This window comes from Vagococcus bubulae (genome assembly GCF_003950315.1).
GTDB classification, from domain to species: Bacteria; Bacillota; Bacilli; order Lactobacillales; family Vagococcaceae; genus Vagococcus; species Vagococcus bubulae.
Window position 1 is genome coordinate 57,672 of sequence record NZ_NGJT01000007.1, and the last position, 57,352, is coordinate 115,023.

Here is a 57,352-nt window from a genome sequence, read left to right on the forward strand (position 1 = left end):
AGCAACTACTGAAAGTTCATTTCAAGCAGCTTTGAAGCGTTTGCCGTGGCTAGTGACGTTGCTCTTTTTAGGAATGTCTACAGCCTCTTTAATCAGTCACTATGAAGTCTTGATTAGTGAAGCTAGCATTTTGGCTGTTTTTATATCTCTTATTACAGGAACAGCGGGGAATGCCGGAACACAATCTTTAGCTGTGGCAGTTAGAAAATTAGCAGTATCTGATGACAAAGAACTAAATTTTTTCTCACTTGTTATGAGTGAAATTTTGACAGGAATTATCACTGGAGCTGTAACAGGGATAGTAATCTTTTTAGTAGTTGGGTTCTGGAAACAGAATTTTCCACTCGGTCTTGTCATAGGAATAGCGATGCTTTGCGCGATTACTATTGCGAACTTGGCAGGAAGTTTAATTCCTATTTTAATGGAAAAAATTGGGTTTGATCCAGCGGTTGCTAGTGGTCCTTTTATTACCACATTAAGTGATTTGACTAGTGTGCTCATTTATTTTAATATAGCGGGTTTATTTATGCCTTTAATCGTAGGTAGTGTATAATAAGAATAGAAATTCGAAGAAGTCATCATAAAATGGCTTCTTTTTTATAGGATAAATGAGAAAAAAGGGGAAAAGTCTATGTTGGTTGAACATCAAATCAATTCAAGTTTTGAATGGATTGAAACACATCACTTATCATCAAGCGAGAAAAATATTTTGAGAGAACAATATCAATTACCAGAAGAAACATTAGAATATGTGATGGATATTTATGAAAGAAGTAATTATATTACCGATTCAGTTAATGACTTAGAATTAATTGTCATTCATGTCCCAACTAAACAACCTAAAGAAATTCGTTATGTCTCTCGTCCAGTTAGTTTTTTGGTAAAAGGCAATAAATTATTTTCTTTTAATGAAGGCGAAAGTGTGGTGAGTTATGATGGGGTTAAAAATGCCATAAATCAAGATATTCATTCAACCCCAATGATTTTTTTATTTGAATTGATACGAGAGTTGATTGATAGGTATCTACCTATTTTGAGAGAAATATCGAAAGAGCGTCACCAAATGGATGATTTGTTGACTGAAAAAGTAAAAAATAAAGATTTGGTTCGCCTGTCCTATTTACAACAAACCTTAACGTTTTTACTTAGCGCTTCAGAAAATAATTTAGAAATACTTGAACAAATTAAGCGTTCAAGGTTAGGTCAAAGTTTTGATGAACAAACAATGGAGCGACTAGATGATGCGCTCATTGAAGCAAACCAAGTAGCACATATGACAGAATTGGAATCAGATATTGTAGACCGAATCGCCCGTATTTTTGACAGTATCATGAACAATAATCTAAACGATACCATGAAATTTTTAACAGTTTGGTCTTTAGCATTAGCCATTCCAACTTTAATTACCGGTTTTTATGGAATGAATATTGATTTGCCACGATTTTCTTCTGATTACGAATGGATTTATGTGGTAATTTTATCGGTAATCTTGATTATATGGTTAATCATGTTTATTAAGCACAAAAGAAAATAAAGAGAAAATGATTTGTCATGGTATTTTGACTCTTTGTCAAATAGGACTGATGAGTTAAATCCATAAGATGATAAATTTGAGAGTAATCTCAGATTTATCATCTTTTTTAGTTATTTAATTTTTATAAGACCGTTTATCAATAAAATTCTTATTCTCATGTTGCTGAATGATTTGAATCCGTTAGCGGAACTAGATTTTTTATCCTGTTTGCCTAAAAGAGTGGTGGTCAATACACTAGAAACATATTCTGAAAAGTTAGGATTTGATTATACAATAGATGTGAATAATATTTATGACATTATGTTTAATCAGTGGATAGTATTCTCTTTTTTAAAAAAAGATAGCCAATACCAGGATACATTAGAAATGACAGATAAAGAAGCAGCCTTTTTACTCTCACAGATGGAACACTTCCAAACATTTTGCTTATCAGCTAATCCATTCATTAAACACGAGTACTACAAAAAAACATTTATCCGTTTGTATGATCGTATTAATCGTTGTGATTCTGTAAAACAATTAAGTCATATTTTGATGATTAGAACGAAGTATGAGCAGATGAGTTATTTAAACATATTAGATGGTAACAAATATCAAGAAGAAGCCCATGACATTTATGATTTATATTTAAACCATTCATTAGATAGAAAAGCGTGGATGAAGAAAATGGAAAAACTATCTTTTTCAGTGGTGATTCTATTAATCCTCTTTTATAAACGAGATAATCAGACAGAATGGTGTTCTTGGAATGATATAGTGAACGATAGCATGGAAGATGCGTTTCTAGAAGTATTAAAAAGTAAGGTTAAAGGATGTTCTTTAGAAGAAATGGAGCTGATGAACGATGTTTTACATCAGATAAAACTACCAATGATTGATTTTTATTAATAAAGGACAAACAAAAAAAGAGATGGAAACCATCTCTTTTTTGTATAAAGATAATTGAAAATCTTATAGTAATTTGTTGTAGAATTCAACTACGTAAGATTCGTCAACTTCTTGTGGTAATTCATCACGTTCTGGTAAACGAGTGATGCTACCTTCTAATTTTTCAGCGTCAAAGCTTACAAATGAAGGACGACCTAAAGTTGATTCAACAGCATCTTTAACGATTGTTAAATCTTTAGATTTTTCACGAATAGAGATAACTTGTCCAACAGACACTTCGTATGAAGGAATGTCAACACGTTTGCCATCTACTAAAACGTGACCGTGGTTAACTAACTGACGTGCTTGACGACGAGTTGTAGCTAAACCTAGACGGTATACAACGTTATCTAAACGTTGTTCTAAAAGGATCATGAAGTTAACACCGTGTTTACCTTCTTTGATTTTTCCAGCTCTCATGAAAAGGTTACGGAATTGACGTTCATTTAAACCATACATATGGCGTAATTTTTGTTTTTCAGTTAATTGCATACCATATTCTGATTTGTTTCTTCTTTGGTTTGGTCCGTGTTGTCCTGGTGCATATGGACGACGAGCCAATTCTTTACCAGTTCCTGATAAAGATACGCCTAAACGACGAGATAATTTCCAACTTGGTCCTGTATAACGAGACATTAAAAAATCCTCCAATATAATTTTATTTGGAGTAAAATAATTTCTTGAAAATATTAATAGACGCTTAGTTTATTCTTCAATCTTCACCTTTGCAGCCGCGGTTACACAATTGAACCCATATAGGCAAACAAACTAATAAACGTGCTACTTATTCTCTAGCTGCATTATTTTACACAAATTCCATTATACTTGATGATTTTTGAAAAGACAAGGATTAATTAATGTTTTCTATATTTGTTTTCCATTAAAAATTTGACGTATTTTATCCTAATATTTATTAAACTTTTAGTAGATTTGAATGAAATTTTGAGATATAGTATCTACTGTAAATAAAAGTTTGTTCAAAAAATAACAATGTATTAAAGGAAGGAATAAGACAATGGCACAACATTCAGAATTGATGGCAAAATTAGATGCATCCATCGAAAAAAAAGATGAATTAATTCAAAAACATTTTGGAAGATATGCAATGCGCTCCGTGTTAGCCGCATTATACTTAAGCTTAGGTTCGGCTATTGCAATAGGGTTAGGACTGAAGTTTACTGATCCTGCTACGGGGAAAGCTTTATACGCCATGGCATTTGGTTTGGGGTTAGCATTAATTATATTTTTAAATGCAGAATTAGGAACATCAAACATGATGTATATGACTGTTGCAACCTATCGAAAAAAATTAGCGCCAAGTAGAGCGTTGAAAATATTGATGGTTTGTGTACTCTTTAATTTGATTGGTGCGTTTGTTGTAGCGTATCTATTATCTCTTACAGGGGCCTTTAAAGGTCTTCCAGCAGATAATTTTTTAACTCATTTAGTTGAAGGAAAATTTCAAAAAGGAATAATGCAGACATTAGTTGAAGGGATTTTTGCTAATGTTATTGTCAATTTAGCGGTTCTAATGTCAATGAAGTTAAAAGATGATGTGGGTAGATTGTTTGGTATTATCTTAGTGATTTTTATTTTTACCTTCTTAGGATTTGAACACGTTATCGCCAATTTCATTTATTTCCCATTAGCGTATTTTTCATCAGGTGGAATGATTGCTGGGATGACAGTTGGTGCAGTGGCAACCAATATTATCTTCACTTTTATTGGGAATTTTATTGGTGGAGGACTAGTCATAGGGTTAACTTATGCATGGTTAAATAAAGATGAGAGTGTTCATTATTTAGATTAAAAGCAAAAAAAGTTTGTCATACAATTTGCATGACAAACTTTTTTATTGAATAAAGATAACATCCTCAGGTGCATAGTTTGGATTTTCTTTATTAATGTGATCATAGAACATAATGCCATTAATATGATCAATTTCATGCTGAACAACAATCGCCATATAATGTTTCAAACGAATTTTATGTTGTTCGCCGTTCATATCATAATATGATACGGTAATACGAGCATTTCTGACAACATATCCTGGAACAGGGCGATCAACAGATAAACAGCCTTCGCCTTCTTCAAGGGCAGCTTGCTGAACAGAATGACTTAAGATTTTTGGATTATACATGACAGTGCTTAATAGTGGTTCAGGATTTTCCTCTGATTGACTAGGAATTTCTATCGCAATAATGCGTTTTGAAATATTAAGTTGAGGAGCAGCAAGACCAACACCACCACGTAGTTGATATTTTTCGGCAAGTTCTGGATCTTGACTATTTTTAAGAAATTCTTGCATACGTTTTCCTAACTCGATATCTTCTTCAGATAAAGGTAAATCAACCTCTTTAGCCACTTCACGAAGGGTAGGATGCCCTTCACGGATAATATCATCCATTGTAATCATCAATATCCCTTCCTTTCTATCTAATATAGTACTTTTTATTTTACCATAAAACAAAAATGATTAGAAATAAATAAATTGCTTAAAACTATAATAAATGTTATTTATACTTATTTTATTTTGGTAATAGAATGATGAAAACTTTCATATTTTTCTAATAAAGTAAAACAGGTATGTTATTATTCTAAAGGATTTATATCTAATGAACAAATTAACGGGAGGCTATTTATTAAATGAGCAAGCAGCAGTTTGGCATGGTTGGATTAGGTGTTATGGGAAGAAATTTAGCATTAAACAGTGAAGGAAAAGGATACAGTGTATCAGTCTACAGTCACTTTTATAATGAAACGAAAGAATTCCTTGAAGCTTATCCTGAAAGAAATATTAAAGGGTTTGAATTAATTGAGTCATTTGTTCAATCAATTGAAAGACCTAGAAAAATTATGTTAATGGTAACTGCTGGAGAGATTACTGATAAAATGATAGAACAGTTGTTACCTCATTTAGAAAAAGAAGATATGTTGATTGATGGTGGTAACACGCATTATGAAGATACTCTCAGACGGAGTCGTTATTTAGAAACATTTGGTATTAACTTTATTGGATCAGGTGTGTCTGGTGGAGAAGAAGGAGCACTAAATGGACCGTCACTGATGCCTGGAGGACAAGAAAAAGCGTATCGCTTAATCCAACCACTTTTTGAAGATATAGCAGCAAAAGCACATGATGGTAAACCGTGTGTATCGTATATTGGACCAGATGGTGCGGGTCATTTTGTCAAAATGGTTCATAATGGCATTGAGTATGGTGATATGCAGTTGATTGCAGAAGTCTTTGACATATTAACAAGAGGACTTCATCTAACAATCGAAGAGGTATCAGATATTTTTAGTATGTGGAATGAAGGCGAATTAAATAGCTATTTAATGAGTATTACTTCAGAATTATTGAAACGAAAAGATGACTTAGATACAGAAGATTATATTGTCTCTAATATTTTAGATAAAGCAGGAAATAAAGGGACTGGAAAATGGACAAGTCAAAATGCACTAGATTTAGGAGTGCCGTTACCATTAGTAACAGAAGCAGTATTTGCTCGGTTCATGTCTGCTTTAAAAGAAGAAAGATGTGTCGCAAGTAAATTACTGAGTGGACCAACTACGACAATATCGTGTGATAAAAAAGAGATGATTGAAAAAATTAGACAGGCTCTTTATTTCAGTAAAATCATGAGTTATGCTCAAGGATTTTCTCAAATGATGATGGCAAGTAATGACTATAACTGGCAGTTGAACTATGGAGAAATCGCTCAAATTTTTCGAGAAGGATGCATTATCCGTGCGCAATTCTTACAAAAAATTACGGATGCTTACACAAAGAATCCAACACTTAAAAATCTCATGTTGGATGATTATTTTTTAACTATTGTCACGAACTATCAAGACGCTATTCGTGAAGTTGTATCGTTGGCCGTAAAAGTAGGGATTCCAACGCCAACGCTCTCATCAGCTATTGCGTATTATGATTCTTATCGTTCAAAAGACTTACCAGCAAATATTATTCAAGCACAAAGAGACTATTTTGGTGCGCATACTTATGAACGAAAAGATAGAGACGGAATATTTCATTATGATTGGTATAAAAAAGACAAATAAAACGTGAATTAATCGTAAGAAACAGTTGCTTTTATACTGAAAATCATGTAAAGTACCATTGTGTGATAAATCGTCACATGCCTATTACTTGGTACATCGAATCACCAACGATATACTCAGTTTTGGGGAAATACTATAGAAGAGGTGAAAGACATGGCAATTTCAAAAGAACGCAAAAACGAAATCATTAAAGAATACGCACGTCACGAAGGAGATACTGGTTCTCCAGAAGTACAAATCGCTGTTTTAACTGCAGAAATTAATGCATTAAACGAGCATGCACACGTGCATAAAAAAGACCACCATTCATACCGTGGATTAATGAAAAAAGTTGGTCACCGTCGTAATTTATTAGCTTACTTACGTAAAACTGATGTTCAACGTTACCGTGAATTAATCAAACGTTTAGGCTTACGTCGTTAATCAATTTAGCTAAGAATAAGAGGATAAGTGAGGTCGTTTTGATCTCGCTTTTCTTTTAATAAAAAACCGAGGATGAGCTGATTGTCTACTATGCAAATATGAGTTTTCTCTACAAATTAAGAGGCGATTGATATTTGTTTAGTAGTCTGTTCACCTCGAGTATGCAAAGGAGAAAAAATAATGCATAGTGAAAAACGTGTATTTGAAACAACTTGGGGCGGCCGTCCGTTATCAGTTGAGATTGGTCAATTAGCCAAACAAGCAAATGGAGCAGTTTTAGTAAGATATGGAGATACGGTTGTATTAAGTGTTGCAGTGGCTTCAAAACAAGCCAAAGATGTTGATTTTTTCCCATTAACAGTTAACTACGAAGAAAAAATGTATGCTGTTGGGAAAGTGCCAGGAGGGTTTATTAAGCGTGAAGGTCGTCCAAGTGAAACAGCGACATTAACAGCTCGTTTGATTGACCGACCAATTCGTCCAATGTTTGCGGAAGGATTCCGTAATGAAGTTCAAATAACTAACACTGTCATGAGTGTGGAACAAGATTGTTCACCTGAAATGGCTGCAATGTTAGGATCATCTTTAGCTTTATGTGTATCTGATATTCCATTTAATGGCCCAATCGCTGGTGTCGAAGTTGGTTTTGTTGATGGGGAGTATGTGATTAATCCAACTGTTGAACAAGCTGAAAATACAACGATTGAATTATCAGTAGCTGGAACAAAAGATGCGATTAACATGGTTGAAAGTGGTGCAAAAGAAGTATCTGAGGAAGATATGTTAGGTGCACTGTTATTTGGTCATGAAGAAATCAAACGTTTAGTGGCTTTCCAAGAAGAAATTGCCAATGAAATTGGCAAAGAAAAAATGGAAATCGAGTTATTACAAGTTGACGCTGAGTTAGAAAAAGAAATCAATGATACATATATGCCTCGTATGACACAAGCCATTCAAACAGAAGAAAAATTAGCTCGTGAAGACAATATTTCAGCCTTAAAAGATGAAGTGATTGCTGTTTACGAAGAAAAATTTGCTGAAGACGAAGAGTCTGCTAAATGGATGAAAGAAGTTCGTCAAATTTTAGAAGACATGGAAAAAAATGAAGTTCGTCGTCTGATTACAGTTGAAAAAGTTCGTCCTGATGGCCGTAAAATTGATGAAATTCGTCCGTTATCATCAGAAGTTGGTATCTTACCTCGGGTTCATGGTTCTGGATTATTCACTCGTGGGCAAACACAAGCTTTATCAGTTTGTACATTAGCACCACTTGGCGAACATCAAATTATTGACGGATTAGGTGTGGAAGAAAGCAAACGATTCATCCATCACTATAACTTCCCTCAATATTCAGTTGGTTCGACTGGACCAATGAGATCACCAGGTCGTCGTGAAATCGGACATGGTGCATTAGGTGAACGTGCGATGGCACAAGTTATTCCAAATGAACAAGAATTTCCATACATGATTCGTGTGGTTTCAGAAGTATTAGAATCAAATGGTTCTTCTTCTCAAGCAAGTATCTGTGCGGGGATTTTAGCCTTAATGGATGCTGGTGTTCCGATTAAAGCACCTGTTGCTGGTATTGCAATGGGACTTGTAATGGATGGAGATAACTACACTATCTTGACAGATATTCAAGGAATGGAAGACCACTTAGGTGACATGGACTTTAAAGTTGCCGGAACAAAAGATGGTATTACAGCCTTACAAATGGATATTAAAATTGAAGGTATTACAGAAGCTATCTTAACAGAAGCTTTAACTCAAGCGAAAAAAGCACGTATGGAAATTCTAGCTGAATTAACATCAACGATTGCTGAACCTCGTAAAGAGTTAAGCAAATATGCTCCTAAGATTGAAATGATTCAAATCAAACCTGAAAAAATTAAAGACGTTATCGGTAAAGGTGGCGAAACCATCAACAAAATTATCGAAGAAACTGACGTTAAAATTGATATTGATCAAGAAGGTAATGTAAGTATTGCTCATCAAGATCAAGAAAAAATTAATCGTGCGATTGAAATCATTAAAGACTTAGTTCGTGAAGTTGAAGTGGGACAAGTATACTTAGCTAAAGTTGTAAGAATTGAAAAATTCGGTGCTTTTGTTAACTTATTTAAAGGAAAAGATGCGTTAGTGCATATTTCTCAATTCTCACATGAACGTGTGAATAAAGTAGAAGATGTGGTTAAATTAGGCGATGAAATCCTTGTGAAAGTGACAGAAATTGACCGTCAAGGACGCGTTAATGCTTCACGTAAAGCAATGATTGAAAAACCTAAAGAAGAGAAAAAAGAAGAGAAAAAAGAAGAAACAAAAGAAAAATCTGAATAAAACCCAAAATCACCCATTAGAGTTATCTAGTGGGTGATTTTTGATTCGTTAGATAGTTGAGGGATTTCTTCTAGCAAAGTCATAAAATAAAAATTTGTCCACACGATGTCTGCTGTCTGTATATTGAAATTGTTCTGCATTGGCTAAAAAGACGCGACTTTGAATGGAAACAATATTGGTATCTTGAGGATTTAAATCAAGGTATTGTTTTTCTTCTTGATTTAATTTTACTACGCGAATTTCTTTTTCCGCGAATGAAATTTGTAAATTTAAGTCTTTCTCGATGTATTTATAAATAGAGTCTTCACCGATTTCTTTTGTGAGAGTAGGAATAAATCGACATAAAAGATAGTCTGTATCTAAAATAATTTTTTGTTTATCAATCTCACGAGTTCGAATCATTTTCCATGCTTGTTCTCCTACAGAAAATCCAGTGAGTGATTCAAGTTCTTTGTCAATAATGATTTTTTCTAAGAAAATCACGTTCGTAATACTTTGATAACCATAAGCATTTTGCAATTCTTTATAGCTCGTTAATCCAGATATAGGAAATCTTAACTGTTCTCGTTTTAAAACAAGCGACCCTTTTCCATGTATTTTTTGAATATAACCGTTAGTCATAAGAAGATTTAATGCTTTTCTTATAGTATCTCTAGATACTTTAAATAGCTTCACGTATTGATTTTCACTAGGTAAATAATCTCCAGGTAAAAATTCTCCTCTTAAAATACTATTTTCTATTGATTGGTAAATAACCTCATATGCTTTCATTCCTATTTCCCCCTCCAATTAAACTTGTATGAACAACTATACAAGTTAGTATAAAAGAAAAAAATAAAAGCGTTTTAATTATGAAAGAATTTTAATAAATCAGTCATTAAATTGATAACTTGTTAGTGTTTGTCTATACAAGTGTATAGTTATAGTGAAAAAAAGCTGTTTTATTAGATTTTTTATGACAAAATGATGTGAATTAGAATAATGAAAAATAAATAAAATGTGTTAGCGCTTTACAAAGTGGTGAGGAGGGTGTATATTTTGTTTATGATAACTTGTATGTACAAGTGAAAGGAGAAAGAAGATGGGAAAATTTAATCAAGATGCATTATTATTATTAGACTATGTTGGTGGTAAAGAAAATATTGCCGCAGTCACACATTGTGCCACACGTATGAGGTTTGTGTTAAACGATCCATCAAAAGCACAGGAAGATAAGATTGAAGATATTTCTTGTGTGAGAGGGATTTTTACAAATGCTGGACAATTCCAAGTCATTATTGGGAATGAAGTACCAACATTTTATCAAGAATTTATGTCTATTTCAGGAATTCAAGGTGGAACAAAAGAGGAAATTAAATCAGCAGCAAAACAAAATCAAAACATGCTACAACGTGCAGTAACTGTTCTAGCGGAAATTTTTACGCCATTATTGCCAGCGATTATTGTTGGAGGATTAATTTTAGGTTTTAGAAATATTTTAGAAGCTGTTCCGATGGGATTTTTAGATGGTAAAACGATTACAGAGTCATCTACTTTTTGGAATGGAGTTAATGGATTTTTATGGTTACCAGGTGAAGCGATTTTCCATTTCTTACCAGTAGGAATTACATGGAGTATTGCTAAAAAAATGAAAGGAACTGAAATATTAGGGATTGTTTTAGGGATTACATTGGTTTCTCCACAACTTTTAAATGCCTATGCAGTAAACTCAACCAGTGCGGCAGATATTGCAGCTAATTGGAGTTGGGATTTTGGTTTCTTTACAATGGATAAAATTGGGTATCAAGCACAAGTGATACCAGCGATGTTAGCAGGGTTTATGTTAGTCTATTTGGAAAGATTTTTGAGAAAACATATACCAGAAGCTATTTCAATGATTTTTGTTCCGTTCTTTGCATTATTACCAACTATTTTAGCAGCACATTTAATTTTAGGACCAATTGGTTGGAAAATAGGTTCAGCCATTTCAACAGTCGTTAATACAGGATTAACTTCTTCATTAAATTGGTTATTTGCAGCTGTGTTTGGTACATTTTATGCACCACTTGTTATTACAGGATTACATCATACAACTTTAGCAATTGATCAACAACTAGTAGCAGATTTTGGGTCAACCAATCTTTGGCCAATGATTTGTTTATCAAATATTGCTCAAGGAGCAGCTGTTTTAGCTGTTGTTTATGCTCATAGAGGAAATAAAAAAGAAGAACAAGTATCTGTTCCATCAGTTATTTCAGCTTGGTTAGGTGTAACAGAACCTGCGATGTTTGGGATTAATTTAAAATATATGTACCCATTTGTTGCGGCAATGATTGGTAGTGGAATTGCTGGTTTGTTTGTGACATTATTTGGTGTTAGAGCCCTATCAATTGGAGTGGGTGGATTACCAGGTATTTTAGCGATTGTGCCAAAATATTACGGTGTATTCTTTATCGGAATGATCATCGCTGTGGCAGTCCCATTCGTCTTAACATTGTTCTTTAGAAGAACAGGTATTTTTAATCAGTTGGATAGAGTAGGAGAAGCGATTTCGCCAATAGACGATAGTTTAAGTGGGCCGATTGCTCCTGAAGAAGTAGTCAATGAAGTCGTAACAGTTTATGCGCCATTGGTAGGAGATATGGCACCAATTACTGAATCAAAAGATCCAGTATTCTCACAAGGTACGATGGGACAAGGTGTTGTGATTGAACCAAGTGAAGGTCATGTTTATACTCCAATGAATGGAACGATTAGTTTAGTCTTTCCAAGTAAACATGCCATTGGGATTACAGATGATCATGGAATTGACATGTTAATTCATGTTGGATTAGATACTGTCAATTTAAACGGTCAATATTTTGAAACACATGTCAAACAAGGTGATAGAGTGACTGTCGGTGATTTATTATTAGATTTTGATATTGAGGGCATTAAAGAATCAGGATTCTTAACCCAAACACAAATTGTGATTACAAATTCAGATAGTTATCAAGTAGACCCAATTATAAAAGAGGGTCAAGTAAATAAAAACACAAGTATTTTACAAGTAAAATCGATTTAGTAAAGGAAGTGGCGTCATTGAGTTTTAAGGACAAAGTAATTTATCAAATTTATCCAAAATCATTTTATGATAAAAATGATGATGGAGTGGGTGATTTACAAGGAATTATTGAAAAATTACCCTATCTAGAAACGTTAGGAATAGATATGATTTGGTTAAACCCTATTTATCCAAGTCCACAAAAGGATAATGGCTATGACATTTCCAATTACATTGCGATTGATCCTGTTTTTGGAACAGAAGATGATTTTAAAGAATTAGTAAAAAAAGCACGTGAACGAAATATAGAAATCATGCTTGATATGGTACTAAATCATGTTTCAATTGAGCATGAATGGTTTAAAAAAGCAGTGAATGGAGATACCTATTATCAAGATTTCTTTATATTAAGAAGTGAGCCGACAAATTGGGAGTCAAAATTTGGTGGAAATGCCTGGTCAAAATTTGGTAAAACAGATGACTACTTTTTACACTTGTATGATAAAACGCAAGCTGATTTAAATTGGCGTAATCCAAACGTTAGAAAAGAGCTATATAAAGTAGTTGATTTTTGGACAAATTTAGGTGTAAAAGGGTTACGATTTGATGTTATTAATGTTATTGGAAAAGATGACATATTAAAAGATGCAACGGATATGATTGGAAAAGCCGAATACACTGATAAACCAATTGCACATACTTTTATTCATGAAATGAACCGCGAAACATTTGGAAAAGATCCATCTATTATTACTGTAGGGGAAATGAGTTCAACTACTATTGAAAACGGCATTTTATATACTGCACCTGAAAGAGAAGAGTTAAGTATGATTTTCAATTTCCATCATTTGAAAGTTGATTATAAAGATGGAAAAAAATGGACTATCATGCCGTATGATTTTAACGAATTAAAATCAACTCTTCATGAATGGGGAACAGGTATGAGTAAAGGTAATGGTTGGAATGCTTTGTTTTGGAATAATCATGATCAACCGCGCGCTATTAATCGTTTTGTTGATTGGGAAAAATATCGTGTACGTGGATCAAAGATGTTAGCAGCAGCGATTCATTTAAATCGGGGAACGCCTTATGTTTATATGGGAGAAGAAATTGGTATGCTGGACCCCAAATTTGACGAATTGACTTCTTATCAAGATATTGAAACTCATAATGCTTATGCTCAGTTATTAGAAGATGGATTAAGTCATGATGAAGCAATAGAAGTTATTCAACATAAATCTAGAGATAACTCTAGAACACCTATGCAGTGGGATAGTACGGACTATGCTGGATTTAGCATACAAGAGCCATGGTTATCTATAGGTAAATATGATGATATTACAGTCCAAAATGAATTGAAAAATGGGAGTATCTTTTCCTTTTACCAAAAACTGATTCAACTAAGAAAAAAATATCAGGTTATCTCAATGGGAGATTATGAACCATTTGAGGTTGAAAATAGCCGTATTTATGGATACATTCGCCGTTATGAAACCGACTCATTGCTTGTGTTGAATAATTTTTCTGATGCCCCAATTAACGTGACTATTCCAGATGAATTTATTTCAGGAAATATTTTAATTAGTAATGTGGCGTGTGAAACACTAGAAAAAGAGTTAGACATTCAGCCCTATCAATCTTTAGCAATATACGTACAAAAATAATAAAAAACCAGTTGCTTCTAGTAAAAGCAGCTGGTTTTTTGATTAAAAAAAGATAGTCACTAACTTCATTAAGAGAGGAAATGCTAACAAATAAGCAAATAAAGAGTATGTAAGAGAAGAGTCTGTGAATGAAACATCAACCTGTTTCTCTCCAGCTAAAATCGCCACAGTATTTGAGACAGGGATACTAAATTGAATTAAACAGACAGCTCCCATCATATTGGATGTGTGGAGTAACTTAGCTAGTATGATAACAGTGACAGGAGCTACAATGAAACGCCCGAACAAAATTCCCAGAACTTCTTTTGAAAAGGTAAGATTTTTAAGACCAGTTTGATAAATAGTGGTTCCAATAAATAGCATAGCCAAAGCAGAGGTTGTGTCACCAATGTAGCTAAAGAGTGATTTGATAAAAACAGGCATAGGAATACCTATGTAAACAACTAAACTAGCTAGTATAAAGGCGATAATAGGGGGACTTAAAAGTTCTTTAAGCATGCGAGTTACATCAAAAGGAGTGTGTATGTGATTAGCTAGTTCACTATCACGATTTAGTAATACTACACCTATTGTCCAAGTTGCTAAACTTGTCACAACATACCCCAATAAAGCATAAGGTAATCCTTTATCACCGTATAGTCCAATGATAATAGGCATTCCTATAAAAGCGGCACTAGGAGATGAAAAACAAAGAGTAAATGCCCCTATCTGATGTTTAGCTACTTTAAAGAGATAAGTAGAAAGATAACCGATAGTAAGAACAACGGCCATGATAAGTATAGGAAGCAATGATTCTTTAAAAAGTAAAAGTAATTGATGCTTAGTAAAATCTCTAGTAATTCTAAGGAAAATTTCTAATGGTAAAGCAAAATTAATAACGAAAAAAGAGAGAGCTGTGCTAACTTCTTTAGTAAATATTCCTTTTTTTGATAATAGATAGCCAAGTCCTATAATCAAAAATAAAACGAGGATAGTAGAATAACTTGCTAACATGGTATCACGTCCTTTAAATAGTCATTCAATAGTGTATTAAAAAAATATCAATCATTCGCAAAAAAAATAAGAAGATTCTATAGTTTTTTAAGACTTAAATGATTATTTTTCTCATTTAAGTGTTATTTTTATTTGATGAAAGACATTGGTGGTAGACTATGAATAGGATGTTGAAGTTAGGAGAATTATTATGACGAATTTACGAAAGTTTTTACTGACTATTTTTGCAGGACTCATTGCACTTATTGCTGAATTTATGTTTCATCAGCCTATGTTAGCGTATTGGATTGTGATTATTATAGGTGGGATAACAACTATTTCTATGCTTATTGGCATGATACAAACATTAAAATCTGGAAAATACGGGGTAGATATTTTAGCTATTACTGCTATTGTTGCAACACTTGCTGTTGGACAGTATTGGGCAAGTTTAATGGTGTTAGTGATGCTAACAGGTGGTGATAGTTTAGAAGATTATGCAGCAGGACAGGCTGGAAAAGAGTTGAAAACACTGCTTGATAACACACCGCAACTTGCGCATAGAGTTGAAAAAAATGAGTTAGTCGATTGTCATGTTGACGATGTGAGTATTGGCGATATTATTTTGGTTAAGCCTGGAGAAATTGTTCCAGTAGATGGCTTAATCATCGATGGTATCTCATCATTTGATGAATCATCCTTAACGGGTGAATCAAAACCTATTGAGAAAAAAGTGAATGATAGTGTAATGTCAGGCTCGATTAATGGGGATGCAGCAATTAGATTGAAAGTAACAAAAGTGGCAGCTGATAGCCAATACCAAACGATTGTAAAATTAGTAAAAGAATCTGAATCTAAGCCAGCAAATTTTGTTCGACTAGCTGATAGATATGCTGTCCCTTTTACAATTATTTCATATGTCATAGGGGGATTAGCATGGTTTATTTCAAAAGACCCTGTGCGATTTGCTCAAGTGTTAGTGGTTGCTTCACCTTGTCCTTTAATATTAGCAGCACCAATAGCATTGGTTGCAGGAATGAGTCGTTCAAGTAGACATGGTGTTGTGGTTAAAACAGGAACAACGATTGAAAAATTATCTGACGCTAAAAGTATTGCATTTGATAAAACAGGGACGTTAACAGAAGGTAGCTTGAATGTTTCGTCCGTTACAAGTATTGATGATGATGTATCGACTCAAACATTGCTTCAATTTGCTGCGAGCATTGAGCAAGAATCCACTCATATTTTAGCACGGTCCTTAGTATCGTATACTTTGTCACAGGGCGTTGATCTGTTAGATGTGACAACACTAAAAGAAATAACAGGACAAGGTGTACAGGGGGAGATTAATCATCAATTAGTCAAAGTTGGTAAAGCACATTATGTCGCAACGTCCATTCATTCAGAAAGGGACAAGACAATGATTTATGTGTCTATCAATGATAAATATGTTGGAAATATTGAGTTTGAAGATATTGTCCGACCAGAATCACTAAAAACAATTAAATCACTCAAACAATTAGGCATCAATCGAATGTTAATGATTACAGGAGATAGTAAACAAACTGCACAAAAAATAGGGGATGAAGTAGGAATTACAGAAATTCATGCTAAATGTTTACCACAAGAAAAAATAGATATTATAAAAAAGTTAACGCAGACTGATTCTCCGGCAATTATGGTGGGAGATGGGATGAATGATGCGCCAGCTCTTGCAATGGCAGATGTGGGAATTGCGATGGGTGCACATGGTTCAAGTGCTGCTAGTGAAAGTGCAGATGCTGTTATTTTGAAAGATGATGTATCAATGGTAACAGATGCGATAGAAATATCAAAAGATACCATGAAAATAGCAAAGCAATCGGTACTAATTGGTATTTTTATTTGTATTATTTTAATGCTTATTGCCAGCTTAGGCGTTATTCCAACATTAATAGGGGCAATGTTGCAAGAAGTTGTAGATACTGTGTCTATTTTATCAGCATTAAGAGCAAGAACAGATAAATAAGAAAAAATTGCGAGCATTCATCCTATTAAATGCTCGCAATTTTTTTATATCGTTACCAGTGTTAATTGTTGTTTTTGATAAACAGCTAATTCAGAGATGCCATTTTTAATTAATAAATTCCTCATTTCTTCAAAACCCAATTCATAATCTTCTGCAACATGGGCGTCAGATCCTAAAGTGAATAATTTTCCTCCTAAAGAGATGTATAAAGGGATCGCATATTCATAAAGCTCTTTGTTAGCATACTTGATAAAACTTTTGGCATTTAGTTCGAATGCGATATTTTTTTCTATGATGGTGTTAAAAATGTCGATTAAATAAGGTTCTGCTACCGATTTAAACGCATCGACAGATAAATCAAGTCGTCTCATACCGTAATCGAAATGGGTTAAAACATTACCAAATTCAGCTGATTTAACAGCATCAAGCATTCTTGAGTAGTAATCATGAATTAAATCACTTGTATTTAAATCTAAAACATCGTCATCCATATAATCAAATATGCCATTTTGGTGAATACTCAGTAAGATGATGTCATATTCTTTGTCTTTTAAAAATTCGTTAAGTAGTGTGGCATGAGTATCCACATAACCTACTTCAATGCCTTTAAGAAATGTTGTGTGAGGGTTACTAAGAGCATGTTGGTTCACTTCATCAGTATATCTCTGATAGTCAGGAATACTGTCTTTTCCATTGTCATATGGATTTTTTAAATCTAAGTGTTCAGTTGTAACAAAAAAATCAGGTGAGTAAGTGTTTAAATAGTTTTCAAATGATTCTTCTGAGTCAAATGAATGGTGTGTATGTAAATGTTGGTCATAATAATTCATGTAAAATCCTCCTTTAATGTTTAATTCATTCTATCATTAAAATAAAGAAAATGATGTGATTTACTCGAAATTTACAAGGTTTACAAAGTGATACATACAATTTACTAGATATTTACAATCTAAGTCTATACTCAAGGTATTAAATAATATAAGCGAGGGTTAGTTGATGAAAAAGAAATTAGTATCTAGTTTATTGGGTGTATCTGTAATGGCAATACTTGTGGGATGTTCAACGAGTTCAAAGGATAATAATGAATCCACTGTTAGTAATGATGATAGCTTGGAAACAATTATAGAAAAAGCAAAAAAAGAAGGAGAAGTTGCCAGTGTTGGTATGCCTGATACATGGGCAAACTGGGTTGGAACATGGGAAGACATTAAAGAAGAATATGGTATTAGTCATAAAGATACTGATATGTCGAGTGCTGAAGAATTAGCTAAATTTGAGTCAGAAGGGAAAAATGGGACAGCTGATATAGGAGATGTTGGTATCAGCTTTGGACCATTGGCTGTGAGTAAAGACTTAACGTTACCCTATAAAACATCTTATTGGGATGACGTACCAGATTGGGCAAAAGATAAGGATGGGCATTGGTTACTAAGTTATACAGGAACTATATCTTTTATGGTGGATACAGATAATGTAAAAGATGTTCCAACAAGTTGGGAAGATTTAAAAAATGGTGATTATCAAATTGCTGTAGGAGATGTTACTAAAGCAAATCAAGCACAATTTGCAGTTTTATCTGCTGCAATGGCTAATGGTGGAGATGAAAAAGATATCCAACCAGGATTAGAATACTTTAAAGAAATTGCCAAACAAGGAAGAATATCTTCAGTAGATGCTTCACTTGCTAATATTGAAAAAGGAGAGATTGATGTCGCTATTTTATGGGATTTCAATGCTTTAAATTACCGTGATTCAATTGGTAAAGATCGATTTGAAGTGAAAATTCCAACAGATGGTTCTGTTATCAGTGGCTACACAACTTTAATTAATAAAAATGCGCCACATCCAAATGCCGCTAAACTAGCAAGAGAATACATCTTATCAGATGAAGGACAAGTTAATTTAGCTAAAGGTTATGCTAGACCAATTAGAAGTGACGTAAAGTTACCTGAAGAGGTTGCAAGCAAACTATTAAAAGATGAAGAATATAAAAGTGCTATTCCAGTTAAATCAAATGAAGATTGGGATAAGACAGCTTTAGAGTTGCCAGAAAAATGGCAAAGTGAGGTATTGGTTAATGTTAAAAAATAAAGTGGTGTTGGTTATTTTAGATGGTTGTCGCTATGATGTTGCAATGGAACAAATGGGTTTTTTAAATAGTTTGGTTGAACATAATCAAGCACAGGTCAGAAAGATGAAAGCAGAAATGCCTAGCAATTCAAGACCGTTATATGAAGTGATTATGACAGGAAAACCGATGTACCAAAATGAAATTTACACTAATTTATGTGTGCAACGTTCAAAGGAAACGTCTATTTTTGATTTAGTGAAGGCCTCTGGAGGTACAACAGGTATGGCTGGTTATTATTGGATGAGTGAGCTATATAATAGCTCACCATACAATATTTTTACTGATAGAATTCAAAATGATGACTCTAAATTAATTCAACATGGTATTTTTTATAGCGAGGATCATTATCCCGATAGTCATGTTTTCGCAGATGCTCATAGCATTATTAGTCATTTTTCACCTGATTTTATGGTCGTTCATTCCATGAATATTGATGACGTGGGACATAAGTTTACTTCTTACTCTCGTGAATATATGGCACAAGTAAATATTGCAGATAACATACTTGGAACCATTGTACCTAAATGGCGTGATTTAGGCTATCAAGTTATCGTGACGGCTGATCATGGGATGGATGAGTATGGGCTTCACGGTGGAAATTTACCTCAACATAGAGAGGTACCATTCTATCTATTATCTAATTTAGTGTCACTACCTGAAGAGCCTATAATGAACCAATTAGATTTAATGCCTTTTATTGCAGAACTATTAGGTGTATAGGAAGGAAAGATTGTATGAAACGAGCGAGTAAACAGTGGATAGGACTCCTTCCACTGTTCCTTATTGCAGCACTATTTTTATTTATTCCGTTAATATTTATGTTTATATCGAGTTTTCAGTTGGATGTGTCAGGGGAATTTAGTTTTGATAATTATATTCAAGCGATAACCAATCCTTATTATTATCAAGCATTTGGTAATAGTGCATTGATTGCTTTAGTATCGAGTATATTAGGAATTATAGGAGCTCTTTTATTTTCGTATGCATTAATTGGGCTATCAGATAAAGTCCAAGAAAAGTTAACCTTATTTTCTAATCTGGCTGCTAATTTTGCGGGTATTCCTTTGGCGTTTGGTTTTATCATTATTTTAGGTAATTCAGGACTATTAAAACTACTTTTTCCGGTTTTAAATCGATTTGATTTGTATACTTGGAAAGGGTTGGTGCTGACGTACGTGTATTTTCAAATTCCTTTAGCGACACTATTTATATATCCTGTTATGCGTAAAGTCAAAAAAGAGTGGCAAGAAAGTGCTGAAATGTTAGGAGCTTCGACTTTTTATTATTTAAGAAAGGTCGTTTTTCCTTTTCTAGTTCCAACGATAAGTGGAACGTTTGCCATTTTATTTGCTAATGGAATGGGGACTTACGAAACAGCGTATGCCTTAGTAAGTAGCAATGTGGGACTGATTACAACACGAATAGCTTCTTTAGTTGCAGGAGATGTGTATGCCAAACCAAATGTAGGAAGTGCATTATCTGTCTTATTTGTATTGAGTATGGTGTTGGTTATTTTTATTTCACAGTATTCTATGAAGAAGTTTAGAAAGGATTTGGCATGAATCATACAAAAAAAAATCATCGTATTTTTTCATACATCATTGTAGGAATTTTAGGCATATATTACCTAACACCATTACTTATGACGGCAGTTTATGCATTTGGAGATGAGTGGGGAAAATCTATTTTACCTAATAATTTTACGGTACAGTGGTTTATTGAATTATTTAAAGATAAGGCATTTTTTCAATCAATTGGGAGGTCGCTACTACTATCGGTCACTGTTCTATCCATTATTTTGATTGTTATGATACCTAGTGTAGTGATTATTTATTTGAATTATCCAAAATTGGATAGAGCGTTACAATCAATTTCATTACTACCATATGCGATACCAGGAGTTATTTTAGTGACAGCTTTACTAAAAACTTATTCTAAAACAGGTATTTCCATGTTTGTTGTGCTATGTGGTGCATTATTTATCTCGCCTATAATGTATATGGGAATTAGAAATAGTTTGCAAGCTATAAACACCAAACAATTAATCGAGGCAGGACATATGCTCGGCGCAAATACTTTAACCATTATTTTTAAAGTTGTGCTTCCAAATCTAAGAGTCGGAATTGTATTATCCAGTATTATGGTTTTTTCAGGTATTTTTGGCGAATACGTTTTGACTAATTTATTAATTGGAGGTCGGTTTGAAACACTTAGAATATATATGTTAAGAAGAATGAATGAAAATGGTCATTTGGCTAGTGCTGTGATGGTATGCTATTTTATCCTTATTTTTTTAATGGGCATTATTATGTATAAATTATCTAATAAACAAAAACACTCACCTAAAAAAATAGGATCTAAAAAGAAAAAGATAGCCAACAATGAACATTTAACGTCAGTTATCAAGGAGAGCAGTTTATGAGTTACTTAGATTTAGAAAATATTTCATTGTCATTTGATGATAAATTAGTATTGAATGACATATCATTATCTGTAGGAAAAGGTGAACTAGTTACATTATTAGGTCCAAGTGGTTGTGGAAAATCAACTTTATTACGAACAATAGCTGGGTTAGAAGAACCCAAAACAGGTAGTATAAAACTTGATGGAGAAGAAATCCAACATAAAAGAAGTCGAGAGCGTAACATTGGGATGGTGTTTCAGCAATATGCACTATTCCCGACTATGACTGTGTTTGATAATGTGGCATTTGGTTTAAAAGTAAAAAAATTGGATAAAAAAATCGTCCAAGAAAAAGTTGACACTGTTCTATCGTTAGTTGAATTAGAAGAATTTTCAGACAGATATGTTACACAACTCTCAGGAGGTCAACAACAGCGTGTTGCTTTGGCAAGAGCGTTAGTGGTTGAACCAAAGTTATTGTTATTAGATGAACCTCTTAGTGCATTAGACGCTCGAATAAGAAAGCAATTGCAGTTAGAAATAAGAGCTATCCAAAAAGAATTGGGTATTACAATGGTCTTTGTAACACATGATCAGGAAGAAGCAATGCGAATTAGTGATAGAATTTATGTGCTATCTGAAGGAAAATTAGAACAAGCATCTTCTCCAAATGAATTATATACTCAACCAAAAAGTCAGTTCGTAGCAGAATTTATTGGAGATTATAATCATATTCAATCAATCGATTTGATTGGTAAGATAGGAACCAATCAATATAAAAAATATTTTGTCAGACCAGAAGTGATTATGTTTGAAGAAACGCCTAATAGTATTGATATTTCTGTCGCGTTTGAAAATCAGATTATTTTAGGTAACGTAATTAGATATCAATTTAGAACAAGTGAGAACCAAACGATTTTCGTGGATCGATTGAATAATGGAAAAATTCTTGATATTAAAGATATCAAGAAAGTATACATTCAAGAAGATGATTTGTTACGAATAAAATAAAAAAGCTTTAAAATTGGAAATTTCCAGTTTTAAAGCTTTTTACACGTTTTGATAGGTAGTAACCAGTTGGTTTTTACCATTTCTTTTTGCTTCATAAAGCATATTATCAGCTAATTTGTACATGTCTTCAGTATTAAACTTTTTCTTTTCAATACTTGTTGCTTCAATAATAGCAAGACCACATGACAACTCAATTGGAATGGCTAAATCTTCATAAAGACAAGGAGATTGATTGATTAAGGTTAATTTTTTTTCAATAAAGGCATCAGGTTGAGTCAAAGGAGCTTTGAAAATCATCGCAAATTCATCTCCACCAATTCGGCAAATTCGAGGTGATTCTAGTGGTGTTTTATCTTTTGTTAATAGATTGGCGACATGCATTAAAACATGGTCTCCAGCTAAATGACCATAGTGATCATTGATTTCTTTAAAATTATCAATATCCAAAATAGCAATAGCGCAGGTTTTTCTGTTGCTAATTAAGTCATTGTAAACGTGATCCAAGAAAAAATAAAATGACTCTTTATTGTATAGTTTAGTCAAGTGGTCATAAATGGATGATGTTCGATAAACATGTATGGTTTTTGAAATAGAAATAGACGAGTCAATCAACCAAGCAGTAAATAAAAAGACTAACGAAAAAATCATAATATATGATAGGACGTTAACTAAACTCTTAAAGGATGACGGTGGAGAAAAAATGACACTAAATGAGATTAATCGAATGGTTAATGCCACAATAAGAAAGGTCAGTACCGATTTTTTTTGTGAAAAATGTTGTTTTTTTATGATAGTAGCTAAAATAACTAACGATATGGTGAGAAAAATATTATTAAAGTACTCGTAAATATAAGCACCTCTTACGGTATATTGAATTAATTTCAACACAATTAATGTCGCGCCATTAAACATACCAATCAAAGTAGAGCCATAATAAATGGAAAAAAAGATAGGAAGGTATCTCACGTCAACAGTCAAACCACCATATAATGGGACAGGTATTTTGTTGAGTGAAATAAAAAAGCAAAGTATCCCCACAATCATTCCAAGAAACATTTGGTGACCTATTGATAAAGATACGCGACCTGTTTGGTTCATAAAATCAGAATCAACCTGACTATCAGCTAGAGATTGACGAATGGATAGAAAATACAGCGTCAATGAAGTACTAACAATGATAGACAAGTTGATTAAAATAGCATTAACAAAACTTAGCATGTATAAAACTCCTAATAATAAGTATTGTTTAAATAAGTAACCACTTTTTCATCTAATTGATGAGTATTGTTAATCGCTCGTCTAATAGTTCCCCAATCTGAATTAGAGGGAATATCATCAATAACGACTAATTTATCTTGTGGCAATAATTCAGAGTCAAATGTACTCACAATGATATCATAGGATTGAAAATATTCTTTGGGGATATCTTCAATAAAAATAACTGATTGAGTATAGGGTTCAATAAGAGCTTTATTGTCAAAGTTTTTTTGAATCATTTTAGATAAAAAGTCAGAGTGATCATGTCCTAAACTACTCATAACAAGAATTCTAGCTTTTTGTTTTTTATTTTCTAACAAGGTTGGCAAATCAGTCCATTGAATCATAATCGTACAAAGCACTTCATAAAAATAGTCAGTGTGCCATGGAAAATTAGTTGATTTTTCTAGTTTAATTAATTCTTGTTCAATGACTAGAGCCATAGTAGGAAATAGTTTTTTTATTGCCACAGCATTGTAGAAGCTTTTATTAAAAATAATGTAGTTTGGATATGGGTAAATTGTATGCTGTAAGTAAGTATGCTTCATTGAATTTTCAATTTTATCAGATAACTGATTGGTTAGTGTAAAATCAAAGACGTTTCGAATATTTTTCATCAGGTGTTTGATTTCTTTGGTAACATGTAGGTATTCTTCTTCAGAATGCCAATTAATTAAATGATAGTAGAGAGAGAACATTAAATCATAAATCAGTTGATCATTTATCACTAAGCCATAATCTTTAGCAATATCAGCCAAGTTATCCGCATTTCTATCAAGTGAATGGTACATTTTTTTTGTAAAGATGCTCTTATCATATCCCTCAATAAAAAATTCTTGGCTTTGACGAGTTAATGATATACAAAGAATATAACTAATAAGTAGTATATCTTTTTCTGAAATATCTTCATTAAAATATTCTACAATATCTTTAACAAATTGAATGGTTTTCTTTTTATCAGACGGAAAAGGCCATTCATTAATTTGATACGCTTCGAAAAAATAATTTGTATAGAAAAATCGAACAAAAAACTCATCTTTTCCAATAACTCGACATGGCTTTTTTTCTAAAGTCAGTCCGTATTTTTTTAAGGACTTGGAAACATCACTTGTGATCCTATACAAAGAAGATTCACTAATAAATAATTTTTCGCCCCATTTTTCTATACTAAGTGTGGTGTCAAAAAAGACTGATTCGATTAAGCGAAAGGCTTCAGAATTTTTAAGCACATATCGATAAACGACTTCAATGTGACTACTGGGTTGAGTTTGTAGACGAACCCCATTTTTTTTAGATGTTTCAATGAGCAAATGTGGGTACCAATTTTCTTTTAAGTAACTCACATCATTATTTATTGTTCTTAACGAGGCATTATTACTTTTTGCCAGTTCGTTAGAGCTAATCCAGTCAGAGACTTCATTGAGCTGTTCAAGTATATGAAGACGTCTCTGAGTGGGTGTATCAAGAAGTTCGCGCATAGATGTATTCCTTTCGTATGAAATTTATTTATAACAATCACGTCACTATTAGGATTTAATATAATCCTCACTCTATAAAGATACCTTATTTTGTATAAAAAATCTACTTAACGAAAAGGACTCTTTCGAATATTAAGAATTTATTAAAACACCATTAAATAAAGGGTTGTTAGTCTGTTTTTTTATTTAATTTATAAACGTTTTTTATAAAATCTGTTACAATAACACTAAGACAATAATAAGGAGGATATAGAAATATGATTTATCCATTTTTTGATAGTACGTATATATTAGTCATTATTGGCATGTTGATATCAATGGTAGCATCTAGCTATGTCAATAGCACCTACCGAAAATTTGACAAAGTGATGAATAGAAAAGGATACACAGCAACAGACGTTGCACGACTTATTTTAAAAGATTCAGGTATCCATAATGTTGGCGTTCAACAAATATCGGGTGATTTGACAGATAATTATAATTCTAGTACCAAAATTTTAAGTTTATCTCAAACAGTTGCAGATTCTCGTTCTGTTGCCGCAATTGGTGTTGCCGCTCATGAATGTGGACACGCTGTTCAAGATCAAAAACATTATGCCCCATTAAAACTAAGGATTGCAATGGTTCCGGTTGTTAACTTTGGTGCTAAAATATCTATTCCATTAATTTTGATTGGGGCTATATTTTTTAGTGCCACACCAGCATTAGTGACGATAGGATTGTGGTGTTTTGCTTTAACTTTTCTTTTTCAAGTAGTGACCTTACCAGTAGAATTTAATGCCTCACGACGAGCATTGGCTATATTAAGTGAGAATCATATTTTAGAAGATGATGAATTAGTGATGGCTAAAAAAGTGCTAACAGCCGCCGCATTAACTTATGTAGCAGCAGCTGTAGCATCACTCTTACAAGTGTTACGTCTATTTTTATTATTTGGAAACAATAATAGAAACTAGAGTGAAAGAATCATTAAGTAACAAAGAGTTAATTCGGTCATGTTTTTGAGAGAAATACCTGTTTGTTCTGAAAATTTATCTAACTTGTATTGAAGAGTGTTTCGATGGGTGTAAAGCTTTTTAGCACTAGAAGTCATATTACCTTGTTCAGTCCATAATGTTTTAATCATCAAAACAGTTTCTTCATCGAAAATAGTAGATTGATACAAATTAGTCATTAAGGCACTTTCCTTAATGGCTTTTTTTGTTAGATATTCTAATGCAACTTCTTCAAAAACGAAGACATCGTTAGGATGAAAGTGTGAAAAGAATTGATTGAAGATGGTTTGTTCTTCTTTAAAACACGTAATAAATGTAGGGGATACCTGTTGAAATTTGCCAACAAAAGCTGTTGCTTGAATTAAAAATTCTCCTTCTAAAGTAAGAAGCATAGCTCTAATATCTTCTGTTGAATATAGAATGGTTGTTTGTTGTTCAACCAAAATAGCAGACGTTTCATCTATAAAAAATGAATCCACGATTGAATCAAATAATTTTGAAAAGTGAGTGAGCCACATTTTTTTATTGGTTGCGTCTTTTCTTATTCTAATCTGAATGATACGATAATAGCTGGATGATGTGGGCATCTCTACTTGATTAAATAAATAGTCATACCAAAGATGACCGTTAGAGACTTTAGTTACAGGCTGTTTGATCATCAATTCAGTTAACAAGGTAGCTTCTCTTTGCGAAATATCTTGTTTTGAAAGGTAAAAAAAGCCATTATCAATTGGAATAATTAAATCGCTTGATTCCTTATCATAGGTAGATTTGATATATCCAGTAGGAAAAAGTGTTTGAAGTAAGTGTGTATTCAAATTAAATCATCCTTTATTTTATGTTAAAGTCATTCTAACATAAAAATAAAGCCTAAAAACATCTTTTTATAGAGGGGTTAAAAATGTTAGAGAAAAAAATAGAGCTATCTGAAAAAGAAAAAAATAACTATATGAAAGAAGCATTGTTAGAAGCAAGAAAAGCTGAAATGATGGGAGAAGTTCCTATTGGAGCTGTTGTTGTTTTAGAAGGTAAAATTATTGGACGTGGACATAATGTACGTGAGTTTTCACAAGATGCTACAACACATGCCGAAATGATTGCCATAAGAGAAGCAAACAGACAAGTGGAAAGCTGGCGATTAGAAAAAGCTCATTTGTTTGTCACACTTGAACCCTGTCCAATGTGTAGTGGTGCGATTCTTTTATCAAGGATAGAAAATGTTTATTTTGGAGCGATGGATCCAAAAGGTGGCACAGTAGGTTCTTTGATGAATTTATTACAAGATAGTCGCTTTAATCATGAGTGTTATGTTGAGCAAGGGATTTTAGAAGAGGAATGTGGTGCAATATTAACCCATTTTTTCAAAGAAATAAGAAAAAGAAAGAAAGAAGCCAAAAAGACTAGTAATCTATCAAAAAATGTTGTACAATAATATTTGCCGTTATGGCTAGGACAATGGTGGGCTGATGAAGCGTGTCAGATCTGGAAGGAAGCAGCACTAAGTCGGTGCCGCCATGTGTCTGATTTTTATATAGGTATTAAGCCTATTTTTTTTTGCTTAAAATTAATAAAAAACACGCCACAGTGAGTTGCTCGCTGTGGCGTTTGTGTTATATTATTTAGTCTTCATTCGGATCGTCAATAGCATCTTGATGCGTTGGATGAGCAGTTCCAGGTAGATGATCTGGACCAGCGTATAAAGTATAAAGTTTTAATGGTTTGTCACCAATGTTTTCAACATTATGCCACATATCTGCAGGAACAAAAATCGCATCATCGTCAGAAACTTCTTTAACAAATGTTAAATTATCTTCAGCATCTCCCATTTTGCATAGTCCTTTTCCTTCTTCGATACGTAAAAATTGATCAATACCATGGTGAACTTCTAAACCAATATCATCTCCAGGTTGAATAGACATTAAAGTCATTTGCATTTTTTTACCTGTCCATACTGTTGTACGATAGTTATCATTTGCTAAAGTCCATTCTTCAACGTTTTCTACTACTGGTTTTTGTCCTCTGTCTGTAAAATCAAAAGTCATTATTTATTCCCCCAATGTTATTTTATATACCTATCATAACATAAAATAATCCGTTTACAAGTAATTAGTATTATTTGATAATTATTATAATCTAAAAAATAAGGCAACTCTTATCATAGAATAAAGAGCAAAAACCAAATAATGTAAGGGTTTTATAAAAGTATTAATAAAACTAATAGTTAACATAATTTTTGTTAAGTAGCCATGTTCGTGAAAACGGATTATTATTTGGGTGTAGACAAGAAATAACAAAAAATAAATTTTTGGAGGAACGAAACATGTCATATTTAGAAGAATTGAAAGAATTTTATCCATTAGATTTGTATGCCTTTTCAAGAGGGCTAACAGAAGGTGAATTCACTGTTCTTAAAAATTTACGAACTGTTCTAGAAGAAAAAGTAAAACCAGTTGTTAATGAACACTGGGAAAAAGCAGAATTTCCATTTGAAGCATTTGGAGAAGTAGCAAAAGTTGGCATTATGAATAGTCCTTTATTATTTGAAGGTCGTGAAGGCGAACGCAAACCAAGTGAATTATACAATGCATTTCTTTATTTAGAATTAGCTAAATTAGATGCTTCAATCGCAACGTTCTATACAGTTCATGGTGGTTTATGTTACAACACAATCTTAATTGGTGGTAGCGAAGAACAAATCGCTCACTATGCACCAAAAGTTGCTTCATTTGAATGGCAAGGTTGTTTCGGTTTAACTGAGCCAGATCATGGATCAGATATTGCTGGAGGATTAGCAACAACTGCTGAGAAAAAAGGCGATAAATGGGTTATCAATGGAGAAAAACGTTGGATTGGTGGAGCAAATACAGCGGATATCTTACCAATTTTTGCTCGTGATACAGCTGACAATAAAATCAAATGTTTTATCGTTCAAGGTGGATCTAAAGGACTTAAAGTGGATGTTATCCAAAACAAAGTGGCATTAAGAGAAGTACAAAATGGTCATATCTATTTAGATAACGTAGAAGTAGATGATAGCGCACGTCTAGCGAACGTTAATGGATTTAAAGATGTTGCTCGTATTTTACGCTCAACACGTGCTGACATTGCTCATTTAGCAATGGGAATGACTTATGGCTCATTAGAAGCAGCTCTTAAATATGTGAAAGAACGTGACCAATTTGGTAAGAAAGTCTCTTCATTCCAATTAGTTCAAGAAAAATTAGCTCGTATGGAAGCAAACGTTGTAGCAACAATGGCTTACTCAGTGCAATTAGCTAACTTACAAGAACAAGGTGAATTCTTAGAAGAAAACTCAGCACTTGCTAAAATGCATAATGCTTTAAGAATGAGAGAAACTGTTTCTTTAGGCCGTGAAGTATGTGGTGGTAACGGAATTACATTAGAAACTGATGTTGCTCGTTTCTTCGCAGACGGAGAAGCAATTTACTCTTATGAAGGAACACACGAAATTAATGCGTTAATCGTTGGTCGTCATTTAACTGGTCAAGGTGCTTTCGTTTAATTTTTAATCATCAATTTTCCAATTATCAAAAACTTTTGAATTAAATAGAGTATAAGCTGCTAAATTAGTCATGGATTTAGCAGCTTTTTTTGTTGAATAAACGCTTTTATGTTGATATTTTTAAAGTGTATGAGTATGCTTAAAGCAAAGAAAATAAAAGGGGTTAACAGCATGGATATTCAGCAGTTGTATTATTTTATGAATATTGTCGAATGTGGTTGTAATTTATCTTTAGCAGCAAAAAAAATTCATATTACACAATCTGCATTGAGTCAGTTGATTATAAATTTTGAAGCCAATGAAGAATTGGTTTTATTTTATCGAAAAAACGGTCGTTTAGATTCGCTCACACCAAGTGGAGAAAAGTTATATGCTTATGCACAGCAAATTACTAAGTTACATGAGCAAATGAATGACATGGTGAGAAAAGAAGCCGCAAAACAGAAAGGGACCATTCGCATAGGATTGCCTTCATTAATCTTACGAATTTTTTTCTCATCATTTTTCCCAAAATTTACCTTAGCCAATCCGGATATTCAAATCGAAATTATTGAAGGCGGAAGTAATCAATTAAGAAAAATGCTCTTTCAAAATGATTTAGACTATGCTATTTTAATTGAACCAACTAGCTTAGATCCTAAAGCATTTGAAGAACATGTCATTCAAATTGATGAAATGACGGCATTTGTGTATCATGATCATCCGCTTGCTTATAAAAAAATGTTGAATTGGGAAGATTTAGAACCTTATCCGATTGGGACTTTCAATGAGAGTTTTACCACAAATGAACTGGTTAGAAATAAATTAGCAGAAATAAAAAGTAAAGCTAAAATTATGTTCCAATCATCTTCATGGGACTATTTAGTAGAAGCAACTCAAGAATCTAAAATTGTCACAATTCTACCTTCTCCAATTGAGAGAACAATGGATAAAACGTTGTTTAAAGAAATTCCATTTAAAGACCCGATTCCTTTTAATGTTTTACTTTGTCGACCAATAAAATCAACCTATTCTGAAGTAGAGAGTAAAGTATACGAGTCAATCTTGAGTTATTTTTATCAACCAATTATTTAATGACATATCGAACATGAGTCTTTTTTTGATTCATGTTCTTTTTTATTAGAAGAAAAGATTATAAAATGTTAAGAGAAAATGATACTAATCATGCTACAATTTAGTGAAATAATATAAAAAAACCATATATGATAAGGTTTTAAAACACTATTAGTTTAACTAATAGTATAAATTATATTTACTTGTTAGATTTTTGTTACGTTTCGATATAAAATAATAAGTGTAAATGAAGCGCTTTAATAAATAGCGCCATAGGAGGAAATATAAGTGAAAGAAGTCGTTATTGTATCAGCTAGAAGAAGTCCAATTGGAAGTTTTGGTGGAAGTCTTAAAAATATGTCAGCCGTTGAATTAGGAAAAAAAGTACTAGAAGCATCTTTAAAAGATATTAACTTAGATCCATCATTAGTTGACGAAGTGATTTTAGGAAATGTTTTATCAGGCGGTTTAGGACAAAACGTGTCACGTCAAGTCGCAATAAATGCGGGTATTCCTCAAGAAAAATCAGCTTTCACAATTAATAAAGTTTGTGGATCTGGACTAAAAACAGTGGTTCTTGCAGCACAATCTATTATGTTAGGTGATAACGAGATTGTTGTCGCTGGCGGAACTGAAAGCATGAGTCAAGCACCTTACGTGTTAGAAAGTGAACGTTGGGGAAAACGTATGGGTGACGCTAAAGTGATTGATACAATGTTATCAGATGGTTTAGTTGATGCGTTCCATGGTATTCATATGGGAATTACCGCAGAAAACATTGCAGAAAAATTTGGTTTTACAAGAGAACAACAAGACGAATTTGCTGCAAAAAGCCAAAATAAAGCAGAAGCAGCTGTAACGTCTGGTCGCTTCAAAGATGAAATTGTAGAAATTGATATTCCACAACGTAAAGGTGAACCTGTTATCTTTAAAGATGATGAATTCCCACGTTTTGGTTCAACCGCAGAAAAATTATCAAAATTACGTCCAGCATTTAAAAAAGATGGCACTGTTACAGCAGGAAACGCATCAGGTGTAAACGATGGTGCTGCAATCTTAGTTTTAATGTCTCGTGAAAAAGCAGACGAGTTAGGATTAGAAGTATTAGCATCAATTGAATCATACGCTTCAGCTGGTGTAGATCCAACTATCATGGGAACAGGTCCTATCCCTGCAACTAAAAAAGCATTAGAAAAAGCTGGTTTAACAGTTGATGATTTAGATTTAGTGGAATCAAATGAAGCATTTGCGTCTCAAGCAATGAGCGTCATGCAAGAATTAGGATTAAATGAAGACATTACAAACGTTAATGGTGGCGCAATCGCTTTGGGCCATCCAATTGGCGCAAGTGGTGCACGTATCTTAGTATCATTACTACATGAAATGAAAAAACGTGATGCGAAAAATGGATTAGCAACTCTATGTATCGGTGGCGGACAAGGTATCGCTTTAGTTGTTAAACGCGGTTAATTAAGTGAAGTAAAGGGGTAAGCACAATGGAAAAAAGACATGAGCTAGTGCAACAAGTGATGAATTACTCTCATAAAGAATTAGCAAAAGCAGCAAGATATTATGATACTGTAGATAAATTTCCAGAAGAACAGATGAAACAGTTGTTTCAAATGAATATTTTGCCAAGTTTATATAAACATTTAAATAATCTTAATTATCATGATTACTTAAGCGTTATTCGACTAGTCTCTAAAAATTTTCCAGCACTTGGTAGTATTCTACTCACGCAAGAAAGCCATTGTGCTTGGCCTATTTCACAATTTGGAACAGAAGAACAAAAGAAACAGTACTTAGATAAAGCGTTAAATGGCGAGTTATATGGCTGTTTTGCTTTAAATGAACCTATTACAGGTAGTGAAATTGAAGAAATGAACACGATTGCCAGACAAACAGAAACAGGCTGGGTATTATCAGGAAACAAAGATTATATTTCAAATTCTCCTATTGCCAGTGTGTTACTTATTGCCACTAAAACAATGAGTCTTGATGGAAATGAAGGATACGCTGTGTTTGTCATTGATAAAAAGACAAATGGCATAAAAGTCGGTGAACTTGAAGAAAAGATGGGGATTAAAGCACTCCCTGTTGCAAGTGTGACCTTACAAAATGTTGAAGTATCAGATAAGCAGTTGTTAGGTGGTGTGACAGAGGGATTAATTCAAATCCAATCTATTTTAAATCGTAATCGATTAGCCGTAGCCGCTCAATCTTTAGGAATTGCAGGAGGCGCTTTAGATAGAGGATTGAAATATGTGTCTTATGATAGAAATTTAGGAAAACGCTTAATTGATATGGCCTCTACACAATTTAAGCTAGCTGATATTGAAACAGGAATTTATTCTGCTAGGTCTTTGTTAATGCAGGTGATTAACTCTGGGCAAGAGCAAGATGAGCGTATGGTCGCGATGACAAAATTAACTGCTTCCAATTTAGCAATTGATGCAACAGAAAGCATTATAAATATGAGTGGTGGTTATGGTTATATGCGAAACAATGATATCGAGAGATTTGTACGAGATGCAAAAATTACAGCGATATACGGATCATCATCTGATCGATTAAGACGTATCATAGCAAAACCATGGGTAGATAATAAAATGTAAAGTAAAGGAAGTATAAAAATGGAAATTAAAAAGGTAATGGTTGTAGGCGCAGGACAAATGGGAAATGGTATTGTTCAAGTCTTAGCAACAGTTGGGTACGATGTTTACATGAATGACATCACAGAAGAAGCAACACAAAATGGTTTGGAAAAAATTAAAGGATTTTTAGGAAAATCAGTTAAACGTGGATCTAAAACAGAAGATGAAGTAACAAAAATTTTAGATAGAATTACATTATCAACATCTTATGAAGATGCAAAACACGTTGATTTGATTATTGAAGCAGCAACAGAAAATAAAAGAATTAAGTTAGATATCTTTAAACAACTAGATGCGATTGCTCCAGAACATACTATCTTAGCTACAAACACGTCTTCTTTATCAATCACTGAAATCGCTTCAGTAACAAGTCGACCAGAAAAAGTAGTTGGAATGCATTTCTTTAATCCAGTTCCATTAATGAAATTAGTTGAAATTAATCACGGTCTTGCAACAAGTGATGAAACAGCGAAAGCTATTTTAGATGTGGCAAGTAATATGAGAAAAGTATCAATTGATATTAAAGATTCACCAGGATTTGCAGTAAACCGTATTTTAATTCCAATGATTAATGAAGCAATATTTGTTTTAGGTGAAGGCGTTGCTACAGCTGAAGAAATTGATGAGTCAATGACACTTGGCGCAAACCATCCGATGGGACCTTTAGCATTAGCAGATTATATTGGATTAGATACATGTTTAGCTATTATGAACGTGTTATATGACGGATTTAATGATTCTAAATATCGTCCAGCACCACTACTTAAAAAATATGTAGAAGCAGGCTGGTTAGGTAATAAAACAGGAAAAGGTTTTTATAACTACAAAAAATAATGGAGGAATCATGAATGAAAACATATAAATACTTAAGTTTATCTGCTGAAAATGGTGTTGGGACATTAAAAATCGAACGACCTAAAATGTTGAATGCTCTAAGCACAGGAGTTTTAGAAGAAATAGATAAAGCCATTGATGAAGTGAGTTCTAGACAAGACATCGATGTGTTATTAGTAACAGGAACAGGTGAAAGAGCTTTTGTTGCTGGAGCAGATATTTCAGAGATGAAAGATAAAACAGTGTTTGAAGGACGTGCATTTTCAGAAATTGGGAACAATGTCTTTTTAAAACTAAGCACATTAAGACAACCAACGATTGCTTGTGTGAATGGATTTGCTTTAGGTGGCGGTTGTGAATTAGCTTTAGCGTGTGATATGAGAATTGCTTCAGACAATGCAAAATTTGGTCAACCAGAAGTTGGTTTAGGAATTATTCCAGGATTTGGTGGCACGCAACGACTAACAAGACTTGTGGGAACAGGTATTGCTAAAGAATTAATTTTCACAGGTAAAATTGTTTCAGCTGATGATGCTTTAAGAATGGGATTAGTAAATAAAGTGGTTAGCTTTGATGATTTACAAACAGAAGCAATGGATTTAGCTAATCAAGTTAGAAAAAATGCCCCACTTGCTGTAGAACTAAGTAAAGAAGTAATTGATTCGGGTATTGAAATGAGTTTAGCAAATGGATTAAGACTTGAAGCAGAAGTATTTGGCTCACTATTTTCAACAAGTGATCAAACAGAAGGCATGGATGCTTTCATTAATAAACGTAAACCTAAATTTGAAAAAAACTGAAAATTCAGAAAATACTGACAATAATAAGGAGAGTTTAACTATGAATTACGATAACTTATATAATGAAAAAATTAAGTCAGCAAAAGATGCAGTCAGCGTGATTGAACCAGGAGATGCTATTGTTTTTCCAATTATGCCAGGTGAACCACCAGCATTATTAGATGCCATTCGCGAAATGGATACATTAGATGGTAACTCTTTATATCGTATGCTACCTAGTTTTCCAACAGTTGATGTAGAAAAATCAAAATTACGCCAAATTTCAATCTTTTTATCTGGTATGGATAGAAAAGGAATGAATGCTGGAAACATTGATTTACTACCAAACCATTTTTCTGACATTCCTTCTATTTTGAAAAAACGTGAAGGTGACAAATTAGTCATCATGGCAACAGTATCTCCAATGGATGAAGATGGCAACTTTTCGTTAGGAACTAGTCCTTCTTATGTTGCATCATTAATCGAAGGAGCTAAACGAATTGTTTTAGAAGTGAATGAAAATATGCCAAGAACATTTGGTGAAAAAAATACGATTCATATTAGCCAAGTGGATGCTTTAATTGAAAATAATGTTGAGTTACCAGAACTTGTTAGTCCAACACCAAATGAAAAAGATTTAGCAGTTGGTCGTGAAATTGCGAAAAAAGTAAAAGATGGTGACACTCTACAAATTGGATTTGGTGCAATGCCTAATGCTGTAATGGAATATTTGACAGAGAAAAAACATTTAGGGTTGCATACAGAAATGCTTCCTGAAAAATTAGTTGACTTAACTGAAAAAGGAGTTATTGACAATAGCGCAAAAGAAATTCATAATGGTAAGTCAGTTGCGACTTTTGCCATCGGAAGTAAGCGACTTTATGAATTCATGAATAATAACCCAGACATTTTAATGTTACCGTGTGACTACACAAATAGTTTTGATACAATAAGCAAGATGAAAAACTTATTTGCGATTAACTCTGCGATTGAAGTTGATTTTCTTGGTCAATGTAATTCAGAACGAGTGAAAGGGTTTTATTATTCATCAACAGGTGGACAATCAGACTTTATGAAGGGGGTACGTTTAACAGAAAGTGGTACTGGGATCATTTGTTTGTACTCTACAGCTAAAAATGATGAAATTTCGACAATCGTACCTACTTTATTCGAAGGTGCTCCTGTTGCAACATCAAAAAATGATATTGATACAGTTGTAACTGAATATGGTAGTGCAGAATTAAAGGGTAGTACAATCTTTGAGAGAACGGAAAGATTAATCAATATTGCGCATCCTAAATTTAGAGATGAATTAAGAGAAAAAGCAAAAGAAATGAACTACATGTAATCACAACTAGGAGGAAAAAAGATGGATACATTAACGTTTCATGATATGACATTAACCTGGTTAGAAGGTGGGATGACTTGTTTAGATGGTGGTGCAATGTTTGGTGTTGTACCAAAACCTGTTTGGACAAGAAAATATCCAGTGAACGAAAAAAATCAGATTGAATTACCAACAGATCCTATTCTTATCCAGTATCAAGGAAAGAATTATTTGATTGATACAGGTGTAGGAAATGGCAAATTCACAGAGAAACAAAAAAAGATTTTTGGTGTAGCATGGGAATCAGAAATTGATGCCTCTTTAAACAAGTTAGGTTTAACAACTGAAGATATTGATGTTGTTTTGATGACTCATATGCACTTTGATCACGCAACTGGACTAACCAAACCAACTCATGATGGTCGTTATGTATCCGTTTTTCCGAATGCTAAAATATACGTTCAAGCAATTGAATGGGATGAAATGCAACATCCTAATATACGCTCGAAGAGTACTTATTGGGCCTATAATTGGGAACCAATCGTTGATCAAGTGGTTACTTATGACAAATCAGTTGAAGTAGCAGAGGGCTTGACAATGATTCATACAGGTGGACATAGTAATGGACATGCTGTGATAAAATTTGAACAAAAAGGTGAGACGATGATTCATATGGCAGATATTATGCCAACACATGCTCATCAAAATCCTTTATGGGTTCTAGCTTATGATGATTATCCGATGACTTCAATAGCAAATAAAGAAAGATTGTTAAAAGAAGCTTATGAAAACAATTATAAATTTATTTTCTATCATGATGCATTTTATCGAATGATTCAGTGGGACAATGAAGGAAAAGAAATGATTGACACTTTGGAGAGGTCCAGAGAGAGAATTATAAGGTAAGTGTAAAATATAGGGGGAAGTATTTTGGTAAAAAAAGGTTTAGCAGAAGTAATAGGGACATTCTTTTTAGTCTTTATTGGTACAGGTACTGCAGTATTAAGTGGTAATGTTGTTGGAACGTTGGGGATTGGTCTAGGGTTTGGTTTAGCGATTATGGTTGCTGCTAATACAATCGGACAAATTTCTGGAGCACATTTGAATCCAGCTGTAACATTAGCTTTTTTAGTAAATAAACGTCTTGATGTCCAAGAATTTATTGTTTATGTTGTTGGACAAATTATTGGAGCGATACTTGGTACTGGGTTACTAAGATTGATTTTAGGAATGACTGATTTAGGTGTAGATAACCTAGCTCAAACAACTTATCAAGGTATTTCAACAACAGGCGCATTTATCATTGAAATGACGCTAACAGCAATTTTAGTATTTGTCATTATGTCTGTGACAAGTAAAAAAGGTGAAACATCTTATAATGGTTTAGCAATTGGTTTAACTTTAACGATGTTACATTTTATTGGGGTTCCTTTAACAGGAATGTCAGTAAACCCTGTGAGAAGTTTATCGCCAGCAATATTTGTTGGGGGTGACGCGATGAGTCAACTATGGCTATACATTTTAGCGCCATTAGTAGGTGGCTTAATCGCTGCAGTGATTGCAAAAACGTTACTACAAACAGAAGAATAAATAATACCAACAACCACAGTCAACTGATTGTGGTTGTTTTTTTTATACAACAAATAAACAACGATTTAATAATGAGGTGTATGACATGATAAAAATACTAAGAACGCTAAAATATGACGAGGAAAATAGATTAAAACGTTATGTTACAGGGGTTATTTGTACAATAAATAGTTTATTATGAAGTGTTTTTATTGTTATTTTATAAAAAATGTACACTTTATTTATAAAAACTCAGATTAAATGAAAAGAATTCTCATGCATGTTATGATAAGGGAGAGACTTTAGTTGTAGGAGGAATGCACATGGCAAAAGAAGAAGCAGTAAATAAAAAAAATGATGAACTAAAAAAACTGTCTAATCTAAGTGTTCGAGAGTTGATGATGGAGTTTCGAACCTCACCTGATGGACTTAGTTCTGAAGATGCCGAAAAACGGCTAGATGAATTTGGTGAAAATAAGGTGAATGTGCAAAAGCCCAAACCTTGGTACCGAGTGTTACTTGAGTCCTTTATGGATCCTTTTATCTATGTATTAGCAGCATTACTGGTTGTGTCAGCTTTGACAAAAGATTTTGAAGCCGTTCTTGTAATGAGTACAATGATACTGATTAGTGCATTTATTCGATTTGCGCAAGATTTTAAAGCTCAACAAGAATCTTTATCTTTACAAAATTTAGTGAAGCATACAAGTGCGGTGAAACGTGATGGTGAAATAAAGGAACGACCTATGGAAGATGTGGTTCCTGGTGATATAGTTTATTTATCAGCAGGTGATATGATACCAGCTGATGGCGTGTTGATTTGGACGAAAGACTTGTTTGTTAATCAGTCTTCACTAACGGGTGAATCCATGCCAGTTGAAAAATTTGAATCGGATAAAGTTGCAGTAGATGTTGATAAGGATACATCTGCAATTGATTTAAGTAATTTAGTTTTTATGGGAACGGATATTTTAAGTGGTCAAGGTGAAGTGATTATTCTACGAACAGGTCAAGAGACATTCTTTGGAGATATTGCTAAATCAGCTAGTACAGCTAGAGCATTGACTAGTTTTGATCGTGACTTAAATCGAATTAGTAAATTATTATTAAAAATGGTGACAGTATTGTTTCCTGTTGTCTTTTTGATTAATGGTATTTCAAAAGGAGACTGGACTCAGGCTTTCTTCTTTGCCATTGCAGTGGCAGTTGGATTGACGCCAGAAATGTTACCAATGATTGTAACAAGTAACTTGGCTAAGGGATCGCAAACACTGGCGAAGAAAAAAGTCATTGTTAAAGAGTTAAATGCCATTCAAAATTTAGGTTCGATGACTGTTCTTTGTACGGATAAAACAGGAACGATTACAGAAGACCGTGTTGTATTAGTGGAACATGTTAGTCCTCTGGGTGATTCAAATCAAAAAGTGTTAGATATGGCATATTTAAATTCTAACTATCAAACAGGTTGGAAAAATCTGATGGATCATGCCATTATTAATTATTATGAAACAAATCCAGATAAGATGATCACAGATAAAATAGAAAAAATTGATGAAATCCCTTTTGATTTTTCTAGACGACGTTTGACTGTAGCACTAAAAAGAGCAGGCCATCAATTGATGATTACTAAAGGGGCAGTTGAAGAGATGGCTGCTATATGTTCATATGTGGAAATTGATGATGATATTGTTCCGTTAACAGATGACTTAATTAAACAAATGTCAGATGTGAATAGACGGATGAACGAACAAGGGATGCGCGTCATCACAGTTGCATATAAACGAGATGTTCATGACACACCAACCTATGCTGTGAGTGATGAGTCAGATATGATTTTAGTAGGATTTGTTGGCTTTTTAGATCCGGCTAAACAATCAGCAGTTACTGCCATTTCTTCATTACACCAACATGGAGTTGATGTAAAAGTATTAACTGGAGATAATGAAATAGTCTCTAGAAAAGTATGTAGTGATGTTGGAATCGAAGTGAATAAATCTTATATTGGAACAGATATAGATGCTATGAGTGAAGATGAGTTAAAAGAAGCCGTGAAAGAAGTCCAATTGTTTGCTAAACTCAATCCTATGCAAAAGGCCCGTATTATTAATACATTAAAAGAACAAGGTGAAACAGTAGGGTTTATGGGTGATGGCATTAATGATGCACCAGCATTAAGAGCAGCAGATGTTGGGATTTCGGTTGATACAGCAGCGGATATTACAAAAGAAGCTAGTTCGATTATTTTGTTAGAAAAAAGTTTAGTCGTGTTAGAAGATGGGGTGCTCGAAGGACGTAAAGTATTTAAAAATATGATGAAGTATATCATGATTACGATTAGTTCAAACTTTGGGAATGTCTTTTCAGTTTTAGTAGCGAGTGCTTTTTTACCTTTCTTACCAATGCTATCAATTCAGTTATTAATACAGAATTTAGTCTATGATATTTCACAACTTGCTATGCCATGGGATAATGTTGATGAGGAACAAATTATGAGACCTGTTAAATTTGATATAAAAAATCTGTTACATTTTACATTATTCATTGGCCCTGTAAGTAGTATTTTTGATATTATAACGTTTGCTGTTATGTGGTTTGTGATAGGAGCTAATACAGTTGCTCAACAAAGTGTGTTTCAATCTGGTTGGTTTTTAGTTGGATTATTTACCCAAACACTGGTTGTTCATGTCATTCGTACAGAAAAAATTCCATTTATTCAAAGTATTGCTAGTCCACCGATGTTGATTATGAGTGCTTTAGCAGTTGGTTCAGGATTATTTATTATTTTATTTGAACCACTTAGACAAGCGTTCGATTTTGGTGAATTACCAAGTGAATATTGGATTTGGTTGATTATTATTAGTTTTTCTTACTTAATACTACAACAGTTAATCAAAAAGCTTTATATTAAAAAATACAACGAATGGGTATAAAGTGAAAAAACTCACTTTCTTCATAAAAAAACAATAATGTTTTCAAATAAAAAGAACTCTTTAATAAAAAGGGTTCTTTTTATTTTATTTACTTCGAAAGAGATAAACTCTTAATAAGGAGAGAGATAAAGTATATAAGATAGCGTTTTTACTCCATTTGATATATAACAGTTTTTCGGTAACACTAATACAGTTTTTGTTTTTTTTACATAGAATTTAAATTTGATAGATAAAAAAACTGATAAAGTGATATTTTTCACTATGTTTTCACAGCGTTATCCAATGCGGATTTTAAGCGAAAAAATTCGAGCGGATTGCTTGCAATGTGAATAAAGTCATGTTAAATTGAATTTGTCAAATTGAAAAAAAGTAATACAGTTTTTTTTCCTGTTTGAGAAACCAATATGATTACGTAAAAAAGAGAGGAATGTGTAACAATATGGCTAAGAAAAAAGTAAACCCACTTGATTTTGCAGCATTGATGGAAGACATTAACGCAGATTTTCCAACGATTCAAGTGTTAGATAAAGATGGTAAGGTTGTTGATAAAGAGTTATTACCAGATTTATCAGATGACGAATTAGTAGAATTAATGACAAGAATGGTATGGGCAAGAGTGTTAGACCAACGTTCAACTGCATTAAACCGTCAAGGACGTTTAGGATTCTACGCTCCAACAGCTGGTCAAGAAGCAAGTCAATTAGCAAGTCAATTTGCTATGGAAAAAGAAGATGTGTTATTACCAGGTTATCGTGATGTTCCACAATTAATTCAACATGGTTTACCACTTAGAGATGCATTTTTATGGTCAAGAGGACATGCAGCAGGTAGTGAATATGCTGAAAGTTTACAAGCTTTACCACCACAAATCATTATCGGTGCACAATATGTACAAGCAGCTGGTGTGGCTTTAGGTCTTAAAAAACGCAATAAACCAAACGTTGCATTTACTTATACAGGTGATGGCGGTTCTTCACAAGGGGACTTCTATGAAGGAATTAACTTTGCAGGAGCTTATAAAGCAAATGCTGTATTCTTTATTCAAAACAATGGCTATGCCATCTCAACACCACGTGAATTACAAACAGCAGCTAATACATTAGCTCAAAAAGGTATCGCAGCTGGTATTCCAAGTATTCAAGTAGATGGTATGGATGCATTAGCAGTATATAAAGTAACAAAAGCAGCTCGTGAATGGGCAGCAGCAGGAAACGGACCAGTCTTAATCGAAACATTAACATTCCGTTATGGTCCACATACATTATCAGGGGACGATCCAACAAGATATCGTTCTAAAGATGTAGAAGATGAATGGCATGAAAAAGATCCATTGACTCGTTTCAGAATTTACTTAACTGAAAAAGGACTATGGTCTGAAGAAAAAGAAGAACAAATTATCGAACAAACTAAAGAAGAAATCAAAACAGCGATTAAAGCAGCTGATGCAGCTCCAAAACAAAAAGTTTCAGATTTCTTGAAAAACATGTTTGAAGTAACACCTAAATTAATCCAAGAACAAATTGACACATTTGAAGCAAAGGAGTCGAACTAAATCATGGCACAAAAAACAATGATTCAAGCAATCACAGATGCTTTAGCAGTAGAACTTGAAGCAAATCAAGATGTATTAGTATTTGGTGAAGATGTTGGTAATAACGGTGGGGTATTCCGTGCTACTGAAGGATTACAAGAAAAATTTGGTGTGGATCGTGTATTCGATACACCATTAGCTGAGTCAGGTATCGGTGGTTTAGCATTCGGTTTAGCTTTAGAAAACTTCCGTCCAGTTGCAGAAATCCAATTCTTTGGTTTCGTATTTGAAGTGATGGATGAAATTATCGGACAAATGGCTCGTACTCGTTACCGTATGAGTGGTACTCGTAATATTCCAGTTACAATCCGTGCTCCATTTGGTGGTGGTGTTCATACACCTGAAATGCATGCCGATAACTTAGAAGGGTTAATCGCTCAATCACCAGGTGTACGTGTGGTTATTCCAAGTAATCCATATGATGCAAAAGGATTATTAATTTCAGCTATTCGTGACAACGATCCAGTTGTTTTCTTAGAACACATGAAATTATACCGTTCATTCCGTGAAGAAGTTCCAGAAGGTGCTTATACAGTTCCTTTAGATAAAGCAGCTGTAACACGAGAAGGAACTGATGTTTCAGTTATTACTTACGGTGCAATGGTTCGTGAAGCAATCAAAGCAGCAGAAGCATTAGAAAAAGATGGTATTTCTGTTGAAATCATTGACTTAAGAACAGTTGCCCCATTAGATGTGGACACAATTATTGCCTCTGTTGAAAAAACAGGACGTGTTGTAGTTGTTCAAGAAGCACAAAGACAAGCCGGAGTTGGCGCTCAAGTTGTTTCAGAAATTTCAGAAAGAGCGGTTCTTTCTTTAGAAGCACCAATCGGACGTGTGTCAGCACCTGATACAGTTTATCCATTTGGTCAAGCAGAAGGTGCATGGTTACCAAATGCATCAGATATCGAAGCAAAAGTAAGAGAAATTCATTCATTCTAATTAGTTGAAATTAACTGAATGCACAACAGAAGGAGAGAAAATAACAGATGGCTTTTAAATTTAAATTACCAGACATTGGTGAAGGTATAGCAGAAGGCGAAATCGTTAAATTGTTTGTTAAAGAGGGCGATACAATCAACGAAGACGATACATTACTAGAAGTACAAAATGATAAATCAGTAGAAGAAATTCCTTCTCCTGTAACAGGTAAAGTATTAAAAGTTCTTGTATCAGAAGGAACAGTAGCAAACGTTGGTGATGTGTTGGTAGAAATCGACGCACCAGGACACGAAGATGAAGAAGAAACAATCGCTCCTGCTGAAGAAGCAGCTGCACCAGCAGCAAGTGCTCCTGCAGCTAGCACAGGTGGCGTATTCCAATTCAAATTACCTGATATCGGTGAAGGTATAGCAGAAGGTGAAATCGTAAAATGGTTTGTTTCTGCTGGAGATACAATTAACGAAGACGATACATTACTAGAAGTACAAAATGACAAATCAGTAGAAGAAATTCCTTCTCCTGTAACAGGTAAAGTCGTTAACGTATTAGTACCAGAAGGAACAGTAGCAAACGTTGGTGATGTATTAGTAGAAATCGATGCACCAGGACATAACGATGCGCCTGCAAGTGCACCAGCTACTGAAGCACCAACAGCATCTACAGCTCCAACTACAAGTGCACCAGCATCAAGTGAGCCAACAGGTAAACCAAGTGCTCGTGTATTAGCAATGCCATCAGTACGTCAATATGCACGTGCAAAAGGTGTTGATATCACTTTAGTGACACCAACTGGTAAAGGTGGACGTGTGGTTAAATCTGATATTGATAACTTTGGTTCAGCTCCAGTAGCTCAATCAGTTGAAAAAGTTGCTGTATCTGAAGAAAAAGTTTCTGTTGCACCAGCTAAAGAAACTGCTAAACCAGCAGCACCATTTGTAGGTATGCCTGAAGTTGAAGTTCGTGAAAAAATGACTCCAACACGTAAAGCAATTGCTAAAGCAATGGTAAACAGCAAACATACTGCACCTCATGTAACATTACATGATGATGTTGAAGTATCTAAATTATGGGATCACCGTAAGAAATTTAAAGATGTTGCAGCAACAAGAAACACTAAATTAACTTTCTTACCATATGTTGTTAAAGCATTAACTGCAACTATGCAAAAATTCCCAACATTAAATGCATCAATTGATGACGCAACAAACGAAATTGTTTACAAACATTACTATAACATTGGTATTGCAACAGATACTGATCATGGTTTATATGTACCAAACGTTAAACAAGCTAACACTAAGAGCATGTTTGATATTGCAGATGAAATTAACGAAAAAGCTGCTTTAGCTATTGAAGGTAAATTAACTGCAGCTGATATGCGTGATGGTACTGTAACAATTAGTAACATTGGGTCTGTTGGTGGTGGCTGGTTTACACCGGTTATTAACTACCCAGAAGTTGCTATCTTAGGTGTTGGTACTATTACACAACAACCTGTTGTAAATGCAGATGGAGAAATTGTTGTTGGAAGAATGATGAAATTATCATTAAGCTTTGACCACCGTATCGTTGATGGAGCAACAGCACAAAAAGCAATGAACAATATTAAACGTTTATTAGCTGATCCAGAATTATTATTAATGGAAGGATAAGGTGAATAGTTAATGGTTGTAGGAGATTTCGCATTAGAATTAGATACAGTAGTAATTGGTGCAGGACCTGGTGGATATGTTGCCGCAATTCGTGCAGCACAAATGGGCCAAAAAGTAGCCATTATTGAAAAAGAATACATCGGCGGCGTTTGTTTAAACGTCGGATGTATTCCATCAAAAGCACTAATTAGTGCAGGACACAAATATCAAGAAGCAATGCATTCAGCTATCTTTGGCGTGACTGCTGACAATGTTTCACTTGATTTTTCTAAAACTCAAGAATGGAAAAACAACCAAGTAGTTGCAAAATTAACTGGTGGTGTTGAATTCTTACTTAAGAAAAACAAAGTAGAAATTATTCGCGGAGAAGCATTCTTTGTTGATGAAAAAACATTACGTGTTATCGATGGTGACCATGCACAAACTTATTCATTCAATCATGCTATCGTTGCAACAGGTAGCCGCCCAATCGAAATTAAAGGATTTAAATTTGGTGGACGTGTTATCGATTCAACTGGTGGATTAAACCTTACTGAAGTTCCTAAAAAATTAGTTATCGTCGGTGGTGGTGTTATCGGTGCTGAATTAGGTGGAGCTTATGCTAACCTTGGTGCTGAAGTAACTATCCTAGAAGGTTCTCCTCAAATTTTACCAACGTTTGAAAAAGACATGGTTAAACTTGTTGAAAAAGAATTCGACAATAAAGGTATCAAAGTTGTCACAAAAGCAATGGCTAAAGAAGCTGTTGACAATGGCGATAGCGTCACTGTCACTTATGAAGTTGATGGTAAAGAAGAAAAAGTTGAAGCTGATTACGTAATGGTAACTGTTGGTCGTCGTCCAAACACTGATGATTTAGGTTTAGAAATCTTAGGTGTTGAAATGACGGATCGTGGATTAGTAAAAGTGGATAACCAAGGACGCACTAACGTGAAAAGTATTTTCGCAATTGGTGACATCGTTCCTGGAGCTGCTCTTGCTCATAAAGCGAGCTACGAAGCTAAAATTGCTGCAGAAGCCATTGCTGGTGAACCAGTAGCAGTTGATTATCGTGCAATGCCAGCTGTAGCCTTTACAGATCCTGAATTGGCAACTGTTGGTATGACAGAAAAAGAAGCAAAAGAAGCTGGATTAAACGTGAAAGCATCTAAATTCTCATTAGGTGGAAATGGTCGTGCATTATCATTAAACCAAACTGAAGGATTTGTACGTTTAGTGACAACTAAAGAAGACAACGTAATTGTTGGTGGACAAGTTGCTGGTATTAGTGCGAGTGATATTATTGCAGAAATTGGTTTAGCTGTTGAAGCTGGAATGAATGCTGAAGATATCGCTTTAACTATCCATTCACATCCATCATTATCTGAAGCTGTTATGGATACAGCAGAATTAGCATTAGGTATGCCAATTCATATGTAATTAAATTTAAGCATTGTTTGTTCGGACGTATAAAGCATCTCTTTTTAGAGGTGCTTTTTTTATATTCTAAACGTGTATTATTTAAAAAGTTGTGATAAGATAATTTTTTGTGGAAAAGAATTTAGGGGAGGAAAATGTGTGTTACTTAGTATAAAAAAAGATGAATGGATTGGAAATACGCGTGGGGATATATTTGCAGGTTTAGTATCATCTGTTGCGATTTTACCTGAAGTCATAGGATTTGCTATTATTGCAGGTGTTCATCCGATGTCAGCATTATTTGCTTCAGCAACAACTCTTTTAGTTATTACATTAACTGGTGGTAGACCAGCCATGGTGTCAGCAGCAGCAGGATCGATGGCTCTCGTTATAGCGGGATTAGTTAATTCTCATGGCGTTAATTACATGATTGCAGCAACGATTTTAACTGGTGTATTTCAATTTATTTTAGGTTATTTAAATGTTCATAGATTGATGAAATATATTCCTAAAAGTGTCATGATAGGGTTTGTTAATGGGCTAGCTATTTCAATTTTTTTAGCTCAAACGCAACAATTACCCGAACAAAATATGTTAGGCTATGTGATGGTTATAGTCAGTATCCTAGCTATTTATTTACTACCAAAAGTGATTAAAGTTGTTCCACCAGCATTGATTATTATTACAGTCATGACTATTTTATCATTTGTATTTAAAGGAAATTTCTATACAGTGGGAGATTTGGGAGATATGTCATCACTCGATGTATCATTCGGCTTGCCACTAGTGCCAATGAATGTAGAAACATTGTGGATAATCTTACCAACAGCCATTTCATTAACGTTCATTGGATTAATGGAAACGTTATTGACGATTCCGATTGTGGATGAGATGACAAATTCAACAAGTGATAGTAAGCGTGAAGTAAAAGCACAAGGATTAGCCAATTTTATTACAGGATTATTTGGTGGTCAGGCAGGTTGTGCGATGATTGGACAAGCTGTTATAAATGTCAAATCAGGAGGTCGAACACGTTTATCTACCTTTGTGTCTGGGTGTACGTTGTTATTATTTATTTTTGTACTGGATTCATTGATGGTTGTTATTCCAACTGCTGCATTGATTGGTATTATGATTACAGTTGCGGCTGATACTTTTGATTGGAAAAGTTTGGAGCTAGTTAAATCATGGGAAATGCTTGAAAGTACTGTGATGGTTGTAACAGTTGCGATTATTGTTTATACAGGCAATTTAGCTATTGGTATTTTTAGTGGAGTGATACTGAATGCTTTACTGATATTATTGACAAAATTAAATAAAAAATAGTAAAAAGGCAATGATAACATTGTTTTTTTTATTATCATTTATTAATAATAGTCGAATGAGGTATAAAAAAACGCTATAATGAAATAAATAGATGATAGGAGGAATTTTTATGTCACATATGAGTCCTAATTTGGAAACGTTCTTAAATGAAGGATTGGAAAATCTGAAAGAAAAAGGATTGTATTCAACAATTGATGTAGTAGAAGGTGCGAATGGGCCAATTATAGAAATTGATGGGGAGAAAAAAATTAACCTGGCGTCAAATAACTATCTGGGATTTGCTACGCATCCAGAATTGATTCAAGCAGCTAATGAAGCAACAGAAAAATATGGTGTTGGAGCAGGGGCTGTTCGTACCATTAATGGAACGCTTGATATCCATCGTGAATTAGAAGAAAAAATTGCTAAGTTTAAAGGGACTGAAGCAGCAATCGCGTTCCAATCAGGATTTAATTGTAACATGGGAGCTATATCTGCCGTTATGACAAAAGAAGATGCGATTTTATCGGATGCACTGAATCATGCGTCTATTATTGATGGGTGCCGCTTATCTGGATCTAAGATTATTCGAGTAAATCATTCTGATATGGAAGATTTAGAGAAAAAAGCAAAAGAAGCCGTAGAAAGTGGTTTATATAAAAAAGTGATGTACATTACTGATGGTGTCTTTTCTATGGATGGTGATGTAGCCAAAATGCCAGAAATTATGGAAATCGCTGAAAAATATGGTTTGATTGTATACGTCGATGATGCACATGGTTCTGGTGTTTTAGGAAAAGGTGCTGGAACGGTGAAAGAGTTTGGTTTGTCAGATAAAGTTGATTTTCAAATGGGAACATTATCTAAAGCGATTGGTGTAGTTGGGGGATATGTAGCTGGTAGTCAACAATTGATTGATTGGTTAAAATCCCAAGCACGACCATTTTTATTCTCAACGTCACTGACTCCAGGTGCTAGTGCAGCAGTCATAAAAGCATTGGAATTAATGGAAAATGATCCATCTTATGTTGATACATTATGGGAAAATGCCAACTATTTTAAAGAAAAACTTCAAGCAATTGGTTATGATATTGGCAAGTCAGAAACACCTATCACGCCAGTTATCTTAGGAGATGAAAAACTAGCTCAAGAATTTGCTAAGCGACTGATTAACGAAGGGGTATATGTGAAACCAATTGTGTTTCCAACTGTCCCACTTGGTACTGGCCGTGTTAGAAATATGCCAACAGCAGCACATACAAAAGAGATGTTAGATGAGGCAGTAGCTATATATGAAAAAGTTGGGAAAGAAATGAAAATTATATGATTTTCACAATTAAATTCTTGACGAAAGACTAAAACCCTTGTATCATACTTTTTGGGCACTCTTGAAAGATAGAGGCAGATAGACATAAATTAAAGCTCCCTTATTCGAATGAATAGGGGGCTTTTCTTTGTTTTTTATAGAAGTATCTTCCCCAAGTAATACATATGAAAAGAGGCGAATGTTATGACAAAGTACATTTTTGTAACAGGTGGAGTAGTATCTTCAATCGGAAAAGGGATTGTAGCAGCATCATTAGGACGATTATTAAAAAATCGTGGATTGAATGTCACGATTCAAAAATTTGATCCCTATATTAACATTGATCCTGGAACAATGAGTCCTTACCAACATGGTGAAGTATTCGTCACTGAAGATGGGGCAGAAACAGATTTAGATTTGGGTCATTATGAGCGATTTATTGATATTAATTTAAATCAACACTCAAATGTGACCACAGGAAAAGTTTATTCTGAGGTAATCAGAAAAGAAAGAAAAGGAGAATACCTTGGTGCAACAGTCCAAGTGATTCCACATATTACCAACGAAATCAAAGAAAAAATGATGGCAGCAGCTGACACGAATGAGGCAGATGTGATTATTACTGAAGTTGGTGGAACAGTTGGAGATATTGAGTCCTTACCATTTTTAGAAGCATTGAGACAAATGAAGGCAGATGTGGGTAAAGATAATGTGTTATATATCCACACAACATTGATTCCTTATTTAAGAGCAGCAGGGGAAATGAAAACCAAACCAACACAACATAGTGTGAAAGAATTACGTAGTCTTGGGATCCAACCAGATATTTTAGTCGTTAGAACAGAAGAAGAAGTGCCACAAGAAATGAAACAAAAATTAGCTCAGTTTTGTGATGTGCCAGAAGAAGCAGTCATTGAATCAAGAGATGTGAAGACATTATATGATATTCCACTTAATTTAGAAGCACAAGGATTAGATGATATTGTGTGTGAGCATTTAGGTCTTGAAACGTCTAAAGCAGATATGGCAGAGTGGCAAGAGATGGCAAAACACGTGCTAAACTTAAAACACAAAACACGTATTGCATTAGTTGGTAAATATGTTGAATTACCAGATGCGTATCTATCAGTGGTTGAAGCTTTAAAACATGCAGGGTATGAACATGATACAAACATTGAAATTGAGTGGATACAATCAGAAAATGTCACGGCAGAAAATGTTTCTGATTACTTATCAACAGTAGATGGTGTCCTTGTTCCTGGTGGATTTGGTGATAGAGGGATTGAAGGGAAGATTGAAGCCATTCGTTATGCAAGAGAAAATAATATACCGTTTCTAGGTATTTGTTTGGGAATGCAAATGGCCTGTGTTGAGTTTGCAAGAAATGTCTTGATGCTTGAAGGAGCAGACTCAAAAGAAACGGCACCAGAAACACCTTATAATATTATTGATTTAATGTTAGATCAAGCAGGTGTAGAAGATATGGGAGGAACACTACGATTAGGAGCCTATCCATGTGAATTGAAGCCAGATACTAAAACTCGCGAATTGTACGATAATCAAGAGATGATTAGTGAACGCCATCGTCATCGTTATGAATTTAACAACGCATTCCGTGAATCATTTGAAGAAGCGGGAATGGTCTTTTCAGGCGTTTCGCCAGACAATCGTTTAGTTGAAATAGTTGAAATTCCAGAAAATGATTTCTTTGTTGCTTGCCAATTTCACCCAGAGTTCAAGTCACGTCCAAATAGAAGTCATCCGTTATTTAATGGATTTATTAGAGCAAGCTTAAATAACTAAATAGTTAACAAAAAACACATATTATCATGATATACTCGAGTTATAAAAAACAGGTATAACGAAGGGTGATATGATATGGAACGTGTTATAGTAACTGGTTGTTTAGGCCAAATTGGGACAGAATTAGTAGAAAGACTAAGAAAAGAATTAGGTACAGCCAATGTATTGGCAACAGATATCCGTATGCCAGAAGATAATCCAACTGTTGAGAATGGTGAATTTAAGGTACTAGATGTGCTAGATAAAGATCGTATGTTTAAACTAGCCTATGATTTTAAAGTAGATACTATGATTCATTTAGCGTCTCTTTTGTCTTCTGTTGCAGAAGACAGACCACAAGATGCTTGGTATATCAATATGACTGGATTAACAAATGCGTTAGAAGTTGCAAGAGAATTAGACTTGTTATTTTTTACCCCAAGTTCAATTGGTGCATTTGGTCCAGGGACACCTAAAATAGATACACCACAAGATACGATTCAACGACCAAAAACGATGTATGGTATTACAAAAGTTGCAGGTGAATTGTTGTGTGATTACTATTTTAATAAGTTTGGTGTCGATACTAGAGGAGTCAGATTTCCTGGACTTATTTCTTATGATACGTTACCTGGTGGTGGGACAACAGATTACGCTGTTGAAATTTATTATGAAGCCATAAAAAATAATCATTATGTTTGTCCGATAAAAGAAGGCACTTATATGGATATGATGTATATGCCAGATGCTATTGATGCGATTATGATGCTTTTGCAAGCAGATGGAAGTAAGCTAGTACATCGTAATGCATTTAATATTTCAGCTATGTCATTTTCACCAGAATTAATTGCTAAAAGTATAAAAAAATATCGCCCTGAATTTACAATGAGCTATGAAGTGAATCCAAAACTTCAAGCCATTGCTGATTCTTGGCCAAATAGTTTAGATTGTCACTGCGCTAAAGAAGAGTGGGGATTTAGCCCTAAATATGATTTAGACAAGATGACACAAGATATGTTAAAAAAATTAGAAGAAAAGTTATGTTAAGTGTTAAACATTGTTGGTAACAGTTTTACCATTTATCCTAACTTTTAAGGAGGAAAACCATGAGAAAGCTAGGATTTGATTCTCAAAAATACATCGAGGAACAATCAAAATTTATTTTAGAGCGTGTAAATAATTACGATAAATTATATTTAGAGTTTGGTGGAAAATTAATTGGAGATAAACATGCAAAACGTGTGTTACCAGGATTTGATGAAGACTCTAAAATTAAAATATTACAAAAATTAAAAGATAAAGCAGAAGTTATTATTTGCGTTTATGCAGGAGATATTGAGCGTAATAAAATTCGTGGTGATTATGGTATCACATATGACATGGATATTTTAAAATCGATTGACGAATTTAATGAATATGGTTTATCTGTCAATAGTGTGTTGATCACGCGTTACAGTGGCCAACCATCTACGAAAATTTTTATTAACAAATTAGAAAAGCGTAATATTAAAGTTTACACGCATGAAGCAATCGAAGGGTATCCTTATAATATTGATCAAATTGTGAGTGATGAGGGATTTGGTAAAAACCCATATATTCCAACAACAAAGCCAATTGTGGTCATTACAGCTCCAGGAGCAGGTAGTGGGAAATTAGCCACAAGTTTAAGTCAAATTTATCATGAAAACCGTTTAGGACGTGTGGCAGGCTATTCTAAATTTGAAACATTCCCTGTGTGGAATATTCCATTAAAACATCCATTAAACATTGCTTATGAAGCAGCAACAGTGGATTTAAAAGATGTGAATATGATGGATTCATTCCACTTTGAAGCATACGGAGAAGTGGCGGTTAATTATAATCGTGATTTAGAAACATTCCCAGTTATTAAGCGAATTATTGAAAGAATTACCAATAAAGAATCTGTCTTCAAATCACCAACAGATATGGGTGTTAACCGAGTTGGTTTTGGTATCATTGATGATGAGGTTGTAAAAGAAGCCTCAAAAGAAGAAATTATTCGTCGTTGTTTTGATACAGAGTGTTTTTATAAACGTGGTATGGTTGATGAAGATGTTGTAAATCGTATTCAATTGATTATGGAAGAGATGGAGCTTAAAAAAGAAGATCGTCTGTCAGTTATTCCTGCAAGAGAATATGCTGAAAACCTAAAAAAATTATCAACAGAAGAGGGTGTTAACCCAATTTCTGTCATGGCTTTTGAATTGCCAACTGGAGAAATTGTAACAGGACGCACGTCTGATTTAATGGATGCCTCAGCTGCGGCTATTTTGAATTCAATTAAACGTTTAGCTAATATTTCTGATGATATTTTATTATTGTCGCCAGTTATTTTAGAAACCATTCAGAAAATGAAAGTAGAAGAGTTAGGCAATAAAATGACGGCATTAAATGCAAATGAAGTTTTGATTGCTTTATCAATTAGTGCCGTAACTAATCCAACAGCCCAACTAGCTTATGAACAATTAGCTAATTTGGATGGTGTGGAAGCTCATTCAACAGTGATGTTAAATAAAGATGATGAACAAGTACTTAAAAAATTGGGTATGAATGTGACAAGTGACCCAGTCTTTTCATCAGAGAATTTATTTTATATCTAATAGCAATTGCTTGAAATAATAAGTAAACCTAGTTACACTATGTTCGTTAGGTTTACTTGTTGTTTTTTGAAAGGAGAAATGAAAAATGAGAGAAAATACAATGAAAAAATCATTGGTATCTGTTTCTTTAATTTTTATTGGAACATTATTAATTCTGACAGTCTCAAGAATGATTGCTGGAACAAATGGGTATGTATACTTTTTATTTCCACTAATTTGGTTTATGGGATTATTTTTTAGAGAGATTCAAACAAAAAAAGCGATGTTATCAAATCAATGGACTGAATTTAAACAAGCCAAATGGCGGAATATTTTATTTGTTATTTTGACGTTAGTGATTGTGTCAGTCGTCATTCAAATGACTAGACCTTTTTTTAATCAGTTTATCCCTAAAAATCCAGCTCATGGATATGATTATAGTATTGATACAGCTTTGGGACTTTTATTTTCATTGCTAGCAGGTCTACTAGATTTAGTTGTGGCATTTGTTGAAGAAGTGACTTACCGATATGAAGGAATGTATATCTACAAATCAAATAAAGGCTTATTAGCTGTTATGTTGATTGTTTCTAGTTTGTTATTTGGTTTTTCTCATTATTATAATTTTGGTGGAAGCTTTATCGCAAGTATTCCTTATGCGTGTGCTGGTTTAGTTTTTGGTGTGTTTTATTTACTAACTAAAAATATTTGGGTCCCAATTATTGCCCATTTATTATTTAATAGTACAGCAGTATTATCTAGTTTGTTTCTAATTATTGTTAAATTAATTAGTTAAGAAAGGTGTGAACACGATGCAAGATACATATCGTTTGATAGGTTTTGTTGCAGTGATGATTGGACTAGTTTTTGCAGTATTAGCTCAATCTTGGGTGAAAACTCGTTTATTTCTTTTTAGAGATACAAGTATGATAAAACAATATATCATTGGATTTATTTTTTTAATGATTGGTGCTTTCTTCTTCTATTTAAGTGGTACGTTCAATTAAATACTTAGAGTAGACGACTATATTTTATGGTCGTCTCTTTTTTTATCTTTTTTTCTAAACAATTGAGTTGTGAAAATGATTCTCATTTGCTATAATGATTTTAAGTTTAGGTTTACCTAAAAAAATATTAAATTATTCCAAAAATAGAAAAGGTGAAAGAAATGCAAGAAGAAGTATTAACCATGTCTTATGAGGGATTAGTGCAAGAACCTATAGACGTTAAACATATATCTGTATCTTATCAATCTAAAGTAGCATTAGAAGATATTAGTTTATCCATTGAACCAGGAAAAATCACTGGAATTATTGGTCCAAATGGGGCCGGAAAATCAACTTTTTTAAAAAGTGTGATTGGATTGATTAAAACAGATAGTGGAAATGTATCTATCGCAGGAGAATCTATTGATGTGATTAGAAAGCAGATTGCATATGTGGAACAACGAAGTGCCATTGACTTGACGTTTCCGATAAAAGTGGAGGAAACAGTGATGTTAGGAACTTATCCAAAATTAGGGTTGTTTCGTCGACCAAAAAAAGAAGATAAACAAAAGGTTCAAGAGTCTCTTGAAAAAGTCAAAATGGAAAATTTTTCCAAAAGACAAATCGGTAATTTATCTGGGGGACAATTACAACGAGTGTTTATTGCGAGAGCTTTAGCACAAGATGCAGATATTATCTTTTTAGATGAACCATTTGTTGGGATTGACATGGTAAGTGAAAAATTGATTGTTGAACTACTACAAGAATTAAGAGATGAAGGAAAAACGATTGTAATCGTGCACCATGATTTACATAAAACAAAAGAATACTTTGATAATTTAATTATTCTAAATAAAAAACTTATTGCAAGTGGGCCAGTATCAACAACATTTACGACATCTACCATTCAAAAAGCATACGGAGAAACAATGGGAGAAATCGTGATTAAGGGAGTGAATGATTAATGATACAACATTTTATTGAAGGATTAATTAAATATGATTTTCTACAAAATGCATTAATAACCTCAGTCATAGTGGGGATTGTCTCTGGTGTGATTGGTAGTTTTATTATTTTAAGAGGGATGTCATTAATGGGAGATGCCATTTCTCATGCGGTATTACCTGGTGTAGCAGTGTCTTATATGCTTGGTGGAAGTTATATGATTGGTGCATCCATATTTGGGATAATGGCAGCAGGATTGATTGGTTTTGTGACACAAAAAAGTAAATTAAAAAATGATACAGCTATCGGGATTGTCTTTAGTTCATTTTTCGCTTTAGGGATTATTTTAATCTCATTTGCCGAAAGCTCGACCGATTTATATCATATTCTATTTGGAAATGTATTAGCTGTTAGACCAAGTGATATGTACACAACATTAGCTGTTGCGGTTGCGGTCATTTTATTTGTGGTTTTATTTTATAAAGAATTATTAGTCAGCTCATTTGATCCAGTAATGGCACAAGCATACGGATTAAAAGTCCAAGTCATTCATTATGCACTCATGTTTTTCCTAACACTTGTGGCGGTGTCATCACTTCAAACAGTCGGCACTATTTTAGTAGTGGCAATGCTCGTGACACCTGCTGCAACAGCTTATCTGTTAACTGATAAGCTATCGACAATGATTGTCATTGCAAGTAGTTTAGGAGCAGTTAGTGCAGTGATTGGATTATTCTTTAGCTATTCCTATAACTTAGCTTCAGGAGCAACTATTGTTCTGACCACTGTTGTGTTTTTTATTATTGCGTTTATATTTTCACCAAAACAAGGGTTTATTATTAAAAGAAAAGAGGAAGTTGTCATTGAAGAAGTCTAGTCTTATTTTATCAAGTCTTATAGCAGGGTTAATGGTGTTCTTTTTAGCCGGCTGTTCAACAGGAAGTGCTTCTACAGAAAAAAATGTAGATAGCAATAAATTAAAAGTTGTTGCAACCAATTCGATTATTGCTGATATGGTTGAAAATGTTGGAGGAGAGCATGTTGACGTTCACAGTATTGTGTCTCGTGGAACAGACCCTCATGAGTATGAACCACTTCCAGAAGATATTTCTAAATCAACTGATGCTGATGTGATTTTTTATAATGGGTTGAATCTTGAGACTGGTGGAAATGGTTGGTTCTTAAAATTAATGCAAACAAGTAAGAAAAAAGAAAATGAAGATTACTTTGTTGTAAGTAAAAATGTTGAGCCAATGTATTTAACAAGTGAAGGTCAAGAAAGCGAACAAGATCCTCATGCTTGGTTATCATTAAAAAATGGGATTATCTATGTGAATAATATTAAAGATGTCCTAGTGGAAAAAGATGCGAAACACAAAGAAGATTATGAAAAAAATGCCAAAGCTTATACAGAAAAACTAGAAGCCTTACACAATGAAAATACCAGTCGTTTTGCGGATATTCCAAAAGATAAAAATCTACTTGTGACAAGTGAGGGTGCATTTAAATATTTCTCAAAAGCTTACGGGGTAAATGCAGCGTATATTTGGGAAATTAACACAGAAAATCAAGGAACACCAGATCAAATGAGTCAAATCATTGATAAGATTAAACAAACAAAAGTACCCAATCTATTCGTTGAACAAAGTGTGGATGCTCGCAGTATGGAGACTGTCTCACGAGAAACAGGGATTCCAATTTACGATACAATATTTACTGATTCATTAGCTAAAAAAGGTGAAACAGGAGATACTTATTATGATATGTTGAAATGGAATTTAGATACCATTCATGAAGGATTAATGAAATAACGAAAAACGAGGCTGACCCAAAAGTCTACCAAAAAAGAGTAAAAGGAACAAAATTATTTTTGATTTTGTTCCTTTTTTTGACGAAAAAAATAGCACTTTCCTTTATAATTAAGGTGTCTAACCAAATAAAAAGGA

At 33.8% G+C, this 57,352-nt stretch carries 50 protein-coding genes and 1 other RNA gene (1 of these 51 running past the window's edge); 42 read left to right on the forward strand and 9 right to left on the reverse strand.

Annotation, left to right across the window (positions count from 1 at the left end):
- The 3 genes from mgtE to CBF36_RS05360 all read left to right on the forward strand — a co-directional run.
- Window positions 1–553 carry the end of a magnesium transporter gene (gene mgtE, locus CBF36_RS05350; RefSeq protein WP_125957281.1) on the forward strand. Its footprint begins 818 nt before the window's first position, so the window shows 553 of its 1,371 coding nt (coding positions 819–1,371); the start codon falls outside the window, past its left edge; it ends in the stop codon at window positions 551–553.
- Between the two features lie 78 nt (window positions 554–631).
- Entirely contained in the window at window positions 632–1,534 is a 903-nt protein-coding gene (locus tag CBF36_RS05355; protein ID WP_125957283.1) for a magnesium transporter CorA family protein, read from the forward strand.
- 222 nt (window positions 1,535–1,756) lie between these two features.
- Window positions 1,757–2,422, forward strand: a complete 666-nt coding sequence (locus CBF36_RS05360) for a hypothetical protein (RefSeq protein WP_125957285.1) — start codon at window positions 1,757–1,759, stop codon at window positions 2,420–2,422.
- Between the two features lie 63 nt (window positions 2,423–2,485).
- Here CBF36_RS05360 and rpsD read toward each other — a convergent pair whose 3' ends face one another.
- On the reverse strand, window positions 2,486–3,097 hold the full coding sequence (gene rpsD, locus CBF36_RS05365) for a 30S ribosomal protein S4 (protein ID WP_125957287.1): 612 nt from the start codon (window positions 3,095–3,097) through the stop codon (window positions 2,486–2,488).
- A 379-nt stretch (window positions 3,098–3,476) separates the two neighbouring features.
- Between rpsD and CBF36_RS05370 the strand changes: the two genes are divergently transcribed.
- Complete coding sequence (locus tag CBF36_RS05370; protein WP_125957288.1) at window positions 3,477–4,271, forward strand: formate/nitrite transporter family protein; 795 nt, start codon at window positions 3,477–3,479, stop codon at window positions 4,269–4,271.
- Between the two features lie 42 nt (window positions 4,272–4,313).
- Here CBF36_RS05370 and def read toward each other — a convergent pair whose 3' ends face one another.
- Window positions 4,314–4,877, reverse strand: a complete 564-nt coding sequence (gene def / locus CBF36_RS05375) for a peptide deformylase (RefSeq protein ID WP_125957290.1) — start codon at window positions 4,875–4,877, stop codon at window positions 4,314–4,316.
- A 230-nt stretch (window positions 4,878–5,107) separates the two neighbouring features.
- Here def and gndA point away from each other — a divergent pair, with 230 nt between their 5' ends.
- The 3 genes from gndA to pnp all read left to right on the forward strand — a co-directional run bounded on the left by gndA (window position 5,108) and on the right by pnp (window position 9,289).
- Window positions 5,108–6,529 (forward strand): NADP-dependent phosphogluconate dehydrogenase, encoded by a 1,422-nt coding sequence (gndA, locus tag CBF36_RS05380; RefSeq protein ID WP_125957292.1) that lies wholly within the window; start codon window positions 5,108–5,110, stop codon window positions 6,527–6,529.
- 153 nt (window positions 6,530–6,682) lie between these two features.
- On the forward strand, window positions 6,683–6,952 hold the full coding sequence (rpsO, locus tag CBF36_RS05385) for a 30S ribosomal protein S15 (protein ID WP_125957293.1): 270 nt from the start codon (window positions 6,683–6,685) through the stop codon (window positions 6,950–6,952).
- Between the two features lie 180 nt (window positions 6,953–7,132).
- Window positions 7,133–9,289, forward strand: a complete 2,157-nt coding sequence (pnp, locus tag CBF36_RS05390; protein WP_125957295.1) for a polyribonucleotide nucleotidyltransferase — start codon at window positions 7,133–7,135, stop codon at window positions 9,287–9,289.
- 48 nt (window positions 9,290–9,337) lie between these two features.
- Here pnp and treR read toward each other — a convergent pair whose 3' ends face one another.
- Window positions 9,338–10,060 (reverse strand): trehalose operon repressor, encoded by a 723-nt coding sequence (gene treR / locus CBF36_RS05395; protein WP_125957296.1) that lies wholly within the window; start codon window positions 10,058–10,060, stop codon window positions 9,338–9,340.
- Window positions 10,061–10,370: 310 nt separating this feature from the next.
- Between treR and treP the strand changes: the two genes are divergently transcribed.
- Together treP and treC are read left to right on the forward strand one after the other, a co-directional pair.
- Window positions 10,371–12,332 carry a PTS system trehalose-specific EIIBC component gene (treP, locus tag CBF36_RS05400; RefSeq protein ID WP_125957298.1) on the forward strand — a complete coding sequence of 654 codons (1,962 nt, stop codon included), beginning with the start codon at window positions 10,371–10,373 and terminating at the stop codon, window positions 12,330–12,332.
- A gap of 17 nt (window positions 12,333–12,349) precedes the next feature.
- Window positions 12,350–13,975 (forward strand): alpha,alpha-phosphotrehalase, encoded by a 1,626-nt coding sequence (treC, locus tag CBF36_RS05405; protein ID WP_125957300.1) that lies wholly within the window; start codon window positions 12,350–12,352, stop codon window positions 13,973–13,975.
- Window positions 13,976–14,017: 42 nt separating this feature from the next.
- Here treC and CBF36_RS05410 read toward each other — a convergent pair whose 3' ends face one another.
- Complete coding sequence (locus tag CBF36_RS05410; protein ID WP_125957302.1) at window positions 14,018–14,968, reverse strand: AEC family transporter; 951 nt, start codon at window positions 14,966–14,968, stop codon at window positions 14,018–14,020.
- A 190-nt stretch (window positions 14,969–15,158) separates the two neighbouring features.
- On the opposite strand from CBF36_RS05410, the gene CBF36_RS05415 reads away from it, so the two are divergent.
- The gene (locus CBF36_RS05415; protein ID WP_125957303.1) at window positions 15,159–16,955 is read left to right on the forward strand and encodes a heavy metal translocating P-type ATPase; all 1,797 of its coding nucleotides are present in this window, start codon (window positions 15,159–15,161) and stop codon (window positions 16,953–16,955) included.
- A 44-nt stretch (window positions 16,956–16,999) separates the two neighbouring features.
- Here the strand turns inward: CBF36_RS05415 and CBF36_RS05420 are convergent, their stop codons facing one another.
- Entirely contained in the window at window positions 17,000–17,785 is a 786-nt protein-coding gene (locus tag CBF36_RS05420; RefSeq protein WP_125957304.1) for a PHP domain-containing protein, read from the reverse strand.
- Between the two features lie 166 nt (window positions 17,786–17,951).
- On the opposite strand from CBF36_RS05420, the gene CBF36_RS05425 reads away from it, so the two are divergent.
- Genes CBF36_RS05425 through CBF36_RS05445 form a run of 5 tightly spaced genes read left to right on the forward strand, consistent with a single transcriptional unit; the run spans window position 17,952 to window position 22,500 of the window.
- The gene (locus tag CBF36_RS05425; protein WP_125957305.1) at window positions 17,952–19,046 is read left to right on the forward strand and encodes an ABC transporter substrate-binding protein; all 1,095 of its coding nucleotides are present in this window, start codon (window positions 17,952–17,954) and stop codon (window positions 19,044–19,046) included.
- On the forward strand, window positions 19,033–19,806 hold the full coding sequence (locus CBF36_RS05430; RefSeq protein ID WP_125957306.1) for an alkaline phosphatase family protein: 774 nt from the start codon (window positions 19,033–19,035) through the stop codon (window positions 19,804–19,806). Before CBF36_RS05425 ends, CBF36_RS05430 begins: the two co-directional genes overlap by 14 nt.
- A 14-nt stretch (window positions 19,807–19,820) precedes the next feature.
- Window positions 19,821–20,648: an ABC transporter permease gene (locus CBF36_RS05435; RefSeq protein ID WP_125957307.1), complete on the forward strand. Its 828-nt coding sequence runs from the start codon at window positions 19,821–19,823 to the stop codon at window positions 20,646–20,648.
- Window positions 20,645–21,508, forward strand: coding sequence for an ABC transporter permease (locus CBF36_RS05440; RefSeq protein WP_125957308.1), 864 nt, complete (start codon window positions 20,645–20,647; stop codon window positions 21,506–21,508). Before CBF36_RS05435 ends, CBF36_RS05440 begins: the two co-directional genes overlap by 4 nt.
- The gene (locus tag CBF36_RS05445; RefSeq protein ID WP_125957309.1) at window positions 21,505–22,500 is read left to right on the forward strand and encodes an ABC transporter ATP-binding protein; all 996 of its coding nucleotides are present in this window, start codon (window positions 21,505–21,507) and stop codon (window positions 22,498–22,500) included. Before CBF36_RS05440 ends, CBF36_RS05445 begins: the two co-directional genes overlap by 4 nt.
- Before the next feature lie 39 nt (window positions 22,501–22,539).
- Here CBF36_RS05445 and CBF36_RS05450 read toward each other — a convergent pair whose 3' ends face one another.
- Both CBF36_RS05450 and CBF36_RS05455 read right to left on the reverse strand, forming a co-directional pair.
- Window positions 22,540–23,718: a GGDEF domain-containing protein gene (locus CBF36_RS05450; RefSeq protein WP_125957310.1), complete on the reverse strand. Its 1,179-nt coding sequence runs from the start codon at window positions 23,716–23,718 to the stop codon at window positions 22,540–22,542.
- Between the two features lie 11 nt (window positions 23,719–23,729).
- Window positions 23,730–25,235, reverse strand: a complete 1,506-nt coding sequence (locus tag CBF36_RS05455; protein ID WP_125957311.1) for an AcpB/EbpR/MafR family transcriptional regulator — start codon at window positions 25,233–25,235, stop codon at window positions 23,730–23,732.
- 257 nt (window positions 25,236–25,492) lie between these two features.
- On the opposite strand from CBF36_RS05455, the gene CBF36_RS05460 reads away from it, so the two are divergent.
- Complete coding sequence (locus tag CBF36_RS05460; protein ID WP_125957312.1) at window positions 25,493–26,191, forward strand: zinc metallopeptidase; 699 nt, start codon at window positions 25,493–25,495, stop codon at window positions 26,189–26,191.
- Here the strand turns inward: CBF36_RS05460 and CBF36_RS05465 are convergent.
- On the reverse strand, window positions 26,188–27,048 hold the full coding sequence (locus CBF36_RS05465) for a helix-turn-helix domain-containing protein (RefSeq protein WP_125957313.1): 861 nt from the start codon (window positions 27,046–27,048) through the stop codon (window positions 26,188–26,190). The genes CBF36_RS05460 and CBF36_RS05465 overlap by 4 nt on opposite strands.
- An 83-nt stretch (window positions 27,049–27,131) precedes the next feature.
- On the opposite strand from CBF36_RS05465, the gene tadA reads away from it, so the two are divergent.
- Both tadA and ffs read left to right on the forward strand, forming a co-directional pair.
- Window positions 27,132–27,662 (forward strand): tRNA adenosine(34) deaminase TadA, encoded by a 531-nt coding sequence (tadA, locus tag CBF36_RS05470; protein ID WP_125957314.1) that lies wholly within the window; start codon window positions 27,132–27,134, stop codon window positions 27,660–27,662.
- Between the two features lie 7 nt (window positions 27,663–27,669).
- Window positions 27,670–27,768: signal recognition particle sRNA small type (ffs, locus tag CBF36_RS05475), an RNA gene on the forward strand.
- 81 nt (window positions 27,769–27,849) lie between these two features.
- Here ffs and CBF36_RS05480 read toward each other — a convergent pair.
- The gene (locus CBF36_RS05480) at window positions 27,850–28,272 is read right to left on the reverse strand and encodes a cupin domain-containing protein (RefSeq protein ID WP_125957315.1); all 423 of its coding nucleotides are present in this window, start codon (window positions 28,270–28,272) and stop codon (window positions 27,850–27,852) included.
- 278 nt (window positions 28,273–28,550) lie between these two features.
- On the opposite strand from CBF36_RS05480, the gene fadE reads away from it, so the two are divergent.
- The 24 genes from fadE (at window position 28,551) to efaA (ending at window position 57,217) form a co-directional block, all read left to right on the forward strand.
- Window positions 28,551–29,753, forward strand: a complete 1,203-nt coding sequence (fadE, locus tag CBF36_RS05485) for an acyl-CoA dehydrogenase FadE (protein ID WP_125957316.1) — start codon at window positions 28,551–28,553, stop codon at window positions 29,751–29,753.
- A 171-nt stretch (window positions 29,754–29,924) separates the two neighbouring features.
- Window positions 29,925–30,827, forward strand: coding sequence for a LysR family transcriptional regulator (locus tag CBF36_RS05490; RefSeq protein ID WP_125957317.1), 903 nt, complete (start codon window positions 29,925–29,927; stop codon window positions 30,825–30,827).
- A gap of 267 nt (window positions 30,828–31,094) precedes the next feature.
- The gene (locus tag CBF36_RS05495) at window positions 31,095–32,276 is read left to right on the forward strand and encodes an acetyl-CoA C-acetyltransferase (protein ID WP_125957318.1); all 1,182 of its coding nucleotides are present in this window, start codon (window positions 31,095–31,097) and stop codon (window positions 32,274–32,276) included.
- Between the two features lie 26 nt (window positions 32,277–32,302).
- On the forward strand, window positions 32,303–33,421 hold the full coding sequence (locus tag CBF36_RS05500) for an acyl-CoA dehydrogenase family protein (RefSeq protein ID WP_125957319.1): 1,119 nt from the start codon (window positions 32,303–32,305) through the stop codon (window positions 33,419–33,421).
- An 18-nt stretch (window positions 33,422–33,439) separates the two neighbouring features.
- A complete protein-coding gene (locus CBF36_RS05505; RefSeq protein WP_125957321.1) occupies window positions 33,440–34,294 on the forward strand; it encodes a 3-hydroxybutyryl-CoA dehydrogenase in 855 nt (284 codons plus the stop codon).
- A 14-nt stretch (window positions 34,295–34,308) separates the two neighbouring features.
- A complete protein-coding gene (locus tag CBF36_RS05510) occupies window positions 34,309–35,094 on the forward strand; it encodes an enoyl-CoA hydratase-related protein (RefSeq protein WP_125957323.1) in 786 nt (261 codons plus the stop codon).
- A gap of 40 nt (window positions 35,095–35,134) precedes the next feature.
- Window positions 35,135–36,421 carry an acetyl-CoA hydrolase/transferase family protein gene (locus tag CBF36_RS05515; RefSeq protein ID WP_125957325.1) on the forward strand — a complete coding sequence of 429 codons (1,287 nt, stop codon included), beginning with the start codon at window positions 35,135–35,137 and terminating at the stop codon, window positions 36,419–36,421.
- A gap of 21 nt (window positions 36,422–36,442) precedes the next feature.
- Window positions 36,443–37,306, forward strand: coding sequence for a YtnP family quorum-quenching lactonase (locus CBF36_RS05520; RefSeq protein WP_125957326.1), 864 nt, complete (start codon window positions 36,443–36,445; stop codon window positions 37,304–37,306).
- Between the two features lie 24 nt (window positions 37,307–37,330).
- Window positions 37,331–37,990: an MIP/aquaporin family protein gene (locus tag CBF36_RS05525; protein ID WP_125957328.1), complete on the forward strand. Its 660-nt coding sequence runs from the start codon at window positions 37,331–37,333 to the stop codon at window positions 37,988–37,990.
- Window positions 37,991–38,292: 302 nt separating this feature from the next.
- Entirely contained in the window at window positions 38,293–40,899 is a 2,607-nt protein-coding gene (mgtA, locus tag CBF36_RS05530) for a magnesium-translocating P-type ATPase (RefSeq protein WP_125957330.1), read from the forward strand.
- Between the two features lie 439 nt (window positions 40,900–41,338).
- Window positions 41,339–42,451: a pyruvate dehydrogenase (acetyl-transferring) E1 component subunit alpha gene (gene pdhA / locus CBF36_RS05535; RefSeq protein ID WP_125957331.1), complete on the forward strand. Its 1,113-nt coding sequence runs from the start codon at window positions 41,339–41,341 to the stop codon at window positions 42,449–42,451.
- Window positions 42,452–42,454: 3 nt separating this feature from the next.
- A complete protein-coding gene (locus tag CBF36_RS05540) occupies window positions 42,455–43,432 on the forward strand; it encodes an alpha-ketoacid dehydrogenase subunit beta (RefSeq protein ID WP_125957333.1) in 978 nt (325 codons plus the stop codon).
- A 47-nt stretch (window positions 43,433–43,479) separates the two neighbouring features.
- Window positions 43,480–45,084, forward strand: a complete 1,605-nt coding sequence (locus tag CBF36_RS05545) for a dihydrolipoyllysine-residue acetyltransferase (RefSeq protein ID WP_125957335.1) — start codon at window positions 43,480–43,482, stop codon at window positions 45,082–45,084.
- A gap of 12 nt (window positions 45,085–45,096) precedes the next feature.
- Window positions 45,097–46,503, forward strand: a complete 1,407-nt coding sequence (gene lpdA / locus CBF36_RS05550; RefSeq protein ID WP_125957336.1) for a dihydrolipoyl dehydrogenase — start codon at window positions 45,097–45,099, stop codon at window positions 46,501–46,503.
- Between the two features lie 138 nt (window positions 46,504–46,641).
- Window positions 46,642–47,808, forward strand: a complete 1,167-nt coding sequence (locus tag CBF36_RS05555; protein WP_125957338.1) for a SulP family inorganic anion transporter — start codon at window positions 46,642–46,644, stop codon at window positions 47,806–47,808.
- Window positions 47,809–47,926: 118 nt separating this feature from the next.
- On the forward strand, window positions 47,927–49,114 hold the full coding sequence (locus tag CBF36_RS05560; protein WP_207854468.1) for a glycine C-acetyltransferase: 1,188 nt from the start codon (window positions 47,927–47,929) through the stop codon (window positions 49,112–49,114).
- A 183-nt stretch (window positions 49,115–49,297) separates the two neighbouring features.
- Complete coding sequence (locus tag CBF36_RS05565) at window positions 49,298–50,896, forward strand: CTP synthase (RefSeq protein ID WP_125957341.1); 1,599 nt, start codon at window positions 49,298–49,300, stop codon at window positions 50,894–50,896.
- Window positions 50,897–50,971: 75 nt separating this feature from the next.
- Entirely contained in the window at window positions 50,972–51,922 is a 951-nt protein-coding gene (locus tag CBF36_RS05570) for an L-threonine 3-dehydrogenase (protein ID WP_125957342.1), read from the forward strand.
- Window positions 51,923–51,981: 59 nt separating this feature from the next.
- Window positions 51,982–53,496: a DUF1846 domain-containing protein gene (locus tag CBF36_RS05575; protein WP_125957344.1), complete on the forward strand. Its 1,515-nt coding sequence runs from the start codon at window positions 51,982–51,984 to the stop codon at window positions 53,494–53,496.
- An 85-nt stretch (window positions 53,497–53,581) separates the two neighbouring features.
- On the forward strand, window positions 53,582–54,271 hold the full coding sequence (locus CBF36_RS05580; protein WP_125957345.1) for a CPBP family intramembrane glutamic endopeptidase: 690 nt from the start codon (window positions 53,582–53,584) through the stop codon (window positions 54,269–54,271).
- Window positions 54,272–54,287: 16 nt separating this feature from the next.
- Window positions 54,288–54,482, forward strand: a complete 195-nt coding sequence (locus CBF36_RS05585) for a hypothetical protein (protein WP_125957347.1) — start codon at window positions 54,288–54,290, stop codon at window positions 54,480–54,482.
- 161 nt (window positions 54,483–54,643) lie between these two features.
- Complete coding sequence (locus tag CBF36_RS05590; RefSeq protein ID WP_243637981.1) at window positions 54,644–55,426, forward strand: metal ABC transporter ATP-binding protein; 783 nt, start codon at window positions 54,644–54,646, stop codon at window positions 55,424–55,426.
- Window positions 55,426–56,283: a metal ABC transporter permease gene (locus CBF36_RS05595; protein ID WP_125957348.1), complete on the forward strand. Its 858-nt coding sequence runs from the start codon at window positions 55,426–55,428 to the stop codon at window positions 56,281–56,283. Before CBF36_RS05590 ends, CBF36_RS05595 begins: the two co-directional genes overlap by 1 nt.
- Complete coding sequence (gene efaA, locus CBF36_RS05600; protein WP_270279649.1) at window positions 56,270–57,217, forward strand: Mn/Fe ABC transporter substrate-binding lipoprotein EfaA; 948 nt, start codon at window positions 56,270–56,272, stop codon at window positions 57,215–57,217. Before CBF36_RS05595 ends, efaA begins: the two co-directional genes overlap by 14 nt.
- Window positions 57,218–57,352 lie beyond the last annotated feature (135 nt).

Excerpts from the sequence above, each read along its gene's own strand:
- CBF36_RS05355 (WP_125957283.1), top strand. The coding sequence starts at position 632 with ATGTTGGTTGAACATCAAATCAATTCAAGTTTTGAATGGATTGAAACA.
- rpsD (WP_125957287.1), bottom strand. The coding sequence starts at position 3,097 with ATGTCTCGTTATACAGGACCAAGTTGGAAATTATCTCGTCGTTTAGGC.
- CBF36_RS05370 (WP_125957288.1), top strand. The coding sequence starts at position 3,477 with ATGGCACAACATTCAGAATTGATGGCAAAATTAGATGCATCCATCGAA.
- def (WP_125957290.1), bottom strand. The coding sequence starts at position 4,877 with ATGATTACAATGGATGATATTATCCGTGAAGGGCATCCTACCCTTCGT.
- gndA (WP_125957292.1), top strand. The coding sequence starts at position 5,108 with ATGAGCAAGCAGCAGTTTGGCATGGTTGGATTAGGTGTTATGGGAAGA.
- rpsO (WP_125957293.1), top strand. The coding sequence starts at position 6,683 with ATGGCAATTTCAAAAGAACGCAAAAACGAAATCATTAAAGAATACGCA.
- pnp (WP_125957295.1), top strand. The coding sequence starts at position 7,133 with ATGCATAGTGAAAAACGTGTATTTGAAACAACTTGGGGCGGCCGTCCG.
- treR (WP_125957296.1), bottom strand. The coding sequence starts at position 10,060 with ATGAAAGCATATGAGGTTATTTACCAATCAATAGAAAATAGTATTTTA.
- treP (WP_125957298.1), top strand. The coding sequence starts at position 10,371 with ATGGGAAAATTTAATCAAGATGCATTATTATTATTAGACTATGTTGGT.
- CBF36_RS05410 (WP_125957302.1), bottom strand. The coding sequence starts at position 14,968 with ATGTTAGCAAGTTATTCTACTATCCTCGTTTTATTTTTGATTATAGGA.
- CBF36_RS05415 (WP_125957303.1), top strand. The coding sequence starts at position 15,159 with ATGACGAATTTACGAAAGTTTTTACTGACTATTTTTGCAGGACTCATT.
- CBF36_RS05420 (WP_125957304.1), bottom strand. The coding sequence starts at position 17,785 with ATGAATTATTATGACCAACATTTACATACACACCATTCATTTGACTCA.
- CBF36_RS05425 (WP_125957305.1), top strand. The coding sequence starts at position 17,952 with ATGAAAAAGAAATTAGTATCTAGTTTATTGGGTGTATCTGTAATGGCA.
- CBF36_RS05430 (WP_125957306.1), top strand. The coding sequence starts at position 19,033 with ATGTTAAAAAATAAAGTGGTGTTGGTTATTTTAGATGGTTGTCGCTAT.
- CBF36_RS05435 (WP_125957307.1), top strand. The coding sequence starts at position 19,821 with ATGAAACGAGCGAGTAAACAGTGGATAGGACTCCTTCCACTGTTCCTT.
- CBF36_RS05440 (WP_125957308.1), top strand. The coding sequence starts at position 20,645 with ATGAATCATACAAAAAAAAATCATCGTATTTTTTCATACATCATTGTA.
- CBF36_RS05445 (WP_125957309.1), top strand. The coding sequence starts at position 21,505 with ATGAGTTACTTAGATTTAGAAAATATTTCATTGTCATTTGATGATAAA.
- CBF36_RS05450 (WP_125957310.1), bottom strand. The coding sequence starts at position 23,718 with ATGCTAAGTTTTGTTAATGCTATTTTAATCAACTTGTCTATCATTGTT.
- CBF36_RS05455 (WP_125957311.1), bottom strand. The coding sequence starts at position 25,235 with ATGCGCGAACTTCTTGATACACCCACTCAGAGACGTCTTCATATACTT.
- CBF36_RS05460 (WP_125957312.1), top strand. The coding sequence starts at position 25,493 with ATGATTTATCCATTTTTTGATAGTACGTATATATTAGTCATTATTGGC.
- tadA (WP_125957314.1), top strand. The coding sequence starts at position 27,132 with ATGTTAGAGAAAAAAATAGAGCTATCTGAAAAAGAAAAAAATAACTAT.
- CBF36_RS05480 (WP_125957315.1), bottom strand. The coding sequence starts at position 28,272 with ATGACTTTTGATTTTACAGACAGAGGACAAAAACCAGTAGTAGAAAAC.
- fadE (WP_125957316.1), top strand. The coding sequence starts at position 28,551 with ATGTCATATTTAGAAGAATTGAAAGAATTTTATCCATTAGATTTGTAT.
- CBF36_RS05490 (WP_125957317.1), top strand. The coding sequence starts at position 29,925 with ATGGATATTCAGCAGTTGTATTATTTTATGAATATTGTCGAATGTGGT.
- CBF36_RS05500 (WP_125957319.1), top strand. The coding sequence starts at position 32,303 with ATGGAAAAAAGACATGAGCTAGTGCAACAAGTGATGAATTACTCTCAT.
- CBF36_RS05505 (WP_125957321.1), top strand. The coding sequence starts at position 33,440 with ATGGAAATTAAAAAGGTAATGGTTGTAGGCGCAGGACAAATGGGAAAT.
- CBF36_RS05510 (WP_125957323.1), top strand. The coding sequence starts at position 34,309 with ATGAAAACATATAAATACTTAAGTTTATCTGCTGAAAATGGTGTTGGG.
- CBF36_RS05515 (WP_125957325.1), top strand. The coding sequence starts at position 35,135 with ATGAATTACGATAACTTATATAATGAAAAAATTAAGTCAGCAAAAGAT.
- CBF36_RS05520 (WP_125957326.1), top strand. The coding sequence starts at position 36,443 with ATGGATACATTAACGTTTCATGATATGACATTAACCTGGTTAGAAGGT.
- mgtA (WP_125957330.1), top strand. The coding sequence starts at position 38,293 with ATGGCAAAAGAAGAAGCAGTAAATAAAAAAAATGATGAACTAAAAAAA.
- pdhA (WP_125957331.1), top strand. The coding sequence starts at position 41,339 with ATGGCTAAGAAAAAAGTAAACCCACTTGATTTTGCAGCATTGATGGAA.
- CBF36_RS05540 (WP_125957333.1), top strand. The coding sequence starts at position 42,455 with ATGGCACAAAAAACAATGATTCAAGCAATCACAGATGCTTTAGCAGTA.
- CBF36_RS05545 (WP_125957335.1), top strand. The coding sequence starts at position 43,480 with ATGGCTTTTAAATTTAAATTACCAGACATTGGTGAAGGTATAGCAGAA.
- lpdA (WP_125957336.1), top strand. The coding sequence starts at position 45,097 with ATGGTTGTAGGAGATTTCGCATTAGAATTAGATACAGTAGTAATTGGT.
- CBF36_RS05560 (WP_207854468.1), top strand. The coding sequence starts at position 47,927 with ATGAGTCCTAATTTGGAAACGTTCTTAAATGAAGGATTGGAAAATCTG.
- CBF36_RS05565 (WP_125957341.1), top strand. The coding sequence starts at position 49,298 with ATGACAAAGTACATTTTTGTAACAGGTGGAGTAGTATCTTCAATCGGA.
- CBF36_RS05570 (WP_125957342.1), top strand. The coding sequence starts at position 50,972 with ATGGAACGTGTTATAGTAACTGGTTGTTTAGGCCAAATTGGGACAGAA.
- CBF36_RS05575 (WP_125957344.1), top strand. The coding sequence starts at position 51,982 with ATGAGAAAGCTAGGATTTGATTCTCAAAAATACATCGAGGAACAATCA.
- CBF36_RS05580 (WP_125957345.1), top strand. The coding sequence starts at position 53,582 with ATGAGAGAAAATACAATGAAAAAATCATTGGTATCTGTTTCTTTAATT.
- CBF36_RS05585 (WP_125957347.1), top strand. The coding sequence starts at position 54,288 with ATGCAAGATACATATCGTTTGATAGGTTTTGTTGCAGTGATGATTGGA.
- CBF36_RS05590 (WP_243637981.1), top strand. The coding sequence starts at position 54,644 with ATGCAAGAAGAAGTATTAACCATGTCTTATGAGGGATTAGTGCAAGAA.
- CBF36_RS05595 (WP_125957348.1), top strand. The coding sequence starts at position 55,426 with ATGATACAACATTTTATTGAAGGATTAATTAAATATGATTTTCTACAA.